Below are 57,671 nucleotides of genomic sequence, written 5' to 3'. Positions count from 1 at the left end.
CTCTGGAGAATTTGTTATGCTGACAGGAGAAAACGGTGCAGCAAAGACAACATTGCTCAGAAATATTTTGGGTTTGCTGAAACCAACGAAAGGCAATGTTCAATTATCCAAGAAAAACAGATGGGGAACCAACCTTGTAGTTGGTTACGTGCCACAACAAGTAGCGTCCTTTAATGCTGGTTTCCCTAGCACTGTGCTTGAACTGGTTCAATCTGGCCGATACCCTAGAGGGAAATGGTTCAAAAAATTGGATAAAGAAGATAAAGAGCATGTCCAACGTTCCCTTGAATCTGTTGGGATGTGGGATATGAGACATAAAAAAATTGGGGAATTATCTGGTGGTCAAAAGCAGAGAATTTCTATAGCGCGCATATTTGCAACCGATCCTGATTTGTTCGTACTAGATGAACCAACTACTGGAATGGATGTAAAGTCCAGAGAAGAATTTTATAAACTTTTAAAACATAATAGTGAAGTGCACGGAAAAGGCGTACTAATGGTCACCCATGATCACGAAGAACTTAAACAGTACGTGGATAAACACATCGAGTTAATCAGAAAGGAGGATTCACCTTGGAGATGTTTTTCTATGGATTCATGCAAAGAGCCTTCCAAGCATCATTCCTTATCTCACTGATTGCTCCGATTCTAGGGCTTTTTCTAATCTTACGTAGACAATCACTAATGGCAGATACACTATCACATGTTTCGCTTGCAGGTGTTGCGCTAGGGATGCTTATGGGCGTAAATCCAACGATTACGAATTTGTTAGTCGTCATAGGAGTTGCGATTCTTTTAGAGTACTTGAGAATTATTTATCGATCTTATTCAGAAATTTCAATTGCGATTTTAATGTCTGGCGGTATGGCCGTGGCGCTTGTCCTAATGGGATTAAGTAATGGTGGGACGACTGTGAGCATCGATCAATTTTTATTTGGTTCCATCGTAACGATCAGCCAGCAGCAGATTTGGATGCTTTTATTATTAACCATCGTCATTTTAATTCTATACATCGTGTTTCGTAAACCAATGTACATTTTGACTTTTGATGAAGAGACGGCCTTTACTGCCGGGCTACCGATTAAAGTCATGTCTATTTTGTTCAATGTTTTAACAGGTATCACGATAGCCATTATTATGCCAATTGTTGGTGCATTGCTCGTATCTGCTATAATCGTCTTACCAGCAGCAATTTCTATGAGATTAAGTAAAAGTTTCACAGGAGTCATCCTAATTGGGATTTTGATTTCAGTATTTGGTATGATTACCGGATTAATGTCTTCCTATCAATTTGGAACACCACCTGGAGCAACTGTTACGCTAATCTTTATTGCTGTATTCATTGCAACATTGAGTTTCAACAAAATAAAGTCTAGAATTCAGGCCAACAATATTTAATGATAAAGAAACAGTGCAGATTAAATTCGGTGCTGTTTTTTTTTATTTACTTATAAAGTAATTTCGTTTACTATTATGTCACACGATATATCGTGTGACATAATAGTTGATATAAAAGGAGGATTACAAGGTGGCTTATAGTGGTGGACCGATGACAGAGGCCATGTATTACATATTATTAGCGTTACTGAGACCGAATCATGGTTATCAACTAATGCAGTCAGTAAATGAAGTATCCAATGGAAGGCTAGAAGTGGGCCCAGGAACCCTGTACGGTGTTTTATCTCGTATGGAGAAAAGTGCATTAATTGTACTGATTGAAAAAGAGAGTGCGAAAAAAACGTATAAATTAACTGAAGAAGGTAGAAAGGCATTAAAAGAAGAATTCGATCGGTTAAATGCGATGGTCGAAGATACTGTACGTGAGCTGAAAGGGGAAAAATGAAATGGCGAAATCTGTTTATAAACTTAGACCAACAGATTATTACAAAATGGGTCAGTTCGAAAGTTGGTTGTACGATATGTCCGTTAAAGGATTACACTTGAAAAAATTCGGCTTATTTTTAGCAAAGTTTGAGAAAAGTGAACCGAAGTTTATTCGTTATCGGTTAGACATCAATAGTGGAAAAAAGTACTTAGCAGAACAAGACCTATTTTATGCGCAAAACGGATGGAATTTAGTTACGCATTATGGAGATTTTAGTGTTTACGCTGCACCAGAGTCCGCCGATATTCCAGAATTGCATACTGATCCAGTTGAACAAGCAAATTCATTGAAAAAGTTTGAGTTTCAGCAAGGCATTTTGACAGTTATCTCAATGATCGTTAATTTGTTACTTGCCTATAGTTTTTATCGGTCTTGGAATACCCAACAGTTAGCGGACATAGGGTACGATGGTTGGTCAGAACTTTTGCTTTCAATTATGTTGGTTAGTATGTGTATTGGATTTGTTATTGACTGGTACAAAATATGGTCTACAAGGAAAAAGTTGCTAGCAGGTAAAGCCATCAACCACCATTCTCCATGGAAAACGGCAATTTATCTTAGGAATAGCTACAATGTAATCGTGTTAGTCATTGCAATAACGATGATTGCAATTTCTATATTGAGTATATTTAGATATTGAGGGTATTTTATGATCTAAAGAAGAGAACGCCATACTGCTGGTGTTCTCTTTTTGTCTATTAAAATAGAAAAAGTGAATGAATGGACTTGACGAAGGGATAGAATTGGCGTAATATATAAATCGTAAACGTTACGATTTAGAACAGGAGGGAAATATACGTTGGCTAAAAAAAGTAAAATCGAGAAATTGAAAAAACAACAAAGAACAGTAGAAAAATATGCAGAACTTAGAAAAGAATTGAAAGAAAAAGGTGACTATGAAGCGTTGGCGCAACTTCCAAGAGATGCTTCGCCTACAAGACTCCAAAATCGCGATAGGTTAGATGGTCGTCCACATGGATATATGCGTCAGTTTGGGTTGTCTCGTATCAACTTTAGGAAATATGCTCATGAAGGTAAGATTCCAGGTGTGAAAAAAGCGAGCTGGTAGTTTTAGAATTTTTCTGATGGAATTTTACTGTAAAAGAAATAAAGCAATTTTTTCAAGAGTTTATGATAAAAGCAGTATTTGTATAGGAAGGAGTTATTAAAATGCCTGAAAAAAAAGATTTAGCAACGGCAAGAAGAATGATGAAAAGTCCGAATAAAAAGACAGCAAGACGAGGGCTGAAAGTCGTTAAGGAAGCAAAAAGAATTCGCAGAGGTTTAAAAAAATAGGAGGTTAGTCATGAGAGTAAATGTCACATTAGAATGTACAGAAACGGGAGAAAGACAATACATTACAACAAAAAATAAACGGAACAACCCTGAAAGACTTGAATTGAAAAAATATTCACCAAAACTAAGACGTATAGCTTTGTTTAGAGAAGTAAAATAATCAGTAACTATAAAAAGAATGAGTTTATAATGAACCTCTGCTTAGGATTTTGGATAAGCAGGGGTTTATTTTTTGTACAATTGCATCTTTAATGATACGATTCTCTTTTAGATGAAGAATACAAAAATGTCATAATTAAATCGATTTTTACCAGATTTTTACAATCTAAAAAGTTATGATAGAGAGTATAGATGATAACTGTAAACTAAGGAGAAAAGATATGTTTGAAGATTTTTTCATTAATATCAACATCATGATCGCACTGATTTTTACGTATATGAAAATAAGATGGAGTATTCGTGAGGAAACACATTCTGCATGGAAGTCTTATGTAATCGATGGATTATGTGGAGGCTTGTTAGGATGGGCACTGATGCACTTTTCCATTCGAGTAGGAACGGAAACGCTGGTAGATTTGAGATTTATCCCTATCTTACTGATGTTTCTTTTTATAGGGAAGGTCCCTACTTTTATTTCGGTTATTTTCATAGCCTGTATAAGATTTATATATGGTGTTAATATATCCTCTTACTCAGCAGTTATTATGTTGATTAGCTTGTTTATAGGTTATATTGTTATAGAAAAAATTACACCCAAAGAAGATAGTGTCATTGTACGTGGTATGTACATGGTTATTTATTCCAACGTCGTTATTTCAGTGTTATTATACTATGTTGTCAGAGATTTTGATATTTTAATAGCACTAACGCCCACTTACTGGGTAATGGGGTCAATTGCTGGTTTGTCTTCAATACTGTTGGTGAACTATATGAGGACCTCGGAATATTTGTACCGTAAATATGAAAATGAATCTACAATCGATTTTCTAACGGGTTTAAAGAATGTAAGGAATTTTGATAGTATCTGGAAGTACTCTGAAGAATTGGCCAACAAAAAAGGTAAGCCACTATCTTTGGTTATGCTTGATATTGATCACTTCAAACGAATCAATGATACTTATGGTCATGCGGCTGGAGATTTCGTCCTGATGGAAATCTCACGTATCATGGAAGAGGTTGTTGGAAATAAAGGGTCTGTATTCAGAAAGGGCGGAGAAGAGTTTGCCATCATTCTTCCTCTATTTAGAAAAGAACAAGCAGAAGAAATGGCAGAGACGGTAAGAAGTAGGGTTGAAAGACATCGATTTGCCGTTGATGACGAAACAAAACTATTGGTGACGATCTCATGTGGCTATGTAAGTTACCCTGAGATTGTTAAGCAAACAGATAATATGGTTGAACTTGCCGACGTAGCACTTTACCAAGCAAAAGAAACAGGTAGAAATAAAGTACTCTCATTATAATATAAAAAATAGTGAAAGGATGAGGGAACATGAACACGTATCAAATGATTTATCTGATTTCGGTATTACTTATTTTATCAGGATGTTATATCTTTGGTAAAAATAATCAGACGGTATTAAGAATCAGTATTCTATTATTTTTAGGATTTCAATTGACCTACCTTATCTGGCGCACAACAAGTACATTGCCGACTGCATCTATTTTGAGCATTATCGCAGGTTTGGCATTACTCTTTACGGAATGGATGGGGTATATACAGAGTTTGATAACATCAAGCTTGTTCTGGAAAAAGAATAAACGAAAAAAAGTTTTCCTTTCGTCTTTTAAAACATTACCGACGGTGGATATTATGATTGCAACTTATAATGAACCAGTAGATTTACTTAGGAGAACGATTGTAGCTTCTCAGTTAATGGACTATCCGGATGACTTGTATGAAATACTCGTCTGTGATGATGGGAAACGAGAAGATGTCAGAGTGTTATGTGAAGAGTTAGGTGTTCGTCATGTGACTAGAGAAGACAATAAGCATGCTAAAGCTGGAAACTTAAATCATGCCATGGAAGTCTCAACTGGAGAAATCATTGTGACAATGGATGCAGATATGATTCCAAGAGCTAATTTCATGCAAGAAACTCTAGGGTATTTTTCGGATGAGAAAGTCGGGTTTGTACAGGCACCGCAGGCATTTTATAATGATGATCCTTTCCAGTTCAACTTGTTTGCTGGTGACCGCATTAATAATGAGCAAGATTTTTTTATGCAGAAGCTAGAAGAAAAGAAAGATATTTATAATGCTACGATGTATATTGGAAGCAACGCATTATTCAGAAGAAAAACGATGGAGGAAATCGGAGGATTTGCTACTGGGGTTATTACAGAAGATATGGCGACTGGAATGTTGATTCAAGCAGGTGGATGGGAAACGGTATTCGTCAACAAAGTGCTGGCAGTAGGGTTGGCACCTGAAACGTTCAAAGATTTATTGAAGCAAAGAGACCGTTGGTGTAGAGGGAATATACAGGTAGTAAGAAAATGGAACCCTCTGAAAACTAAAGGCCTGAGCTTTATGCAAAAACTCCTTTATATGGATGGCATTCATTATTGGTTCTTTGGTCTTTATAAACTGGTTTATCTGATTGCACCCATTCTTTATCTGGTTTTTGGAATCATTGTACTGAATGCTACCTTTATTGATCTAATGGTATATTGGGTTCCAGCCTTCATTTCTTCTCAAGTTTTCTCAAATCTGATCTCTGAGAAAAAAAGGACAACAATGTGGACGAATGTATACGATTCTGCACTAGCACCATCTATGTCGTGGGCCATTCTTTCAGAAATTTTCCTAAAAGGGAATGGGAAGTTCAATGTCACTAGAAAAGGTATTCAAACGAACGAGCGTCAATTCTTATGGAGAGCCAGCTGGTTCCATATTGTACTTGCTGTACTATCTTTTATTGGTATTTTTAGGGTCATACTCGCTTTAGTTGCACCACAGCTTGTAGATCTTCAAATAGACAGTGTTTATATTAACTTATTCTGGGTACTGTACAACCTAGCTGGAGTACTGCTAGTGATTATGATTTTCTTTGAAAGACCGCGTTACCGGACGGCAGAACGACTTATTATCTCCAAAGGAGCCAACATTACAGACAAAGACCAGAAAATACAAGCTAATATAGAGGATTTAAGCGAGTACGGGGCTAGGTTATCTGTTGATACTTACGCAATTAAAGAAAAACTGTCCACAGTAGATTTTGTTGTGGAAGGTGGACCGGCATTGAATGCAGAAGTACGCTGGGTGGATAAGAACAAAGAAGGTAAGACAGAACTGGGCATTCAATTCAATTCCTTGGATAAAGAACAATACCGTTTTGTCATTCAAACGATCTATAGTAATCCCAAAAGTAACATTGGAGAAAAAAGTTATAGAAAAGCGGGACTCTTACCGACAGCTCTTGGCTTTTTCACACAATCGAAAAAAGCTCCAGCTTCCAAAACTCGGATGATTCTTCGAGAAAGAATCAAGACGAATGGTTTGTTAACCTATCAGCACTTGAAATATTCTGCCTCTGTCGTTGACCTTAGTGAAGAAGGCGCACAAATCAAAACAAAAGCAAAACTCAAAAAAGAAGACCGTATTCTGTTAGATGCACCTGAAAATAACATCATAGGGAAAACGGGAGAAGTCAGATGGGTTAAAAAATCGCTAGGAAGTACCTACGCGGGGATTCAATTTGTAGATAAGTGATAATAAAAAAAGACTAGTTCAGTTAAAGTGCTTGAGCACAAATAACGAACTAGTCTTTTTGAAATTCAAGCTGATTATACTTATTACATTGAGCGCTCATCGGGTACAACATGACTCTTAAGCAACCAAGAGTGGAAGAACCATTCAAAGATTGCGATACCCGCAGAGGCAACTAAACTTTCAAGGAAATAACTTTCCCCTAAAGCAAGGTATAAATAACCCCAAAGAATAGCTAGGGCACCACCCATGTCCACAACAGTAGCAACAATATTGTCAATTTTTCTTAAAACTAAAAGGTCTCCAATAACATAAATCATTACGGAAACAATCGCGCCACCAATTACAGCATGCATAAGCGGGATATTCCAGATCAATGATAGAACAATCCATGAAATCAAAATAATCGCAATTGATTTAATGACGATAGCTTTCAAATGTTTCATTGTATTTCCTCCTTTTTTTAAGATAAAATTATCATATAACTATTGTTCAAATTAACTAAATAATAAAACTTGTTTTTTTATTCTGTGTTAACGAATAACTTTCAAAGTAGGTAAAGCAAAAAGTTTTTGATTCCAAATATAGAAATGTCTGGTAAAATGGTAAGATAATCATGAGTTATAGTTTTGAAATAATGAGTAAGAGGTGAAGGAATTGGAAAAGGTACTCGTAGCAAATAGAGGCGAAATTGCGATTCGAATTTTTCGGGCTTTGACTGAATTGGGAATCGATACAGTAGGTGTATATGCTCAAGAAGATGAAAAAAGTGTTCATCGTTTTAAAGCAGATGAAGCTTATTTGGTTGGGAAGGGTAAAAAGCCAATAGATGCTTATCTAGATATAGAAGACCTTATCCGTATTGCTAAAGATTCTGGTGCGGACGCTGTTCATCCCGGTTATGGATTCTTATCAGAAAATTTGGACTTTGCAAAGCGATGCCAAGAAGAAGGTATCACCTTCGTTGGCCCAACTACGAATCAGTTAGATGTATTTGGAGATAAATTAAAAGCGAAAAAAGTAGCATTAGAAGCAGGAATTCCCACAATACCAGGTACAGAAGATGCTATTCATACAGTCGATGAAGTTGTAGATTTTGCAAACACTCACGGTTATCCAATTATTATGAAAGCTGCTCTTGGGGGCGGCGGACGTGGTATGCGTGTGGCATTTGACGAAGAAGAGGCAATTGATGGATTCAAGCGGGCTCAAAGTGAGGCAATTGCTGCCTTTGGTCGTGGAGATATTTATGTTGAACGGTATATCCAAAATCCTAAACATATTGAAGTACAGATTCTTGGAGATACTCATGGGAATCTTGTTCATTTATTTGAAAGAGATTGCTCTGTTCAACGTCGTCATCAAAAAGTTGTGGAAGTCGCGCCATGTGTTACATTGTCAGATGAAGTCAGAGAAGAACTATGCCAGACCGCTGTTAAATTGATGAAACATGTGGATTATGTTAATGCAGGGACCGTTGAGTTTTTGCTTGAAGGAGAGAATTTCTTCTTTATTGAAGTGAACCCGAGAGTTCAGGTAGAACATACAATATCAGAAATGATTACAGGGATAGACATTGTACAATCACAAATTTTAATTGCTCAAGGTAAAGATCTTCATAAAGAAGTGGGGATACCGCATCAAGAGGATATCAAACTCATCGGTGCGGCAATTCAATGCCGTATCACTACAGAAGATCCTTTGAACCAGTTTTATCCTGATACAGGAAAAATCAATACTTACCGCTCTCCAGGTGGCTTTGGAGTACGTTTAGATTCAGGAAATGGTTTCCAAGGATCAGTGATCACGCCGTTCTTTGATTCTTTACTTGTTAAAGCTTCTGTCCATGCAACGGATTTTGCTGGAGCTGTCCAGAAAATGGGAAGAGTCTTGAAAGAGTTCCGTATCAGAGGGGTCAAGACGAATATTCCTTTCTTAGCTAACGTAGTCAAACATCCAGATTTTATATCTGGTAATGCTTCGACAACCTTTATTGATCAAACACCAGAACTGTATATTTTCCCTAAAACACAAGATAGAGGAAATAAAACTTTACAGTATATCGGGAACGTTACCGTTAATGGATTTCCAGGTATTGGTAAGGTAGATAAAGAACCATTGAAACCGTCAAGAATGCCAGGGGAATTGATTCTTCCAGAAAAAGATATCATTAGACCTAAAACTTTGCTTGATCAGCAAGGACCTGAAGCCGTTACTAAATGGATTCATGATAAGGATGCTGTTTTACTGACAGACACAACTTTTAGAGATGCACACCAGAGTCTTTTGGCAACTCGAATGAGAACAAAAGATATGCTTCAGATCGCTGATAAAATGGAGCAAGGGATTCCTGAATTATTCTCTCTTGAAATGTGGGGCGGGGCGACATTTGATGTTGCTTATCGATTCTTGAATGAAGATCCATGGGAGAGACTAAGTAAACTTAGAAAGAAAATGCCGAATACCTTATTCCAAATGTTATTTAGAGGATCAAATGGTGTAGGTTACGAAAACTATCCAGATAATGTCTTGGAGAAGTTTATTCAAGTGTCTGCACAGAATGGGATCGATGTATTCCGAATTTTTGACAGTTTAAACTGGATTCCACAGATGGAAAAAAGTATTCAGTATGTCCGTGATAATAACAAGATTGCTGAAGCAACGATTTGCTACACAGGAGATCTAAATGATCCGTCACAGACAAAATATACAATGGACTACTATAAGAAAATGGCTAAAGAACTTGAACAAGTTGGTGCCCACATTATTGCAATCAAAGATATGGCGGGACTGCTTTAACCTCATGCCGCATATCGCCTGATTTCTGAACTTAAAGAAACGGTTGATGTACCGATTCACTTGCACATGCATGATACGAGTGGAAACGGCGTCTATACCTATGGTGCAGCTATCCGAGCTGGAGTCGATATCGTGGACGTTGCTCAAAGTGCTTTAAGTGGAAAAACAAGCCAACCGAGTATGGGGAGTCTGTATTATGCATTAGAAAACACAGAACGTGCACCTGAAATCAATATTCAAAATGTTGAATATATTAACAGATACTTTGAAGATGTCCGGAAATCTTATGCTGTATTTGAAGAAAAAATGCCAGCAGCTTCAACGGAAGTTTACAAGCACCAAATGCCTGGTGGTCAGTATACAAACCTGAAGCAACAAGCAAAAGGTGTTGGTCTAGAAGATAGATGGGATGATCTAAAGGCTATGTATGCTGTAGTCAATGATATGTTTGGTGATATTGTGAAAGTGACACCTTCTTCCAAGGTTGTTGGAGATATGGCGCTGTTCATGGTTCAAAATGATTTAACTGAAGAAGATATTTTCAACAAAGGAAACAGTCTGAACTTCCCGCAATCGGTCGTTAGCTTCTTTAAAGGAGAATTAGGTAGACCAGAAGGCGGTTTCCCTGAAGAACTACAGAAGATCATTCTGAATGGTCAAGAACCCATTGAAGGGCGTCCTGGGGATCATAGAGAACCGCTAGATTTTAACGCACTTAAAGAAGAAATGGTTGCTTTCCTTGAAAGGGAACCAAGTATCGAAGAAATATTGAGCTATGCAATGTATCCACAAGTATTCAAAGATTTTGTCTTTTTCCAGAACACTTATGGGGATATCACGAAATTTGATACAGCTTCCTTCTTCTACGGTATGAGAACTGGGGAACAAATTGAAATCAGTATTCAAAAAGGTAAAACACTAATTATCAAGCTGAATCAGATTGGTGATCCGGATTCTGAAGGAAATAGAGTTTTGTATTTCGAATTGAATGGTCAAGGTAGACAAGTAGAAATTAAAGATAAGAGTATTACCAATACAAAAGCAGTACGCAAAAAAGCAGAACTGTCAGATAAAGGGCATATTGGCGCAACGATGCCTGGATCTGTATTACAGATATTGGTCAGTCGTGGGGATAAAGTCGAAAAAGGTGAGCCTGTAATCATTACAGAATCTATGAAAATGGAAACAACCATTCGATCAGGTATCTCAGGTACGATAGAACATTTGTATGTGGCTGAGGGAGATCAAATCGAGACAAATGATCTACTAATCGAAATCGAAACAAAATAAATTTAATAGAACAGCGCGCTTTATCTATTGAGTCTATCAATAGTAAAGCGCACTGTTTTTTTAAATTTCCGAACAATTACTAAAATTGTCAAAGAATTAACTAGGTTTTTAACACAATAAGATGTAGAATAGATAATGTAGAAATTGAATGTACGTTAAATAAAAGAGGTGTACGTGTTTGAAGATAAAAAGAAGTGAAAGACTGATCGATATCACCAATTACTTGCTGGAGCATCCGCATACGTTAGTATCGCTTACGTTTTTCTCAAAAAGATATGAGTCTGCAAAATCTAGTATAAGTGAAGATTTGACGATTGTTAAAAAGACCTTTTTAGAAAGAGGGATCGGCATTCTAGAAACGGTTCCAGGAGCTGCTGGTGGTGCAAGATACATACCAAAAATGAAAAGAGAAGATATTGAAGCTTTCATTGAGGAACTGTCTGCAGAGCTAAATCATTCAGAACGATTATTGCCGGGCGGATATGTTTACTTATCGGATATGCTTGGTCAGCCAGACTGGTTAAGAAAGATTGGGCGAGTAATTGCGTCTTTTTATATGGATAAGAAAATTGATGCAGTGATGACTGTTGCAACTAAGGGTGTGCCGATTGCACAAGCTGTTGCGACTTATCTAAATGTACCTTTTGTGATTGTCCGTAGAGATTCAAAAGTAACAGAAGGATCCACTGTGAGTATCAATTATGTATCAGGATCTTCTTCACAGAGAGTAGAGAAGATGGAACTTTCTCGTCGTAGCCTTAAGAGGGGATCTAGAGTCTTGATTGTAGACGATTTCCTTAAAGGTGGAGGAACAGTCAACGGTATGAAGAGTTTGATAGAAGAATTTGATGCAGAGCTAGTAGGGGCTACTGTAATCGCAGAAAATATTTATCAAGGGGTGCGCTCTATTGATAATTATACAGCGCTGCTTAAAGTAAAGAGTGTAGACGTTGAGGATAGAACGATACAAGTTGTACCGGGGAACTTTTTGACATCATTATAAACGACAAAAAGAGGCTGGGACAAAAGTCTCTGATTAATATTGTTTCGTAAAATCAGACAAGTAGAAAAGCCGTCAAATCAAGGGATAGATATCCTAGGTTTGACGGCTTTCTTCTATTTGGCTAGTTTTGTCCCAGCCTCTTTTCTATATGCTTTAAAGTTCGTCGTTTATGCGTTTTTCTCTTTTGTTTTGAGTATGGTCTACGTCAGCCTGAGCAGTTGTATCTTCAAGTTCTGGAGGTGTGCCCTCTGACTGTTCTGGCTCTAAAGGTGGTTGTCCACCGTCAGTCATTCCCTGAACTGCGCCTTCTTCAGGGAAACCAGCAATAGATCCCATAGCACCTGTTGCTTGTGAAAGGTCTTGAACTTCGTCTGAAGAATCAGTTTGTTTAGAAGAATGATCTGAACCTTTCTCTTTAAAATTATTGACAACAACAATAATCTCGCCTGAAGATAAGTTATCTCTATAATGATGGAGCAAATCATCTTCAGTTGTATAATTAGGATCATCGAAATGATGATCTTCTCTTACTTTAAAAGCATCTTTAATAGAATCCCAGAAAGTTTTTTCATTTCCATGGTCTGCATCATTGCCATTAATATCTGGCTCAGCCACATCTAAATGCTCAGGATTTTTAAGAGAGTCTCTTCTTTTTTGGTCAGTGAATAGCGTGATTTCGTCTTTCAAATAACCTTCGCTCATTAAACGATCGACAACTTTCATGACTTCTTTTTCAGTTTTGTAGCTACCAATAACGGTTTGATCTTTTTTCATACGAATCTTCCTCCTATTGTAAGTTATAAATTTGAATAGAAAATGAGAAATATTCTCTAAAACACTTAATTGTGACTAAAATATGTCAAGTCCTATAACTACAGTATAAAAAACTTCCCCTTTTCAAACAAACGAAACAACTCAGCAACTTGAAAAGAATCGTTGGGTAAAGTATGATAGATTCAGTATTCAAAACAAATTTTTTGAAGTTTTTAGTGAAACAACTTATGAAGCAATAGAACATAAATGTAAAATATGAGGACAAAAATAGTTCAAGTAATAACAGAATAGTAGAATGGGAGAATGATCGTGAGTAATCGTTATGCAGTTATATTAGCCGCTGGACAAGGCACGCGTATGAAATCAAAATTATATAAAGTGATGCACCCGGTAATGGGTAAACCAATGGTAGGACACGTTGTAGATCAAGCGCAAATCGTTGGAATGGACCAAATCGTTACTGTTTCTGGTGTAGGAGCTGAAACCGTTCAAGATTATCTGGGAGACAAAAGTGCCTATGTGCTTCAGGAAGAACAATTGGGAACGGCTCATGCAGTGAAACAAGCTTCTTCTGTTTTAAAAGATAAAGAAGGTACGACACTCGTTATCTGTGGAGATACGCCACTTCTAACAGCTGAAACGCTGGAAGGACTGATTGAATTTCACGAAAAAGAACAGGCAAAAGCAACTGTGTTGACTGCATATGCAGAAAATCCTTTTGGATACGGACGTGTCATTCGTACTGAAGAAGAAGGCGTTACGAAAATCGTAGAACAAAAAGATGCCACAGATGAAGAAGCAAAAGTAAAAGAAATCAATACAGGAACATATTGTTTCGATAACAAAGCGCTCTTTGAAGCGTTAGAATTGGTCAAAAATGAAAATGTACAGGGAGAATATTACCTTCCAGATGTTATTGAAATTTTGAAAAAGCAAAATGAACTAGTTGAAGCCTATCAGTTAGCCAACATGGACGAAGCTTTAGGGGTTAACGACCGTGTTGCACTTGCTCAAGCGAATAAAGTCATGAAAGAACGAATCAACGAAAAACACATGCGTAACGGTGTTTCTATCATAGATCCGTCTAATACGTATATTGAAAGTGACGTTCAAATCGGTCAAGATACGACAGTTGAACCTGGTGTCTACTTGAAAGGTGAGACAACGATTGGAGAGGAAGCTTTCATCGGTGCTCACTCTGTTATTGTAGACAGTACAGTTGGTGATCGAGTCAAAGTAACCAGCTCAATGCTTGAAGAATCTATTATGGGCAATGATAGTGATATTGGACCGAATAGTCATTTAAGACCGCAGACTGTGTTAGAAGAATCCGTTCATATCGGAAACTTTGTAGAAATTAAAAAAGCGACAGTTGGCAAAAATACGAAGATTGGTCATCTGACATATGTTGGAGATGCTGAACTTGGTGAAAACATCAACGTTGGATGTGGAACGATTTTCGTTAACTATGATGGAAAAAATAAACATAAAGTTATTGTGGGAGATAATTCTTTTATCGGATGTAATGCAAATCTGATTGCGCCAGTAACTGTAGAAAAAAATGCTTATATTGCTGCTGGATCAACGATTACAGATACGGTTCCTGAAAATTCTTTAGCGATTGCACGTGCTAGACAAACAATAAAAGAGTCCTATTTTACAAAAATGAAACAAAAAGATTAGAACTCTCTCTAAAAAAGCGTTATTATTGAAGAAGAATATTGATTTATCTCAAACTTCATCATAAACTAATAGATGGAAAAAATAGATGCATAGAAAAAATTGGAGGCCCACATGTCCGAATTATATTCTGATCCAAAACTTAAAATTTTTGCTTTGAGTTCTAACGTTCCCCTTGCAGAGAAAATTGCAAAAGATGTAGGTGTTGAACTAGGTGACGTTTCTGTCAAGAAATTTAGTGATGGAGAGATTCGTATTAATATTGAAGAAAGTATTCGTGGTGATCATGTTTATTTGATTCAATCTACATCCGCTCCTGCCAATGATCATTTAATGGAAGTATTGATCATGATCGATGCATTGAGAAGAGCAAGTGCTAAAACGATTAATGTCGTGATTCCTTATTATGGTTATGCCAGACAAGATAGAAAAGCTAGATCTCGTGAACCGATCACAGCTAAATTAGTTGCGAATATGATTACTCAAGCAGGTGCAGACCGCATCCTGACGCTTGATTTACATGCTTCTCAGATTCAAGGGTTCTTCGATATTCCAGTAGATCATCTTCTAGGTGCGTCGCTACTTGCGAACTGGTTCTTAGATAAAGGTCTTTGTGGAGAGGACACAGTTGTTGTATCTCCCGACCACGGTGGGGTAACTCGTGCGCGTAAACTGGCAGAATTCCTCAAATCTCCGATAGCCATCATAGACAAGCGTAGACCTAAAGCGAACGTAGCTGAAGTCATGAATATTGTTGGAAATGTAAATGGTAAAACAGCGGTATTGATTGATGATTTAGTGGACACAGCAGGCACAATCACACTTGCTGCAGATGCCTTAATCAATCAAGGTGCAAAAGAAGTGTATGCGTGTGGGACACATGCAGTATTTTCAGGTCCAGCTATTGAGAGACTGGAAGCTTCTCCGATCAAGAAAATGGTTGTTACGGACTCAATCAACTTGCCGGAAGAACAAAAAATTGAAAAAATTGCTCAAGTAAGTGTTGGCGAGCTGATGGGGCACGCAATCAAACGTATCCATGAAAATAAATCAGTTAGCCCGTTATTCGAGAAAAAATTTAAAAAATAAACTAATCGTGCATGATGAAACACTAGACTTTTAATCCGTAAATCTCTTGAAGATTTACGGCGTCTAGTGTTTTTGATGTTTACATAGATCCACAGGATAGAAAGGATGAATGAAGTGATGGAGAAGATCAGGTTTCATTTAAGCAAAATGAAACCACTAGATGCCGTTATTATTGTCTGCTTGTTTATCGCATCGTTCATTCCGCATATTGTCTATGGGGTTCATCTAAGTACAATCGATGAAGGTGCCAAAACAATTGCTACAGTTAAGATTGCTGGAGAAGAAGTGTATAGCGTAGAATTGTCCGAGGAAACACCTCACGAACTGATGACGTTCTATCCATCTGATGATCAGTACAATATTGTCGAGGTAGAAGGAACCAGAATTCGGAATAAAGAAGACAATAGTCCAGATCAGTTGGGTGTAAGAAAAGGCTGGATCAGTCGCCCAGGAGAAACCGTTGTGGTGCTCCCGCACAAATTGATTATTGAAATTCAATCAAAATCACCTGGTGAGGAACCGGATGATCAAGAAGAAATTATTATTCCACTTTAGATATAAACAGGAGTGTTAAAAAAGAAGCTGACAGTATTACTGTTAGCTTCTTTTTGTGCTATGTCATTATAAAAATAAACTGATAGCGAGTAAAATAGTTTCCGTTCCACAGAATAGGACAAGATTCTTGATCGCGATAACAAATGTCTTTTCTTTGATCTGAGCTTGATTAAACTGCTGCAGATTTTTTCTGATAGGAAACAAGGTTAATAGTATCACTAATAGAATAGGGTGCAATAAAGTAGACAAAACGGCAACTACAACGACAATATAACTAGTATACATCAGTATATTAAATAACTGAATGCCTCTTTTTTTGCCAATATAATACGGAAGAGTGTAGCGGTGATTTGAAATGTCTTGTTCAAGGTCACATAAATTGTTCGCCAACATAATATTCGCAATCAAGAAAACGAGAGGCAGTGAAACGAATAATAGTATAATCAACAACAAGCTATTTCCTGTAACATTAAAATCAGGAAACTGGTAAATCAAGTCCAGTAATACTCCACTTTCTGTATTGACAAATACAGAAAGGAAAAAAATACCAAATCCCATTGTCATACCAGAAACAGCTTCACCTAAAGGCATTCTAGAAATAGGGACAGGACCAAAAGTATAGAAAATACCAATCAAAAAACATAAGCCGCCCATAAATAACAATAAGATGCTGGTTCTAAAAACAAGTAGAATACCTAGTAAAGATGCAGATGCAAGCATGGTAAAGATTAAGGTAATAACGAGTTTTTCTGAGATTCGAGCTTGGCCGATGATGTTGACTTCTTGTTTATATCCATCAGCCTCAGCTTTCTGATAATCCATTAGATTATTTATAGCCGTTGTCGTCATATCGAAGATCAGCATGGAACAGAAAAAAATCAGTGTATTAACAAAATCAAACATATGAAAATAATAAACTGTAAATAACGTGCCAATCAAGAATGGGAATAAACTAGCCAATTTAGTCTTAATTTCTACTAAATCAAAAAAATTTCTAGCTGTCATTGGTCATCTCCATTCATTAGAGTAAACGCATCATTGGTAAGATCAAAGTCTTTTAATCCATCAGATACATAAACATCTTTATCTTTAGTGATAAAAATAGCATCTACACCATCTAACTGATTAACAAAATCCAGTCCCTTATCTAATCCTTTTGAAAAAAGAGAAGTAGATAATCCATCTCCATCAATGGATTCTTTTGTAACAACACTGACTCCAGCTAGTTCATTGTCAAAAGGATAACCTGTTTCAGGATTCATTAAATGGGCATATTGTTTGCCATCAACTTCTAGGAAACGTTCATAGACGCCAGATGTCACAATGGACTCGTCACTGGCCGGCAAAGAACCAAGAATCGTTCCACGGTCTTCAAAAGGATCTTGAATACCTACTTGCCACTCGGCTTGCTCATCTCTTGGGCTGTTGCCCATTACGAACAGGTTTCCTCCTAAATCGATTATAGCCGTGTTTACATCGTTTTCTTTTAGCACTTGGACAATTTCATCAGTAATAAATCCTTTTGCGATAGCGCCGAGATCCAGTCGCATATCAGGGTCTTTTAAAAAAACAGTCTGATCCTGATCATTAAGGACAACCTTATTATAATCAACGAGCGCCAAGGCTTGATCAATTTCAGTTTGATCAGGTAATCGGGCTTCAGGGTAACCAATTCTCCACAAGTTTGTAAGAGGACCAATCGTTAGATCAAAGCTCCCATTTGTTTCTTCGCTATAAGTTACAGATGACTTAATGAGCTCGTAAAGATCGTCTGATATGGCAACTGGTTCTTTACCGGCTTGCTCATTAATTTTAGAAATCAAAGAATGTTCTCCATCTTCTTCAGTTGTAATAAATCCTGCAAGTTCTTTAATACGATCAAAAGCGGTATCTAAAACAGCCTCTGAATCTTTATTATAAATAGCTATCCTTACAACGGTTCCCATTAAAAATTCCGTTTCTTCATAAGGTGTAGCTGCCAGATCTCGGTTATCGGAAGAAGTAAATGGACCGCAACCTGATACAAATAATAATAGGAAACACAAAAGTAAAAAAATATGGTACCCCTTAGTTTTTTTCATTTTATATGAACTCCTTTAAAAGTAAAACTGAATACAAAAGCAGACCTTAGACGATTATCCAAGGTCTGCTTATCGTAAGGTTCTTTACCTATTATAATTCAAAATAATAGGGGATGAAAGACCTAGATTAGTTGCTCACTTCAATAGTATCTGTATTGCCTTCTTTAGCAGCATCAACTAATTGGTTGGCATACTTGATAAAGCTTTCGGAAGAATGTGTTGCACCAGATACAGCATCGACCTCTGATGGATCTTGTTTCTCTTCCAATTCTCCGTTTAATTGAGGAATATAATCAGCTGGACCAACACCAACCTTTTCAGACATATTTTTCTGATACTCTTCATTTTCAGATTTCAAATTTCCATCTGCATCTTCATAATCATAATCTGATTTTGTGATTTTGCCATCACTGACAGTTAGATCAAACAAAACGCGCCAGCCATTTTCATCAAAGTTTTCTTCCTCTAAAGAATAAGTGCCATCTTGTAGTTCAGCAGAAGTGGATTCTTCTGATGTGCCTTCGTTAGCGCTAGATGCTGAATCATCTGAATTTCCACAAGCTGTTAATACGATGGTTGAAGCAAATAATGTTGTTGCGAATATGATGCCTTTTTTGATAAACATGGTATTCCCTCCATAATAAGTATGATAATCAAAAGAAGAATTCTCTTGATAAGTATTTAACAAGCGTAGTATACAACATTAATATTTATTTGTCTATACATTCACAAAGATTTTTTTATAATTACTTTCTTGTCTTGTGAAAAGACGCTAAATTTCCTGTAAATGTAGGTTTTATACTGTTTTTGAAAAGAGAATAAAGATTCTATAGACAAAACATCTCGCATTCGTTATAATGAACACGTGAATTAAATTGTGAAAAATTTCTCAATTTTTATTGAAAATTATTCACAATAAATAAGTCTTTAAAAGGAGTATACCATTATGCCACAGATTAATATTGTTGTTGTTGGAGGCGGTTTTGCGGGTGTATCTGCTGCAAAACTACTTTCAAAGAAATTGAAGAAAAATAATCAAGTAGGAATCACTTTGATTGATCGTCATCCATACCATACTTATATGACAGAACTACACGAGGTCGCTGGGGGAAGAGTTGAACCAGATGCTATCCAGTATGATTTGCAACGCTTATTCTCTAGAAGGAAAAACGTTCAATTGATTACGGATACTGTTATTGAACTTAATCATGATGACAAAACAGTGGTCACAGAAAATGGTCAATACAAATATGATTATCTTATACTCGGTATGGGGGGAGAAGCGAATGATTTTGGCACCCCTGGAGTTAAAGAAAATGGCTTTACACTATGGTCATGGGAAGACGCGGTTCGTATCAGACATCATATAGAGGATACTGTTGCTCTAGCTGCTAGAGAGCGCGATTTAGAAAAAAGAGCAGCAATGCTTAGATTCGTTGTTTGCGGTTCTGGTTTAACAGGGATTGAAATGATTGGGGAATTGGTTGATTGGAAACCTGTCCTTGCAGAAAAATATCATATTGATGCGAGTGAAATTGAATTGATAGTTGTTGAAGCACTTCCAGAAATACTGAGTACGATTCCTAAAGTTTCTTCTAGTAAAGTAGAAAAATACTTACGCAAAAAGAAAGTACGCATATTAACGGAAGCACCAGTTGTAAATGTTACGGCACATTCAGTTGAACTGAAAACAGATGAAGTACTAGCGACACATACACTCATCTGGGCAGCCGGTGTAAAAGCAAATTCAGATATAGAAGATTTCGGAACTGAAAAAGCTCGTGCCGGAAGATTAATTGCGAATGAGTATATGGAAGCGAAAGATCTAGAAGACGTTTATGTCATTGGAGACTTGGTTTACTATGAAGAAAACGGAAAACCTACGCCACAGATTGTTCAAGCAGCGGAACAAACAGGACACACAGCAGCAAAAAATATTGTAGCTAAAATAGATGGTGGAGAAAAACATCCACATGAATCAAATTATCAAGGTACGTTGGTATCAGTAGGGTCAACCTATGGTGTAGCCTATCTATTTGATAAAATACATTTAAGCGGATTTCTTGCGATCTTGATGAAACATATTGTAAATTTGAAATATTTCTTTGATATTCGGTCGGGCTATTATATGACGCAATATATTTTTCATGAATTTTTCCATATCAAAAACAGTCGAAATATTTTCCGTGGACATCTTTCTAGATACGGTAATGTTTTATGGAGTGTACCTCTAAGGGTATTTTATGGTAGCATGTGGTTAGTAGAAGGTTTGAAGAAAGCGTTCGGTATATTAGGGGCCGAAAGTTGGTTTAAAGATCAGGTGCTGCTACCGTTCTCATGGCTTCAAGATCCGACTTCTGGAGCTTCAGAAGCTGTTGAAGAGGTTGCGAAACCGATATTTGGTCTAAGCTATGCGTATGGAGAACAACCAATGATGATTTTAGATCAAGCACCTGGCTGGTTCGAGAGTATAATGAAAATTATGATACCTAATACAGAAATGGCTCTATTCTTCCAGAAATTTATGACATGTGTTGAAATCGCAATTGCTTTGGCTCTGATTTTTGGCTTATTCACTTGGTTAACGAGCGCAGCAACCATTGGCTTGGTTTTATCATTTACACTCTCAGGAATGTTCTACTGGGTAAACATTTGGTTTATCTTTGTAGCCATTGCATTAATGAATGGGGCAGGTCGAGCTTTCGGTCTAGACTATTATGTGATTCCTTGGATTCAAAAGAAAGCCGGGACCTTCTGGTACGGAAAAAGTACTTCTATACACAACTAGGAATTAAATAGAAAAAAGAAAGAGTGGAGGCGGGGAAGTAGCTCGCTTTCGCTTTTTTTCTTTAAATTTATGTGATTAAAAGGAGATACCAATGAAACTACATTCGATATGGGAACCGTATCCTGAATTAGCGATGGAGCTCAAAGAAGTAACCAAACTCATCGAACAATCGATTCAGATGCGTAACAAAGAGGTAGAAATAGTTTTAAAGGATGTTTTTAATAGAGGCGGGAAAATGCTCAGACCAGCGTATACTCTTCTTTTTTCGACATTCGGATCAGAACATGATGCAAAAAGAGCGCAAGCAGTAGCTGCTTCAATCGAACTGCTTCATACAGCCACGCTGATCCATGATGACATCATAGATGACTCACCGAAAAGAAGGGGTCAGGAAACAATCCAATCTCGTTACGGGAAAGATGCTGCTGTTTACGCAGGAGATTACTTGTTTACGGTCTCTTTTCGATTACTTGCACAATACGTACAAAGTAATCAGCAGTTTGAAATCAACACAAAAGGAATGGAACGGATTTTAACGGGTGAACTGGATCAGATGAGGCTGTATTATCATACGCACATAACGATCCGACAATATCTCACTCAAATATCTGGGAAAACAGCACAGTTATTTGCTTTATCGTGCTATGCGGGAGCACTTGAAGGTGGACTACCAGAAAAGAGAGCTAGGATTGCTTATCATATAGGAAGTCATGCGGGGATGGCATTTCAGATATTGGATGATATTTTGGATTATACAATATCATCAGAGGATTTTGGTAAGCCGGTTCTGGAAGATGTTAGACAAGGCATTTATACTGCACCACTAATTTTTGCAATGCGAAAAAATCGTAGTGCTTTTCTTCCATTATTAGATAAGAAACAACAGATGACAGAAGAAGATACAGAAAAAATACGTCAGCTAGTTATTGAATCGGATGGAATATCTGAAGCGAAACGACTAGCAGAAAAATATACTGAAAAATCATTGAAAAAAATCATGTCTTTACCAGATACAAAAGAGAAAGAGATTATTTATCAACTGACTAAACAATTACTCAGCAGAAAAATCTAAAAAGATCATTCGGGTATTTCTTATCCGAATGATCTTTTTTAACCGTCGATAATCATCATCTATAAAAACGATTAAACGATAGATTACAGTTTTTTTAAGCGTAATAAAAAGCATGAATCTGTATAGACTCATGCTAAAAGTTGATTATTCGAAAGCTAAATCAGGACTTTTTTTGATGACTTCATCCAAATGCTCTCTAATTGTTTGGGCTGAATGTTTCATTTTCTCTTTTTCAGAATCATTTAACGGAATTTCAATAATATTTTTGATTCCACTACGGTTGATTATGGCAGGTGTACCAAGGTAAATATCATTTTCTCCATACTGACCTTCCAGATAAACTGATAACGGAAGAACAGCATGTTCATTATTTAAGATCGCTCGAGTGATTCTTGCTAGAGAAACACCGATACCATAAAAAGTAGCGCCTTTTTTCTCTATGATTGTATAAGCTGCATCTCTTACAGAAAAGAAAATATCTACTAGTGCTTGTTCATCCGTATCAGGGTTGTGTTCTAACCATTCATTGATCTGTAGACCCGCCACATTAGCGTGAGACCAAACAGGGAATTCAGTGTCGCCGTGTTCTCCAATAATATAACCATGCACGTTTCGTACATCGACGTCTAAAAGATTGGCAATTGCTTGACGGAAGCGAGCACTATCTAAAGAAGTACCGGAGCCGATAACTTGGTTAGCAGGTAGCCCAGACCATTTATATACGGCGTAAGTCAAAATGTCTACAGGGTTTGTGGCAACTAAGAAAATGCCGTTAAAACCACTTGCCATAACACTATCAACCACGCTCTTAGTTATGCGTAGATTTTTTTCAGTAAGATCAAGTCTTGTTTCTCCAGGTTTTTGATTTGCGCCAGCAGTATAGACGATTAAGTCAGCGTCTGAGCAGTCCTCGTAATCTGCTACATATAATTTTTTAGGTGCGGTAAAAGCTAGAGCACTACTTAAATCCATCACATCACCTTCGGCTTTATCTCGATAAACATCAATAATACCTAGTTCTTGCCCGATATTCTGGTTGATCAGAGAGTAAGCATAACTAGATCCTACTGCGCCATCCCCAATTAAGATGATTTTTTGTTTGTCATTTAGTGAACTCATATCAACACGCTCCTCTTAAAATTAAACCATTTTCTACAAGTTCATTATATCACAAACTGAAAATAAATACAGTATTATACCTAAAAAATCAGAATAATTTACATAAAAAAAATCAAAATAAACGTGAGATATTAAATGAGATAATTATCATTAAATACTATTGACTATCTAACGTAAGAATGGCAAGATTGTATTAAGTTATTTATTTGTATATTAGAATAAATAAGTATTTATATTATATTTACAACTTTACTGACCTTTTTAAATGTGTAAATTTTTCAAAAGTTCGGTAATAAGCACAAGTTATAATAAATAGTTATATTTTAATGTAAGCTTAGAAGGAGGATGATTCGATTTTGAAAACTTTAACACCAGAAAGTCTATTTGATTTAAAAACTGTTTCACAACCAAAAGTGTGGAAAGATCATGTTTTTTTTGTTGAAACGGATCTGAAAGAAGAATCAAATGAATACCGTACCTCTATTTATAGTGTACATCAAAAGACTGAAGAGAAAACGCACTGGGGAGATAGTGGATCTGCTAATGTGGAAATCAGTATTTCTCCTAATGGTAAATGGTTGGCCTATCTTTCAAATAATACAGAAGACAAGAAAACTCAAATTTTCTTGATTTCACTATCTGGAGGTTCAGCTTCTCAATTAACTTCAGAAAAAAATGGCGTATTTTCATATGAATGGACCAGCAATAGTGCAAGTGTTTATTATCAGACCTCAAAGAAAACAAAAGAAGATTCAAACTCTGATAAAACTGAAGAGATGAAAGACAAGCAAAAGCACCCAGAGCCTAAAGTGATTACAACCCTTCAATACAAAATGGATGGAAGAGGTGTCAATCCCGTAGATCTCACTTATCAGATCAAAAAGGTAGATATCGCGACTAAAAATGATCAGCTTATTTTGGAAAAAGACCGTCCAGTTGGATTGAGCTATGTCTCAAAAGATGAAAGTTATCTGTTGATTTCTGACAAGTTGGATCCAGAAGATGAATGGGTTTATGGTGGTAGTGTCTATAAATACTTTATTGAGTCAAAGAAGACAACTACCGTTACAAAAGAAATTCCCCAAGGCAGTTTCCAGTTTGTTGCAGCAAACGAGGCTGAAGATTTTTATCTTTTAGTAGGAAATGATTTTAAATTTGCATTTGTATCACAAGCAAAGCTTTATGGCTACGATGTAATCGAACAAACACTTGTCTGTTTAACTGAAAACTTGGATGCGGAAGTGGGCGATACGATCATTGGAGATTTCCAGCAGAATGTATCCGACTTTCCGGTGCAATGGCTAGATAATGAACACTATCTTTTCCCAGTAACAGAACACGGAAAGTTGCAAATTTATAAAGGGAATCGTAAAGGGCAGTTAGAGAAACTTGTCGATGAAAAAGTTCAGTTCACTGGTGGAGAGCTAACAGATGAACAAGATAGAGTGGCTGTAACATACTCGACAGCAACGATCCCAAGTGAGGTTGGCTTACTGGATTTAAAAAATGGTACAATTGAAAAGTTATATGACCCGAATGCGGCTGTGGTTTCTGAATATACTATCGTTGAACCAGAGATGTTCTGGTATAAAGGAGCAGACGACTGGGATATTCAAGGATGGTATATGCCACCCGTCGATAAAAAAGAAAAACATCCGGCAATTCTTTATGTTCATGGTGGACCGCAAGTTTGTTATGGAGAAACCTTTTTTCATGAAATGCAGAAATTATCTGCGCAAGGATATGGTGTCATTTTACTAAACCCACGCGGAGGGAATGGCTATGGTCAGGATTTTGTTGCTTCAATCTTAGGAGATTACGGTAACAAAGACTATGAAGATTTGATGCTTGGAACGGACTACGTTTTAGATAAACATCCAGAAATTGATACAGAAAAATTATATGTCGCAGGTGGTAGTTATGGTGGATTCATGACGAATTGGATTGTTGGACATACGGATAGATTTAAGGCCGCCGTTACACAACGCTGTATTTCTAACTGGATCAGTTTCTATGGAACAAGTGACATTGGTCCTCATTTCGTAGAATTTCAGTTACAACACGATCTCAGCGAGATGCAAGAACTCTGGAAAATGTCTCCTCTAGCGTATTCTGAAAATGTGAAAACACCGCTACTTGTTATCCATGGAGAAGAGGACTTAAGATGTCCACAAGAACAAGCAGAGCAAATGTATATCGCGATGAAGAAACATAAGGTCGATACAAAACTGATCACATTCCCCAAATCCAGTCATGGACTTTCGAGAATGGGTCTACCCAATCTACGCCTTGAAAGAATGAATGCAATCACTGATTGGTTCGAACAATATTAGAAAATAAGAGACTAGCCTTCTTGATTTATAGGAAGGCTAGTTTTTTTGCTGAAATTTCGTCTATTCATTAAATTGTTCACATAATAATGGGCTTATATGAGAATTTATATAAATTCTTTGTCTAATGTTCTATAGACTTGGGGTCTTTCAATATCTTTGTTACAATTATAAGTGGAGAAAAAATAAAATCATCACAAAAAACTAGGAGTGGAATTTTGAAACAGGATCTTGAAAGTCTGAGCCCTTTTGAATTAAATCTTTATTTAGAAGAACAGATGCAGAAAACCCCTAATACGAAAGAATTTTTGAATGCAGGTAGAGGGAACCCGAACTGGACGGCACCTATACCAAGAGAAGCTTTTTTCCTATTAGGGGAATTTGCAGTTAAAGAAACCATGCTCGGAGAAAACAGACAAATTGCTGGAATGATCAAAGAAGATGATAGTAGATCAGAAAGGTTCGAAACCTTTCTAGATTCCAAGGAAACGCAAGGAGCAGATTTACTTCTAAGAATTTGGGAAAAAGGCAATCACTTAATGGGTATGCCAAAAGAAGTATGGTTGAAGCATATGCTAGATGATGTGATCGGAGATAATTATCCCCATCCGGAACGTATTTTGAATGCCAGTGAAGAACCAATCAAACATTATTTGCATCATGAACTATTCGATTCAAAAAGTGTCCCATTCGATGTATTCGCAGTAGAGGGTGGAACCGCTGGTATTGTTTATACATTCAATTCTTTAGTTAACAATGCCTTATTAAATCAAGGGGATACCATTGCTTTGCTGATTCCTACTTTTGCACCTTATATGGAAATACCAGAGCTGCCCGAGTACGGATTTAATGTACACTACATTCGCTCGGAGCTCGTGACAATTAATGGAGAAACAAGTTATCAGTTTCCCAAAGAAGAGTTGGATCGTTTAAGAGATGAGACCATCAAAGCGGTTTTTGTCGTCAACCCAAGTAATCCTACGGCTAATGCGATTTATGGAGATTCCATCGATCAGCTGATTGATATCGTTGAAAAGGATAATCCAGACTTGATGATTCTGTCGGATGATGTATACGGCACTTTCTTGAATCAATTTACTTCATTGTTTACTGTTTTGCCGTATAATACAGCTTGCATCTATTCTTACTCAAAATATTTTGGTGCAACTGGATGGAGAATAGGGACGATTGCAGTCGCAAAAGAAAATATTTTTGATGACCGTCTGGCTCGACTTCCAGAAGGAAAGAAAGCCGAGTTAAATACTCGTTATGCAACGCTCACCTCAGATCCTGAATCTATTCGATTTATTGACCGGATGGTGGCAGATAGTCGATCAGTTGCTTTAAATCATGCAGCAGGTCTATCGGCTCCACAGCAAGTGATGATGACATTGTTCAGTCTTTACGCATTGTTAGATACAGAGGATGTGTACAAGAAAGAAGTTATTGGGATTTGTCAGGAGAGAGGTAAGGCCCTATATGATTCTCTAGGTATGCGTATGCCAATCAAAGAATTGAATACCGCTTATTATTGTGAAATCGACTTCGAGTGGTGGTTGAAAGAAAAATACGAAGAACCTTTCGTAGATTATATTCAAACCAACTGGTCTATGACAGATATTGTCACTAAACTCGCAAAAGAGGAGCAATTGATGCTATTGAAATCAGAGGCATTTGGTTCAAGTAAGTGGACCGTTAGAGTCTCATTAGCAAATCTTCCGACTAAAACGTATAGAGAAATCGGTCAAAGGATCACAAATATGGTCGACCGGATGTATCTTTCATTTAAATAAAGAGGAAAGGAGCCTGCACATTCGCAGACTCCTTTTTAATCTTGAGTATTAAATATAATGATCGTTTTATAATACAATAATGCATAAAATCTATATCGAGTTATACTGGAAAAAACTTTCGAAATAGATAAGTGTTAGTGATGCGTGTGTAATGGATTACACACGATAAATACTGATATAACAGTAAAGAAAACGCTTGCTTAAAATGTTCTCCCCACATATAATTGACTTATAGAAAAAGTTATAACTTTTCATTTTCATCTTTTATACTCTCAAAATGCATAATGATAGAAAAGAAATTTTCTTGAGCTCACATTATGAATTAGAGAAAACCATAACGGTTTTACCACAAAATGCAACCGCTTTAAAATGCTAAAACTATTTTGAGAAAGAAGGTTTTGTATATGGAAAATGCACTGGATAAATTATCGGAGGTACTTTCTCCTATTGCATTCAAATTAGATTCGAATCGTTATTTGACAGCTGTCAAGGCTGGGTTCTTCGGAGCAATGTCTTTACTTATAATTGGCTCTATTTTTCTGCTTTTTGCCAATTTACCTATCGAGAGTTATCCTGGATTTATGGAAGGGTTACTTGGAGCGGATTGGAAATCTTATTTTGAAGTTCCTTATGACATGACAATGGAAATCATGACGCCGTTTGTTATGATTGGTATGGCTAAATCGTTGGCTAACTATTATAAAGTGGATGACATTGGTGCCATTCTGATTTCGCTAGTAGCGTTCTTTGTTTTAACACCGACCATAACTGCTGCAAACGAGGCTAGAGGGATTCCGATGTTGAATCTAAGTGCGAGTGGATTATTTGTTGGAATGATATCAGCTATTATAGCAACAGAAATTTACAGACTTGTCATTCAAAAAGGATGGGTTATCAAACTTCCGGATTCTGTTCCTTCAAATGTTGCTAGATCTTTCTCGGCACTCGTTCCAGGATTTATTGTCATTGTTCTTTTCAATTTTATCCGTATCGGATTTAGCTTGGTTTCATACGAAACAGCTCATGCATTCATTTTTGAAATTTTACAAACACCCTTACTGGCTTTATCGAGAACTTTACCAACAACGTTTATCATCTTTATCTTTGAAGGGCTGTTATGGTCATTTGGTATACATGGCTCCAATATTGTTGGAGCAGTCATGAACCCAATTTGGTTAAATCTGACTGCAGAGAATGCTACTGCTTTTGCAGCCGGTAATGCTTTACCAAATATCATCAATGCACAATTTTACAATAACTTTATTAAAGTTGGAGGAGCAGGTGCAACACTAGGTTTGGCACTTTGTATCCTATTGTTTGCTAGATCTGAGCAGTACAAGACACTAGGAAAATTAGCTTTTGTGCCTGGATTATTCAATATCAACGAGCCGTTGATATTTGGACTCCCTATTGTTTTGAATCCCATCATGATGATTCCGTTCTTATTGATGCCGCTGGTGATGTCAGGTCTGACTTACTTTGTGATGTCAGCCGGTATCGTACCTTATGCAAATGGAGCCAATATCCCTTGGACAACCCCACCAATTATTTCTGGGTTCTTGCTCAGTGGATGGCGAGGCGGAGCCTGGCAGATGGTACAAATACTGCTTTCGGCAGGGATTTATTATCCATTCTTTAGAATTGTAGATCAAAAAGCGTATCAACTTGAAACAGAAGGAACAGAAGGTATTGAACGAGTAGAAGATGGTGCAGTTCAAGCTACGCAACCTACTGAAGCATAAATTTAATGATAACAAAGAAGTATCGATTCAGTATTTGTCCACTGGATTGATGCTTCTTTTAGTGATTTCTTCAATCGGAAATTCATTGTTCGTCTGTTTTACGATAATGTCGAAAGACTTACTGAATGGATGCATGAATGCAGTATATTGAATGCGTCGTTCAGCGCGAGAATTTGTCAAATAAGATAATGTAGTCCCTCTTTCAGATGAATTGACAAATCGAGTAATTCTGGGTCGACAAAGGTTACACTAATGCCATCGACAAGTGTGTAAATAATCTAAAAAAATCCCCTTTACGGACCGTTTGATTTGGTCAGAGTAAAGGGGATTACTTTGTATTCTATTGACTATTCTACAGTTACGGATTTTGCAAGGTTACGAGGTTTGTCAACATCGTTTCCACGGTGTAATGCAGTATAGTATGCAATCAATTGAGTTGGAATGACACTCACTAGAGGTGTTAATAGGTCGTGAACTTTAGGAAGAACATAAGCATCTTCTTGACGGTCCAAACCTTCCATAGAAATGATCATACTGTGTGCGCCACGAGAAATAACTTCATGAGCATTTCCTCTTGTGTGAGGACCAGACACTTCGTCTGTAATGATAGAGATAACAGGAGTGTTTTCTTCTATCAAAGCGATCGTACCATGTTTCAATTCTCCAGAAGCCCAACCTTCAGCTTGAACGTAAGAGACTTCTTTTAGTTTCAAAGCAGCTTCCATGACGATATAGTAATCAATACCACGTCCAATATAGAAAGCATTTTTACTTGTACTTAAGTGGGTAACCGATAAGTGTTCAAAGATTTCGTGGTCATCGATCACTGTTTCGATAGCGTTAGCGATAATTCCTAATTCATGCGCTACGTCAATAGAAACGTCTACACCGTTGAATTTAGCAACACATTCAGACAAGATAGCAAGAACAGCGATTTGTGCTGTATAAGCTTTTGTAGAAGCAACAGCAATTTCTGGTCCAGCATATAACAGTAAAGTGTGTTTAGCTTCACGTGATAACGTTGAACCAGGTACGTTTGTAAGTGTTAGTGAAGGATAGCCAGCCTTGTTAACTTGAACCAGTACTTGACGGCTATCTGCAGTTTCGCCAGATTGAGATAAGAAGATGAAAAATGGTTTCTCAGTCAATAATGGTGTATTGTAAGCAAACTCACTTGCTAAATGAACTTCAGTTGGAGTTCCAGTCATACGTTCAAGTAGTTGTTTACCGACCCACCCTGCATTGTAACTAGTACCACAAGCTACAACGTAAATACGGTCGCTCTCTTTGATTTCTTTCAAGATTGTTTCGTCAACTTCTAATTGACCATCTTCATTTTGATACTGTTGAACAAGTTTACGCATAACAGCAGGTTGCTCGTCGATCTCTTTGATCATGTAGTATGGGTAAGTTCCTTTACCAAGATCATTAGCATCGATATGAGCCGTATAGCTATCACGTTCAATCAATTCACCAGCTAAGTCTTCAATTATAATAGAATCCTTAGTTAATGTAGCTACCTCTCCATCCATCAATTCAATGAACTGAGTCGTTTCTTGAACCATTGCCATAGCGTCAGAAGAAATAACATTGAAACCTTCCCCAGTACCTAACAATAGAGGAGATTTGTTTTTAGCAGCATACAAAGTATCAGGTGCTTGGTTGTCCACTAATGCCAAAGCATAAGAACCTTTTAATGTAACAGTTGCTTTTTTGAATGCATCAATGGTTTCTAATCCTTCAGTTTCTACAAACCAAGCAATTAATTGAACGATCACTTCAGTATCTGTAGTACTGTGGAAGTGAACATCCGAAAGATAAGCGTCTTTTACTTCTTCAAAGTTTTCGATTACACCATTATGTACAATAGTGAAACGACCGCTTGTAGATTGGTGTGGATGAGCATTTTCAACACTTGGCACACCGTGTGTAGCCCAGCGAGTATGACCGATACCAGAATGAGCAGCAACAGAGTTGTCTACTTTATCGCGAAGTGCAGCGATGCGGCCCTTTTCTTTAAATAAATGACCCTTATCTGATTCATCAGTAACATAGATACCAGCTGAGTCATACCCTCTATATTCTAAAGTGTCTAATCCTCTTAATAAAATTTCTTTTGCATCTTTATGTCCAATATATCCTACGATTCCGCACATAATTGTTTTCCTTCTTTCTTTTTTAAGGTATAGACCAAATTTTAATTGGTATATACTGTTTTTTGTAATTCGTTTCCTTGACGCATCACAATATTATAATCATTAAAGACGTTTGTCAAATAGAAATATAGAATAATAAATTAAATTGGTATACATGACATTGGTAATAGAGTATCGCTGACGTTTCACTTAACAATCTAAAGTTTGACACACGAGACTTAAGATTGTTAAGCAAAAGGTCATTCTTGATTAAGAATACAAATGTGAGGAGAGGCATTTGCACAAAGAGTGTCATAACTAGGAGTTTGTCAAAAGTGTTGTGACAAAGCTCTTACTACTTGGACTAGTATTCCTAAAACGGAGCGCTTACAATAAAAGAGTAAAGAGAGCAATTATAAAAAATATAGGTACAAAAGGAGAATGCATAATGCAACAGACACAGAGTAAGGGTGGGAAATCAGCTATTCAACGTCTAGGTTCATACCTAAGTGGAATGGTTATGCCGAATATCGGAGCGTTAATTGCATGGGGGATTTTGACAGCGCTATTTATTCCAGACGGTTTTTTACCTAACGAAAATTTAGCTACAATGGTTGGACCCATCATCAATTATTTGATTCCAATCTTGATTGCTTATCAGGGTGGTAGCATGGTTCACGGACAACGTGGAGCAGTTGTAGGGGTTATTGCAACAATGGGTGTGATTATGGGAGCACCCGATGCACCAATGTTACTTGGCGCAATGGGAGTTGGACCACTAGGTGGTTATGTAATTAAGAAATTTGATGACTTTTTCGGAGATAAAATTCCAACAGGACTTGAAATGCTTGTTAATAACTTTTCAAGTGGTATTATCGGTTTCGTCCTTTCCTTAATAGCTTTTGCTGCTATTGGTCCAATCTTCTTAGGGTTGAACCAAGCGATGGCTGCCGGTGTAGAGTGGATTATCAACGCAAACCTATTACCATTAGTTAACGTATTTATTGAACCAGCAAAAGTATTGTTCCTAAACAATGCAATCAACCACGGTATTTTCACACCACTTGGTGCGCAACAAACAGCTGAAACTGGTAGATCAATCGTTTACTTGTTGGAAGCAAATCCTGGACCGGGTCTTGGAATTTTACTTTCCTATATGGTATTTGGTAAAGGTTCAGCAAGATCTTCATCATTTGGTGCGGTATTTATTCACTTTATCGGTGGGATTCATGAAATTTACTTCCCATATGTACTAATGAAACCAGCAATGTTCTTAGCAGCTATCGCTGGTGGAGTTTCTGGAACATTTACGAATGTACTTTTAGGTGGTGCGTTACGTTCACCAGCTTCTCCAGGTTCGATTCTTGCGGTACTAGGGGCAACTGCTAGTGGAGCTTATGTCGCAGTTATCTCAAGTGTAGTTGTTGCAGCAGCTGCATCATTTGCAGTAGGATCACTGATTTTGAAATTAGACCGTTCGGATGATAGTGATGAAGCGCTAGATCAAGCCATTGCTAAATCAAGTGCAAACAAAGCAACAGCTAAAGGTCAAGTAACAATGAACGATGCCGGTACAGTAGGTGCTGGAGATGTTGCGACTGGTGTTGACGCAGTAGAAGACACATTCGTAAATAAAATCATCTTTGCTTGTGATGCTGGAATGGGATCATCTGCAATGGGTGCTTCACTAATGAAGAAAAAAGTCAAAGAAGCAGGTTTAAGCATCAGCGTAACGAATTCTTCTATCAATAACTTACAAGATGAAGAAGGTTTATTGGTCATTACCCAAGAAGAATTAACAGAAAGAGCTTCACAACGTACGCCAAGTGCAGTTCATGTATCTGTAGATAATTTCTTAGGTAGTCCCAAATATGATGAAATTGTTGAAAAAATAAAAGATCAATCTTAATAACCGGCTTGAACAAATAGGGTTAAATATTTGAGAGCACGGAAAACAGTGGAGAAATTCACTGTTTTCTTTGTTTTCTGTATACTAAACCTAGAAGGTAAATTACGAAAAGAGGTGAACGACCTGTACATCTCAAATAGAGAAAAAGTGATATTAGAAATACTGCTGAATCAAAAAAACGGAATCACAATCAATTATCTAGCTAGCCAATTGGATGTGAGTACGCGAACCGTTTACCGTGAGTTATCTAGTATTGAAAGTACACTAGCCCAATACCAGTTGAAGTTATATAAAAAAAATGAAGGGTACTTCATTAAAGGAAATAAAGGATTTATAGAAGAACTGAAATCGGAACTCTACAGTGCATCTGACGAACTGACCACCCAAAAAAGACAGAGTTTGCTTATGATCACGCTGCTTCTGGAAGAAGAAGAGCTGAAAACAGAATCGTTGGCGTATGATTTAAAAGTGAGTACAGGTACAGTGCAGCAAGATTTGCAGATAATAGAAGATATTTTCAAAGAATATGACATTCAAATTGTAAAAAGAAAAGCTCGCGGAATCAAAGTGATCGCTTCTGAAGCATCGTTGCGACTTATTGTGAGTGGATTAATTGCAAGTGAACTGAATGAATACAACTTCTTTAAATTATTTGACGAACAGGCAATTATTTCAAAAGATGCGTTTCATGAAAGTAGAAATCCCTTTTTAGAAGTGTTGGATCCCGAAATTATGGAGACAGTTTACCGACTGGTCAGACAGTTCGGGGAATTTCAGTTTGAAGATGTCAATGATACCCAACTTCAAAGTTTAATTTTGTTTCTGACGTTTTCAGTCATGCGTATTAAACAAAACCATACCGTTAAACAAGCAATCCACGAGCATCAGATTAACGGCGAAGTTCGTGAACGTAGCGTAGGGATTTCAAAAGAGATCTTCAATGACCTAAGTGAACTGTATGGATTAAAAACGTTATCACAGGAAGAAATTGTATTTCTGGCGCTCCAGATTGATGGACTGAATGTGCCGCTGAGAGATGAATTCTCTGATGATTATGACTTGCAGTTGAGTTTCAAAGTACGTGAATTGATTCGACTAGTTTCTGAAGATATGTATATGCCGTTTTATCAAGATGAGACATTGTTTCGGGATTTGTTCGCTCATATCTCAGCGGCGATCCAGCGGAACAAAGCACCTATGCCTGAAGTGAATAACCCACTTCTTGAAAAAATCCATGAAGAATACACTGAACTGAGCACGGTTATCCGGAACCGAATGGCCAGTTTGTTTCCTGAATTTGAATTTCAGTTCAACGAATTATTATATGTGGTTGTTCATTTCGCTTCAGCATATGAAAGGAATTCCAGTGCTCAATTACTAAATGTACTGATTATCTGTTCTAACGGGATGGGGACTGCCAAAATATTGGAAAGTCGTTTAAGGAAAAACATCCCAGAAGTGACGACTGTGGATGTTTCTAGAATCTCGCAGTTACATCAGTTGAATTTTGAACAGTATGATCTGATTTTATCTACGATTTTTCTACAGGGGTTTGAAAAGGATTATAAAGTTGTTACACCATTGCTAATGGAAGATGAGCTTAAGAGTATTCGCAAGTACATTGAACAAGTGCTGCGTGAGAAGATCAAGAAACTGAGACAAGCTGATACTAGTCTGAAAGTAGGCCTCGAACACCAGACATTCCAGGATTTCTTTTCAAAAATCACAAAAGTAAACCAATTATTAGAGTCCTTTTCTATTCAAAAGATAGGCAATTATGATACGCTGAGATTGACATTACAGCAGATCTGTTTAGATTTATCTGGCAGCGTTTTGAGTGACCCGCTAGCTGTATCAGAAAAACTTGAAAAAAGAATGGTTACAGCACCAATAGGCATTCCAAATACTGGTCTAGGTTTATTTCACTGTGTGCATCCGTCTATTAAGGAGGCACATTTCAGCATAGTTGATCTTCCAGAACCGTTTGAAATGATGAATATGGAAAGAAAGACAATGAAACTAGATCGTATCTTATTATTACTTGCTCCAGATCCAATGGATGAACTGACACAAGATATGATGGGAACGATCAGTGCATCTATAGTGGAAAGTGATGCCAATCTGAACTTATTCAACAAAGGTTCAGAAAAGCAAATTCAACAGCATTTAAATCAATTATTTTTAGAGAAAATAAAGTAGGAGAGATGATGAATATGACGATTTTAAGAGAAGAAAATGTAGTGTTAAACCAAACATTCAGCAATAAAGAAGAAGCAATCAGAAAAGCAGGTCAATTACTAGTTGACGGTGGCTACGTTCAGCCAGAGTACATCGAATCTATGCTTGAAAGAGAAAATACAGTGTCTACTTTTATGGGGAATTTTATTGCAATCCCTCACGGTAAGGAAGATGCCAAACAATTAATTGATAAAACCGGTATTTCAGTTGTTCAAGTGCCGAATGGTATCAACTTTGGAGAAGAAGGAGAAGACAAGCTTGCGATGATTCTAATTGGAATTGCAGGAGCAGGAGATGATCATCTGGAAGTTCTTTCTCAAATAGCGATTTATTGTTCAGAAATTGAAAATGTCACAAAACTGGCAGATGCAAAATCTAAAAAAGAAATCGTGCAATTATTGGGAGGTATCGAAGGATAATGCTGACAGTACATTTTGGAGCAGGAAATATTGGTCGAGGATTTATTGGTGAGATTCTAAATCAAAATAATTCTCGTATTGCTTTCGTAGATGTGAATAAACAAGTGATTGACGCTTTGAACGAACAAAAAGAGTACACTATCGAAGAAGCGTCAGAAGAAAATCGATTGATCCTAGTTAATAATGTTTATGGAATTAATAACGCAGAAAACCCAGATGAAGTAGTCGATGAAATCGTGAATGCGGATTTGATTACAACAGCTATTGGGCCGAATATCTTGCCTAGAATCGCGCCACTAATCGCAAAAGGAATCCAAAAGAGACATCAGGCAAATCGTAAAGATTCTATAGATGTTGTAGCTTGTGAGAATATGATTGGTGGCAGTAGCTTTTTGAAAGCGGAAGTATTGAAGCATATTGAAGATGCTGAAGTAATCGACTATATCGAAAAGTACATTGGATTTCCGGATGCAGCAGTTGATAGAATCGTGCCACAACAGACACATGAAGATCCATTGAAAGTAACCGTCGAACCTTACAAAGAATGGGTCATCAGTTCAACTCAATCTAAAAACACTAAGTTGAAATTAGACCATGTACATTACGTCAAAGACCTCGAACCATACATTGAAAGAAAATTATTCACGGTAAATACTGGGCATGCAACAGTAGCTTATAACGGGGCGTTCGCTGGCTATAGTACAATCGATGAATCTTTAAAAGATCAAGCAGTACTTGACGAAGTGAAGAGCGTCCTTAAAGAAACAGGTGCGCTATTGGTTGAAAAATGGTCATTTGATCCCGAAGAGCATGAAGCTTATATCGAAAAAATCATTTCACGTTTTGAAAATCCAAGATTATCTGATGCAGTTACTCGAGTGGGCAGAACCCCTATCCGAAAATTAGGATACGACGAACGATTTATCAGACCAATCAGAGAAGCATCTGAAAGAGGGCTAGCTGTTGATTTTCTTGTCAGTACAGTAGGCAAAGCTTTACACTATAACGATGCTGCTGATGAGGAAAGCGTCAAACTAAGAACTAAACTTGGGGAACAACCGATATCCGAAGCCGTAAAAGAAGTGACTGGACTTCAAGATGAAATGTTGATTGAAAAAATTGTCAAAGTCTATGAAGCGTTAAAAAAGTAAAAGAAGGAACCTAAATAAATAATGATTAATATAACTAACTAATCATATTGTTATATTAATCATTATTTTTTAATAGTGCAAATTTTGGTTTTTTATCTTGGGTAAATTTAATAATTACCTTACATGACAGGTTTTTCTCCATGTAGAATAAAACCGTTTGAATTTCTCGAGGGAAATTTGATTGTTATAAAAAGATTTATATGGTACCATACTCTTGAAAGAAAAATTTGTCTTACTGTCTTGAAAAGTTCGGGACAGAGAATACGTATATTAGGGGGAGCAAGAAAATGGATTATAAAAAATTAGTAGGGCTTTTAGCTGTATCTGGATTACTACTGGGTGCATGTAATTCTGGTGAAGATGACACAACAACTGAACCTGAAACAGAGACAGAAACTGACACGACAGATGAGTCAGCAGCTGAAACAGAAGGTTCAGATGATAGCGCTATGGACATCATTGATGACATCGACTCGGATAGTTTAAGCTATACGTCATCAATTGAATTAGAAATTGTGGGAGCACAATGGACTGCAGATGGTTACGTATACTCTCCAGTAAGCGGAGAAGCTGTAGTTACTGGATCTGTTGCTGCAACAGAAGAGGGCGTTGAACCAGTTGCTTATGTGATCTCTGACGGAGAAGTTATTGAAAAACCAGCTGTCGAAGAAGGTGGATTTACTTACGCTGTACCGACACCGGAAGAAGACATGACTTTTGAAGTAGGCGTTTCAGATGACGATAGCTGGGAAGTTGGAGACGAAGCGAATGTAGAAGATTTAGTTCGTCACGAAACAATTATCGTATCTTCAGAGGAAGCTGCACCTGCAGAAGAAGAGTAAGAATTAATCAGAAACAAGTATTGACCGGAGTTTCCTTTTGAGGAAGCTCCGTTTTTTTGTGTTCTCTAAAAAGCGTTTAAAAGAAAGAAATTCACGAATTCTTAACATTTTTTTGATACACTAAGTAGACAAAACAAAAAGGAATGATTCTTGTGCAATGGATCCAGAAAGTGCTTTTTTACATGAATGGACGCTACGGAATAGATGAGCTTTCAAAAGTATTACTGATGTTAGGGTTGATTATTAACGTACTTTCTAACTTTGTAGGCGGAATGATCCTTTCAGCTATAGGAATCGCATTGATTGCCTATGCTGTTTTACGTATCTTATCCAAAGAAAAAACAAATCGCTACAAAGAATACAGATACTATATTGCTATGAAACAAAACGTAATGACAAAAATTCAAAAATTGAAAAACAAACAAGCTCAAAGAAAAGTCTATAAATTCTACACTTGTTCAGAGTGCAAGAAAGCGATTCGTGTACCTAAAGGTAAAGGTAAAATTAAAATTACTTGTCCAAGCTGTAAAAATCAATTTATCAAGAAAACCTAAAGTTTCGAGTATGGCTTTTGTAGTGACCTAATGTAAGTTAGAAAGATGTTATTCATTATACGACTATGGTATAATTAGACATAAGAGAACAATAAATAAAGATAAAAGTCTGAACGGTTTATCTGTTCAGCTTTTTTGCATGTATATATCAAAAATCAAGAGGAGTTTGAACATGAAATTAGTGATTGGCCTAGGAAATCCTGGTGCAAAATATAGTGATACGAAACATAACATCGGCTTTATCGCTTTAGATGAATTGGCTTACCAGTTGGGTTTAGCATTTAACAAAAGTAAATTTGAGTCTGTCTATGCTGAAGGGCGGATTGGTTCGGAGAAAGTTTTACTGATCAAACCACAGACTTATATGAACGATTCTGGAAGATCCATTAGACCGTGGATGGATTACTATGATTTGACAGAAGAAGACATTGTTGTCGTATATGATGATATGGATCTTCCTGCTGGAAAAGTTCGTCTGAGAACAAAAGGAAGTGCCGGAGGACATAATGGGATCAAAAGCCTTATCCAGCACATTGGCACAAAAGAATTTAATCGTATTCGAATCGGCGTAGGCAGACCATATCCAAGTCAATCAGTCGTCTCTCATGTACTGAGTGGATTTGAAAAAGAGGTACATCAAGATATGCTTGAAGCTGTGAAAGTGACCGCCGATGCTGTGAAGTACTGGTCAGAAGGCAAGAGCTTTCAAGACACGATGACAAAATTCAATTAAGTAAAAGAGCTTGAATCAAAAAGGTTAGGTATTTCAGAAAAAGGAGAAGGAAACTATTGTCTACTATAACGAATTTTTTAATAGAAAAACCATCGATTCAAACAGTCTTCTCTCATATAGGGAAACGACAGACGCAGCTTGTTACAGGTATTGCCGGATCAGCAAGGTCATTATTTCTTTCTTCTTTATTAAAGGAAAAGCAGAAACAAATTGTGATCATCACACAGAATCTATATCACGCTAACCAATTATTGGCAGATTTCACTGGTCTCGTTCCTGATGACCAGTTATTTGTATTTTCAGTAGATGATATGATTCATGCAGAAATGGCCATTGCGTCTCCGGAAGCTAGAGCAGAAAGAGTGCAGGCACTTGATTATCTCGTATCAGGAAAACCTGGTATTGTCATTGTACCTTTAGCAGGCATACGTAAATTATTGCCGCCTAAAGAGGTATTCGAGCAAGCGCATATTACGATCGAACTGGGATCAGAGGTTGAATTTGATCAATTGGCAGATACATTAGTGAGGATGGGTTACCGTAGAGAACAAAAAGTTGCGGCCCCAGGAGAATTCAGTGTGCGTGGGGGAATCGTCGATATTTACCCATTAACTGAAGAACACCCTGTTCGAATAGAATTCTTTGATATCGAAGTCGATTCAATGAGATATTTTAATGCGGATACGCAAAGATCAATCGGTAATGCAAAAAAACTTTCGATCCTTCCAGCGACAGACTTTCTACTAACAAAAAATCAGATGGCACCAGCAGCTGAGAAATTGAAAAAAGCTTTATCCAAGAACTTGGCAAAATTAGAAGATCATGAAGAAAAACAGAAACTAAGTAAAAACATTCAGGGGGTCATTACGGCTCTTGAAGATGGTGAACAGCCAGATGAGCTAGTGAAATTTAGAGACTTTTTATATGAAAACCCAGCTTCTGTAATGGATTATACAACTGAGGATGCCATTATCGTAATGGATGAGTACCCAAGAGTTCTTGAAAGAGATGCTTTCTCAGATGAAGAAGAAGCAGAATGGGTGACCGCTCAACTAGAGCAAAGACAAATACTTCAAGGACAATCTTTTTCAAATGATTTCAAGACGGAAATCAAGAAACATCATCAAGACACTATCCATTTTGCACTTTTTCAAAAAGGAATGGGTGGTTTGAAATTTGATGCGATTCATCCTTTTCAGTATAGAAGCATGCAGCAATTCTTTGGACAGATGCATCTGTTAAAAACCGAAATGGATCGTTGGGAGAAACAAGGTTACACAGTAGTTGTGATGACTGTTGACGAAGACCGTGCAGATAAAGTGAATCGTACTCTTCTAGACTTTGAAATCCCGAGTGTACTGTCAGATGATCAGTCTATTGTTGAAAAAAGAATTCAAGTAATTCCTTCCACTGTTCAACACGGATTTGAACTTCCTACAGAGAAGCTGGCTGTACTGACTGAAAAAGAACTCTTTAACCGTGTGAATAAGAAAAGAGCAAGACGTCAGAATATTTCGAATGCAGAAAGACTGAAAAGTTATTCGGAACTAAGTCCTGGAGATTTTGTGGTCCACGTCAATCATGGTATCGGTCAGTATACAGGGATGGAGACAATGGAAATTGGTGGCGTACATCAGGACTATATGTCTGTCGTTTACGACAATGAATCCAAACTGTTTATCCCGGTCACACAAATCAACCTGCTTCAAAAGTACGTGTCTTCTGAAGGCAAGACACCTAAAATCAATAAACTTGGTGGAACGGCCTGGTCTAAAACAAAACGAAAAGTTGCGAGTCAGGTAGAAGATATTGCTGACGATCTGATCGAATTGTATGCAGAGAGAGAAAGAAAAACAGGCTATCCATTCTCCAAAGACAATGCTTATCAATACGAATTTGATGATGCCTTTCCATACACGGAGACAGATGATCAGATACGTTCAATCAAAGAAGTTAAGCGAGATATGGAAAAAGACAAGCCAATGGATCGTCTGCTTGTAGGCGACGTTGGGTACGGGAAGACAGAAGTAGCTATGCGTGCGATTTTTAAAGCCGTGCAAGACGGTAAGCAAGCGGCAATTTTGGTTCCGACGACTGTACTAGCGCAACAGCATTACGAAACGATGGTGGAACGGTTCAGTGATTTCCCTGTTGAAATTGGCTTAATGAGTCGATTCAGAACAGGACAGCAAATCAAGAAAGTGAAAGATGGATTACGTAAAGGACAAGTAGATATCGTTGTTGGCACACACAGAGTACTTTCTAAAGATGTTGAATTCCAAGATTTAGGACTACTTGTGGTAGATGAGGAGCAACGTTTTGGTGTTAAGCATAAAGAGCGACTGAAACAACTGAAAAACGAAGTCGATGTATTAACGTTGACTGCAACGCCGATTCCAAGAACCTTGCATATGTCGATGCTGGGTGTTCGAGATTTATCTGTTATCGAAACACCACCCGCTAACCGTTATCCTGTTCAAACCTACGTTATGGAAATGAACGGAGCAGTCGTTGCTGAAGCCATGAAGAGAGAAATTGCTCGTGGAGGACAAGTGTTTTACTTGCATAACCGAGTGAGTACGATTGAACAAAGAGCCAAAGAGTTACAACAGTTAGTACCAGATGCCAAAGTAGGTATCGCACATGGTCAAATGACAGAAGGACAGCTTGAGAATGTTCTGTTTGAATTTATTCAAGGAGAATATGACGTACTCGTCACGACGACCATCATTGAAACAGGTATTGATATGCCGAATGTGAACACACTGTTAGTAGAAGATGCTGACCGAATGGGGCTTTCTCAGTTGTACCAGTTAAGAGGACGTGTTGGCAGAAGTAGTAGGGTAGCTTATGCTTATTTTATGCATCAACCGAACAAGATCCTGACTGAAGTTAGTGAAAAAAGACTGCAAGCTATCAAGGATTTCACAGAACTAGGATCAGGATTCAAGATCGCTATGCGTGACTTGTCTATTAGGGGAGCCGGTAATCTACTTGGACAGCAACAACATGGATTTATCGATTCAGTTGGATTTGATTTGTATTCTCAAATGTTATCTGAAGCCGTTGCTAGAAAACGTGGAGATAAAACGCAGCATCATACAAATGTTGAACTTGACCTTGCAGTGGACGCTTATCTTCCAGGAACCTATGTAGAAGATGAAAGACAGAAAATTGAACTTTATAAACGAATCAGAGAATTCTCAAGTGATGAGAATTATGTTGAACTTCAAGATGAGCTGATCGATCGTTTTGGGGACTATCCTCAAGAAGTCGCAGATTTACTGACAATTGGACAGTTGAAAATGTATAGTGATCTCGCGTTAGTTGATACAATCAAGCGTGGGAAAGGGAAAGTAACGGTCACGTTCTCAAAAGAAGGCACACAAAGTTTACCTTTACCCGAGGTCTTTAAAGCATTGAAGTCTATTCAATTAAAAACAGACATGCATACAAACGAGTTATTGAGTATTGACTTTAAAGTATCGCTTAAAATGGTGGCCAACGAATGGCTGGATGTGCTCGTATTGTTTACTAAAAAGGTTGCTGAGTATAGAGCCAGTAAAACAGAAGCCGTAGTAGGTCAGGAAAATGAGTAATACAGTCGGTAAGCATCAGAATCATATGATGCGCGGAGCGGTTATTCTATCTGTTGCAGCATTTATAACCAAAGTTTTAAGTGCTGTATACAAAGTGCCGTTTCAGAACTTAACTGGAGATGAAGGGTTTTATGTTTATCAGCAAATTTATCCTTTTTACGGTATCGCAGTCGCGCTGGCACTAAATGGGTTACCGCTTTTCGTATCAAAGCTCATTGCAGAAGAGAAGGATCCAGCTATGCAGCAATCAATCGCGAAGCAAGTTGGAGTCTGGCTAGCACTTGGATCGATCAGCCTTTTTGCTGTGTTTTTTCTAGGGGCATCATGGTTAGCGGAGCAAATGGGCGATCCAGAATTGCTACCGGTCATTCGGTCGGTTTCTTTTATTTATTTGTTTATTCCTTTTCTATCTAGTATAAGAGGATACTTTCAAGGGAACTTAGATATGGTGCCAACAGGTATCTCTCAAGTTGGCGAGCAAATTGCAAGAATTGCAGTTTTACTGGGAGTCGCTTATCTGTTTACGAAAGCCGATTGGACTGTATATGAAATGGGAACTTTTGCAATCTCATCTTCGTGGGTTGCGGGTGTTATTGGCTCAGTTATACTATTGGGCTACGCATTGAGACGAATTGAAAAAGTACCAACCTTACAGCCGATAGATAAGAAAAAGTTTTTGACTATTGGAAAGAGACTGGCTGTTGAGGGTCTCCCTTTGACAGCGATGAGTAGTATGATGGTCTTATTTCAATTAATGGATTCTTTTACGATTTATAACGGTCTGATTGATTCAGGCGTTTCCGAAGAACTTTCCATGAGCCTTAAAGGGATATATGATAGAGGTCAGCCATTTGTCCAGCTGGGATTGGTTGTTGGTCTAGGGATTTCAACAAGTGCGCTCCCGTTATTGAGGAAGTATAGACAAGAGAAAAAAGAAGCCGAGTGGCAAAATAGCACCTTTTCGGTTCTGAACCTTACGTTACTTTTCTCGGGAGCCGCTTCTATTGGGTTAGTCGCAGTTATGCCTTGGATAAATGAGGCACTGTTCTCTGATAAGATGGGGACAGATGTCCTTCAAGTGTATGTGCTGAGCATCATCTTTGCTTCTCTGATCAGCAGCACACATTCTGTTATCCAGAGCGGTACAGAAAAATTAATGCCTGTGCTGGCACTCATTATTGGATTAGTATTTAAAGCATCACTTAATCGTTTCGCTGTAATGCATATGGGGATTATAGGGTCTAGCTATCTAACGATTCTAGCGCTTTTACTTGTGCTTGTGCTCATGAATTTACAGATGCCAAGAACTGTATGGCATAGGTTCTTGAGCGAATGGAGAATTGTTAAAATGCTCTCTGTTCTAGCCGTTATGGGAATCGTTACCTACATGAGTATGCTAGGGTTGAGTCAGTTGCTACCTCACTCAAGTAGACTACTTTCCTTATTGTTGACACTGGTTGGAACAGGAATCGGTGGATTTGTCTTTCTGATTGGGCTGATTCGACTTGGTTTATTATCAGAACAAGAGTGGCGGTATATTCCATTCAATAAACTGATGGATCCACTTAGAAAGAAATTTTAATTTAAAGGTGGTATGAAAATGGGGAAAATCGAAATCATCGGATTAGGTTCTTCGAACTTAGAACAAATTCCTTTGGGTGTATACAGGAAAATCAAACAAGCGGATCAACTGTTTGTCCGTACAGAAGATCATCCGGCAATTGCAGAATTGCAAGCTGAAGGTGTTGAAATGACCTTTTTTGATGATTATTATGAAAAATTCGATACGTTTGATCAAGTGTATCCAGCCATTGTAGATCAGTTGATAGAACTCTCAAAAGAAGAAGATATCGTATACGCTGTTCCAGGACATCCGATGGTAGCGGAGCGTACAGTACAGTTATTGATTGAATCCAATAGAGAAGTGGATGTTATTGGAGGGAAAAGTTTTATCGACGATATGTTTCAGACTCTGGAAATAGATCCTGTTGATGGTTTTCAACTACTAGATGCGTTTGACTTGTCGACGGACGTCATTCAAACCGGTCAGTCTGTGATCATTATGCAAGTGTTCAATCAACTGATGGCCAGTGAAGTGAAGCTGACTTTGATGGAGAAGTATCCTGATGAGCACCAAATCTGTGTCGTGGATGCTGCGGGTGGTTTATCTGAACAGAAAAAGTGGATGCCATTATATGAGCTGGATCGCTTTGAGGGTGTGCATAATTTAAGATCAGTCTATGTACCATCTTTAAACAGAGATGAAAGAACCACCTCTTTCGAGTTGCTTCAATACTATATTGACGCAATCACAGGAGAATCTGGTGATGTCTGGGTGAGGGAACAAACAGCTTTGACACTTCTACCCTATTTGAAAGAGGAAACGCAGGAACTGATTGAAGCTTACGAAAATGATGATATCGATAATGTGATTGAAGAGCTTGGGGATGTTTTGATGCAGATTCTCTATCATACAAATCTTGCAGAAAACACGGGTATGTTCTCCTTAGAAGAAGTGCTAGATGGAATCAACCGTAAGCTTAGAAGAAGACATCCTCATGTGTTTGACGGTGTCGAAGCAAACACACCAGAAGAAGTCGATGCCTTGTGGCAAGAAATTAAGAAAAAAGAAAAAGAAGAGAGAGGGTTTTAAAATGAGATTAGATAAATTTTTAAAAGTATCCAGAATCATTAAAAGAAGATCAGTTGCAAAAGAAATAGCGGATAAAGACCGTATTCAAATCAACGGTAAAACAGCTAAATCATCTAGTGTCGTAAAAGTGGGCGATGAGCTGGAAATCAAATTTGGAAACAAAACATTGATTGCCAAAGTAGAAGATTTAAGGGACACAACTAAAAAAGACGAAGCGAAAGAACTCTATAGTGTGATTGAAGAACGCTATAAAGACCAGGATTAATCGAACAAAATAGCTGAAGATCTTTTTAAGCTGATTAAAAGTGATAATCTTTCTAGAACAAAACATGTCATTTAATCCATAAGTATTAAATTAACGTGACAATCCTTTGCTTAAGGAAAGATTATTGCTATAATCAGGTTTATTACTAGAAAAGAGATTCTGTGAAAGGATAGAGGGTAAAATGGAAAAGAAAAAACGACCAGTCGTCACTAAATTGGAAAACCAGTACATAGAAGAAAAAACACTTGAGAATATTCGAAATAAAAAAAGAAAAAAAATGATCAAAAGACGGACGACGCTGATCATGGCTGTGGGGTTGTTTTTCGTTTCTCTTTTAGTTGCGCCTCTATTCAAGAACCAGTCCCAACTCCAAGATTCAAGGATTGAACAAGCAGAAGCTAGGGAAAAGTTTGAATCTTTGGAGATGGACCAAGAAAAACTAAATTATTATATCGGTCTGCTGGAAAATGAAGAATATGTTTTGAAACTAGCTAGAAGCGAATATTATCTGACAAAAGATAATGAGATTGTCTTCAGCTTTCCAGAAGATAAAAAGCCAGATCATCTGAATGTCAAAGACAAAAAAGGGTCTGATCAAGAAACAGAAGTCGATGAACAAGAATAGTCTACAAGATAAAATAAAAGAATAGTAGACTAAATAACTGTTATTTTTAATTAAAAAAAGTACGTCTTGTTGTGGGAAATAAAGTAGGCAAAAGCGAACGATTTTGAACATTGTGGTCAAAACCTTTCTAAAAGACTTTATTCTAAAAAATCAGCATGGTATAATACGTACAAATTAACTAGGAGGCAACAAAGAAAACATGTCAATCGAAGTGGGAAGCAAAGTAGAAGGTAAGGTTACAGGGATTGCGAATTTTGGTGCATTTATCGATCTTGGAGATAAAAAAACTGGATTAGTACACATTAGTGAAGTATCCGATAGTTACGTAGAAAATATCAACGAAGTATTAGAAGTGGGACAAACTGTATTGGTTAAAGTCCTGACTATAGCAGACGATGGGAAAATCGGATTATCTATCCGTAAAGCTCAGGAAAAACCTGCCGAAGAAGCTCCTAAGAGAAAAGTGCCTCAACGTCCAAAACCAAGTAATCATTCGAATAAACGCAGTAGTGCTGCAGCTCCTAAAAAAGAAGACTTTGATTCTTTAATGAATTCTTTCTTGAAAGACAGCGAAGATCGTTTGACGACTTTAAAACGTAGTACAGAAAATAAACGCGGTGGACGTGGCGGACGCCGAGGATAAGTAAAGTGTAACTTTCCTGATGTGTTTAACCGATTCTATTTTGAATCAGGCGCACACCTATCTGCTACTCAATTAAACAAATGTATGTTAAAAAAGGGTTTAGGGAAGTTCCCTAGCCCTTTTTTGTTTCCAGTGGACTGTAAAAAAGTATGTTGGAATCAAAAAAAGGAGAGAGCTGAATGCAATTAGCTGAAAGGTTTACCGAGCGTGTGATACGTCAAAGTTACTTTTCAAAAGATGACCAAGTACTTCTAGCGGTATCTGGTGGCGTGGATTCTATGGTCCTTTTAAACTTGATGCTTCAATTACCAACTGAGTGCAGACCGCATATTTCAGTCGCGCATCTAAATCATCAGTTGCGTGCAGCCTCTGAGAAAGAACAAAAAGCCGTTGAACAACTTTGCAAACAGTACAAACTACCCTTATACACCCAAAAGTGGTCGAAACAAAATCATCCTAAATCTGGTCTAGAAGCCGCTGCAAGAAATCAGCGGTATGCATTTTTTTTAGATACAATGGTCCAAAACAATTTAAACAAACTCGTAACGGCTCATCATAGAGGCGATCAAGCAGAAACCGTTTTGATGAAGCTGGTGAGAGGTAGTTCTCTAGAACATCTTTCAGGAATAAAGCCTATAAGAGACTTTCATGGTAGAAAGATTATCAGACCACTTTTAGAATTTTCGAAGAAAGACTTATACGACTATGCTGAGTGTGTTCAACTCGTTTATTTTGAAGATGAGACCAATCAATCCCTAATGTATAGTAGAAATCGATATAGGAATCAGATATTGCCTCTGATGGAAAAAGAAAATGAAGCGGTTGAAGCACATCTCTCTAATTTTGCGCAGGAAATCAATGAATTATGGTCAATTGCACGGCCAAAAATAGAAGAACGAACCAATCAGTGCGCTGAATATACAGGAAATGAAATTAAACTTAATCGTTCTAAATTTTTGAATGAAGATAGAAGTATGCAAAAGCAAATACTTAAACAGCTACTAGAAAAATTGTATGAACAGTCAGAAAGTCAGTACAAGCAAAGTCATATCAGCTTATTGAATGACTGGCTGAAGCAAAAAGACCCCAATAGCTCGTTTGATCTACCGGGTGGATATATTGCGGTAAGAGAATATGAAAAGATTTTGATTCGGATGCCGCAAAAGTCTTTAGCCATTTTACCTGAACCATTGTTTATAAATGTTGGAGAATGGATTAAACTTCCTGAGCAGAAAAGATTAGGCCTATTTCGTTCATATTCTTGTCCGCCAGCTGAAAGTGTAGTAGAACAGATTATGCTTGAAGTGGATTCTATTTCATTACCACTCAAAGTCAGACACCGGAAACCGGGCGATAGAATTCGGGTAAAAGGCATGAATGGTTCAAAAAAAATCAAAGATCTTTTGATCGATAGAAAGATTCCAATGTCTCAAAGAAATCAGCTAATTATCTTAGAAGATGCAAGCGGTGAAGTTGTCTGGATTGTTGGGCTGCAAGAATCAAGATTGTCTATCTCGCCTAAACCTGATAGAATGCATTACGTGTTGTTACTTGAAGATCATAGTTAAAAAGAAATCATCAAATAAAATAGAAGGAGTCGATTAAACAATGAAATCAGATATGGAGAAAATTTTAATCTCAGAAGAAGAAATTCAAGCAAAAGTACAAGAGCTTGGAGCAATCTTGAAAGAAGAGTATCATGATAAGAACCCCTTACTTGTAGGCGTACTGAAAGGTGCGTTACCTTTTATGGCTGATTTAATAAAAGCCATGGAAATTTATCTAGAAATCGATTTTATGGATGTTTCTAGTTACGGAAACGAAACCACTTCTTCAGGAGAGGTTAAAATCCTTAAAGACTTGGATACTAATGTAGAAGGCAGACATGTGCTGTTTGTAGAAGATATTATCGATACAGGTCGTACACTAGCGTACCTTAAAGATATGTTCAAATATAGAAAAGCAGCTTCTGTGAAGATCGTTACGTTACTAGATAAACCATCTGGTCGTGCAGTAGATATGGAAGTAGACTGGATTGGATTCGAAGTTCCTCATGAGTTCGTAGTAGGATATGGTCTTGACTTTGCAGAACGCTACCGTAACCTTCCTTATATCGGCATTTTGAAACCAGAAATCTATCAGTAATCGATTCAATTAAGGTGAGTCAAGGCGATTAATCTTAAGCCTATCTAATCAGCACAATGTAAAATAAGAAGCCTACTAGTCCAAATTAACTAGTAGGCTTCTTACTTTTTAGTTTCCTTAATTTCATTGAATAGAGCAGTTTAAGAGTATACTGGAATGATTATAAAATCATTGCACCAACGATTCCAAAAATCATGATTGGAATGTTGTAATGAAGAAAGGTAGGTACACAGGTATCCCAAATATGATCGTGCTGGTGGTCGATGTTCAGTCCTGCTGTCGGTCCAAGTGTACTGTCAGAAGCAGGGGACCCAGCATCCCCAAGTGCAGCTGCTGATCCAATTAACAATACGATTGCTATCGCACTGAAACCGAGCTCTGTTGCAAGTGGGACATAGATTGCAGCGATAATAGGGATTGTTCCAAAAGAAGTTCCTATACCTAAAGTAATAAGTAAACCTAAAACGATCATACAAGTAGCGGCGACCAGTTTGTTTGTTCCAATCAAGCCAACGACTGATGCAACTAAGGTATCAACGCCTCCTGTCGCTCGAATCACGTCACCATATCCTGAGGCAACTAACATAACGAATGCAATAAAACCCATCATGCCAATACCACTTCTGATCATATCATCAATATCAGACCATTTTATTGCGCCACTAATAATCATTATCGCCAATCCGAGTATGGCACCTAATACTAAAGAGCCAACTGTCAATTGAACAATTAACGCAGCCACTGCCCCGATGATTGCAAAGGCATGGTTTTTATTAAATACGACATGCGGATCGTTTGCTTCATTCATTTCAGAACCCGTAAGATTTGGGCTTTCGTTTTGGTATTCTCTGGGTTTTCGGTAAGTAATCAATACAGCTACCAAAAGCCCAACGACCATAGCAAGGCCAGGTATCCACATCACTTGCCATATCTTTAGACCGTTAAGTGCTAAACCACTTGTAGCCATTTCTTTACGAATAATGTTATGAAAAATCAGTCCGTAACCAGCCGGAATGACAATATAAGGAGCTTTTAATCCGAAAGTTAGAGCTGAAGCAACGGCTCTTCTATCGATTTTCAGCTTATTCATTACGGGAATAAGGGGGGGAATAAGGATTGGAATAAAAGCGATGTGTACTGGAATTAAATTTTGTGAGAATATACTAATTAGGGCAATAATAAATATCAGTAGTTTTCCAGTACCTTTCATACGTCTAGATAGTGTTTGCGTAATGATTTTGGCTGCACCAGTTTTTTGAATCGCTGCAGCCAAAGCACCGAGCAGGATATAGTTTAGAGCTGTTTCGCTATTCTTTCCCATACCTCCAATCAAAGTATCCATAGTGTCTACTATAGACATTCCAGATATAAGACCACCAGCTAAAGCGGCGATAATTAACGCTAACAAAATATTCAGTTTTAACAACGATAATATAATCATTACCGCAACAGAAATTAAAACGGGGTTGCTTAACACAATAACACTCCTTTTAAATCAAATTTTTTCAATAGATTCTATAATAACATATGAATGACAATGAAATTGAAAAATGTAACAAAATTCAAAACAAGGTAAAAATCGCTAGTTAATATAAATTAGGTAATAAATTTCTAAGGAACAATGATAAGAAATGAGCGAAAAGATTCATTAATAAAAGTATGTAAGGTCATATCTAAAAGGACAGTCAAATCAATTTTGAGTTAGGGAGCTATACAATCAATGTGAAATGGGGGACATCTACTATAAAAAGATGGTCAAATTATGGTATAATAACTGAGTATGGATCCCCAAATTTCTAAAGAAAGTGTACAGGAGGGTGAACCGAAAATTGTATGCCTGTTCTTTTTATATTTATATTAGACTAATAAGATATAACATAAGAACGATGGTTAAAGAAAGGTCAAACATTTTTCATAGTCAAAAAAGGTCTAGTATGTTAACATAGTTAAGAATAAAACAATTATATTTCTAAATAGTAATTACTATTTAAATAAGATAACTTATAGTTAGATGGAGGATGGCATGAAGAAAGGATTTTTCAATAGCGGTCTCTTCTACATCATTGTATTTTTCGGAATCATCGGATTAGTTAGTTACTTCACGAGCGGTTCGGGTGAAACCTCACAGGGATATAGTTCAACAGAGTTTGTTCAACTCCTTGAAGATGATAAAGTAGAAGAATTTACGATTCAACCAACTGGAGGCATCTATGAAATCACGGGTACATTCCGTGAAGGAGAAGAAGTCCAAGTTGAAAACGAGACAGGTGTATCCCTTTTTGGGAATGTAGAGCAAGAAACAAGAAACTTTTCATCAGCAATTCTACAAAATGATTCTGCTGTGCAAGATGTTCAAGCTTTAGCGAATCAGAACAACGTAGAAATCCAGCCAATCGAAGAGCCTTCGGTTAGTATCTGGGCAAGTCTTCTAATCTCAGTGTTACCTCTATTATTACTGGTCGGGTTCCTTTATTTTATGATGAACCAAGCTGGTCAAGGTGGCGGCGGAGCAGGTGGCGGACGTGGCGTAATGAATTTCGGTAAGTCCAAAGCCAAAGAAAGTGATGCTAAAACCAGTAAAGTGCGATTTTCAGATGTTGCGGGTGCTGACGAAGAAAAAGAAGAACTTGTAGAAATTGTTGAATTTCTTAAAGATCCTCGAAGATTCTCAAATCTTGGTGCTAGAATTCCAGCAGGTGTTCTGCTTGAAGGACCTCCAGGAACAGGTAAAACATTACTTGCAAAAGCTGTTGCAGGTGAAGCAGGCGTACCTTTCTTCTCAATCTCAGGTTCTGAATTTGTAGAAATGTTCGTTGGTGTTGGGGCAAGTCGTGTAAGAGACTTATTTGAAAATGCGAAGAAAAATGCACCAGCGATTATCTTTATTGATGAGATCGATGCAGTTGGTCGTCAGCGTGGAGCTGGAATGGGTGGAGGTCACGACGAACGTGAACAAACCTTAAACCAGTTACTTGTTGAGATGGATGGATTTACAGGTAATGAAGGGATTATCGTTATAGCGGCTACAAACCGTCAAGATGTTCTAGACCCTGCATTACTCCGTCCAGGTCGTTTTGACCGTCGTATTTTAGTTGGGCGTCCTGATGTTAAAGGACGTGAAGCGATTCTTAAAGTTCACTCTAAAAACAAACCAATAGGACCAAGTGTTGACTTGAAACAAATTGCTAAGCAAACTCCAGGTTTTGCTGGAGCAGACTTAGAGAACTTGATGAACGAAGCAGCGTTGATTGCTGCTAGACGTGATAGTAAAACAATCGAAGCTTTAGATGTAGACGAAGCACATGACCGAGTCATTGCGGGACCTGCTAAGAAAGATCGAGTGATTTCTAAAGTGGAACGTAGCATGGTGGCTTATCATGAAGCGGGACACACAATTGTCGGGTTGGTATTGAGTGATGCACGTATCGTTCATAAAGTAACGATTGTACCACGTGGTCGTGCTGGTGGATATGCAATCATGCTTCCAAGAGAAGACCGATTCTTGATGACTAAAAAAGAAATGTTCGAACAAATCGTTGGACTTCTTGGGGGTCGAGTTGCAGAAGAAATGGTATTTGATTCTCAATCAAGTGGCGCTTCAAATGACTTCCAACAAGCAACACAATTAGCTCGTAGTATGGTAACAGAATACGGTATGAGTGATTTGCTTGGACCAGTACAATATGAAGGCAACGGTCAAGTATTCTTGGGAAGAGATTATTCTCAATCTAAGGCTTATTCTGAACAGTTTGCTTATCAGATAGATCAGGAAGTCTTGAGAATCTTGAACGAAGGACATGATGAAGCAAGAAAAATTCTTGAAGAAAATAAAGCTGCACATGAATTGATTGCTCAAAAATTACTTGAAGTTGAAACACTGGATGAGAAAGAAATCAAGAGCTTGTTTGATCATGGTGTAATGCCTACCAAACGTGCTGACGGTTCAGTAGAATTCCCTCGTGAGAGTGAAGAAGCTGATAGAGACCCTAAAGAAGAACCAATCGGAACTTCATTCGAAGAAGCGAAAAGACTTCGCGAAGAACGTGAAAAAGAACGCGAAAAAGAGTTTGAAGCAAAACAGGATTACACTGAGTCTGATTCTGAAGATGCTTCAGAAGAAGATAAAGACAATTAAATCAAAGAACTAGTTAAGAAGAGGAGGTGATACTTTAACCCTCCTCTTCTTTCCTTGTATAATTAAGTATCTGAAAAGTAGAATGGACCCATATTAAGGAGAGAATAGATTGAACGATAAATTAATTAAAGCACTGGCGTATGAAAATGAAATCAGAGTATATGTGATTGATGCAACAGAAATGGTAGCTGAAGCACAAAGAAGACATGATACATGGGCTACGGCTACGGCAGCATTAGGAAGAGCAATGATTGGAACAACCCTTTTGGGTGCAACCCTTAAAGGAAATGACAAGATCACGGTTAGAATTGAAGGAAATGGACCGGTCGGTTACATTTTAGTAGACAGTAACGGTAAAGGAGAAACTAAAGGATATATCCATAATCCTCAAGTCAATCTACCGCTGAATCAAAAAGGTAAATTAGATGTTAGAGGTGCTGTTGGGACAGAAGGTATGTTAACAGTTAGTAAAGACCTTGGAATGAAGAAACCATTTGTCGGCCAAGTCCCCTTAATCAGTGGAGAGCTTGGAGAAGATTTCACTTATTACATGGCTAACTCTGAACAGGTACCTTCCGCTGTTGGTGTATCCGTGCTCGTAAATCCTGATGAAACTGTAAAAGCAGCGGGTGGCTTTATGATCCAAGTATTGCCAGGAGCTAAAGAAGAAACAATAGCAAAAATTGAATCGATTATCGAAACATTACCATTAGTCTCAACATTAATGGAAAACGGAGAAACACCAGAAGAGATACTTGGCAGACTAGTGGGGAGCAAGGACTACAACATCATAGAAACAACGGGAGTCGTGTTTGAATGTGACTGTTCAAAAGAACGCTTTGCGGATGCAATCATTTCTTTAGGCGTAGACGAAATCCAAAGTATGATAGACGAAGATCATGGTGCAGAAGCCGTATGTCACTTCTGTCGAACTAAATACCAATACACTGAAAGTGATTTAGATGAATTGAAAATAGAAGCTACAAATCAATAAGTTGAACAACTGAAAGGCTAAAGACGTATTTTGAACCTTTCAGAAGGTGAAAAGATGTGTTACTATAGTGCAGAATGTAACTCATTCAATCAGTTTGAGATTTGTATGAGTTTAACAATAGTAAAAAAACATTGGTGTAAAAAGTAGGCATCAAACATACCTTTTAAAAAGTCGTGTTTAAAATAAAAAAGGTAAAAGATAAGGAGCGAAGAAACGAATGACTCAAGAGCCGTCTAATCAAGAAATATTGAATGACCAATTAATGGTGCGTAGAGAAAAGATGAATGAATTACGCGAACGTGGAATTGATCCTTTTGGAGGAAGATTTGAAAGAACGCATTTTTCTTCAGAATTACATGAAGCTTTTGAAGATAAATCTAAAGAAGATTTATCTGAAGAGGAACACTCTGTTACGATTGCTGGTCGTATGATGACTAAACGTGGTAAAGGGAAAGCTGGATTTGCTAATTTAAAAGATAAAAAGGGTACAATTCAGATCTATGTACGTAAAGATGCAGTAGGCGATGAAGAATATGAAAGCTTTACAGCAGCCGATTTAGGTGACTTTTTAGGTATTGAAGGTGCTATCATGAAGACGAATACAGGAGAAGTTACTGTGAGAGCTAAAAAGCTGACATATCTTTCAAAAGCGCTACGTCCTCTACCTGACAAATACCATGGACTGACCAATGTGGAACAAAAGTATCGTCAAAGATATCTTGATTTAATTGCAAATGAGCATTCGTTTGATCGATTCACTAAGCGTAGTCAGATTATTCAGGAAATCAGAAATTATTTGAATGGAAAAGATTATCTTGAAGTTGAAACGCCACTTCTACACAACCTAGCAGGAGGCGCAGCGGCTCGTCCTTTCATCACTCATCACAATGCATTGGATATGGAACTTTACCTACGAATTGCCATCGAATTGCATTTAAAACGTTTGATTGTTGGAGGAATGGAGAAAGTTTACGAAATCGGTAGAGTTTTCCGTAATGAAGGAATTGATACAACACACAATCCGGAATTCACGATGTTAGAGCTTTATACAGCGTATCATGATGTATCAGATGTTATGAACTTAACGGAAGATATGATCAAGTCTGTAGCGAAAAAGGTTATCGGCTCAGATACATTGATATATGGAGAAGAAACAATTGACTTAGGTTCTTCTTGGGCTCGCAGACATATGGTAGACCTAATCAAAGAACAGACAGGCATTGACTTCTGGCAAAATATGTCAAATGATGAAGCACGTCAACTTGCAAAAGATCATAATGTTGCAGTAGACGACTATGCTACATTTGGCCATGTAGTGAACGAATTCTTCGAAACTTTTGTAGAAGAAACATTGATCCAACCTACTTTTGTGTATGGACATCCGCTTGAAATATCACCATTAGCGAAGAAAAATGATCAAGATCCAAGATTTACTGACAGATTTGAGCTATTTATAGCACGTCACGAATATGCAAATGCATTCAGTGAATTGAACGATCCTATTGATCAAAGAGAACGATTTGAAGCGCAAATGAAAGAGAAAGACCAAGGTAATGATGAAGCTCATGAAATAGATGAAGACTTTATTGAATCTCTGGAATACGGTATGCCACCAACAGGTGGTTTAGGAATTGGAATTGACCGTCTGGTTATGTTATTAACAGATGCAAATACGATTAGAGATGTTCTCTTGTTCCCTACGATGAAAAACCAAGATTAAAATAATGAAATAGATACATGACCTCTTATCGAAGTAAAACGATAGGAGGTCATGTTTTTTATATCTCGCTTTACTCGATAAAAATGACTATATACTATAGAATAGGTATAAGTAAAAATAGAATCGTCAGAAAGTAGGAATAAAAAAATGAAAAAAACATCAAGGTGGATTAATTTTTTAGGAGGCTCTAGTTTATTCTTCACGTTAGGTATGCTGATTATGATTGGGATTATCGTCTTGTTATTCAAGCAAGTAGATTTTATATTCTATCCAATTGTTGTACTATTTTCTAGCGTACTTATGCCAGCGGTCATTGCCTTACTACTTTATTACTTATTAAATCCAATTGTCGACTTTTTAGAAAGCAAGAAAATCAAACGACTATGGGGTGTATCGTTACTTTACGTAGTAATTATTTTAGTAATTAGCATATTAATTGGCACGTTGATTCCGATCTTAAGAGAGCAATTTGAAGGCTTAGTCGAAAATTTTCCCAGTTTCGTAGAAAGTATTTCAAATACGGTATCAGGATGGGCGGCTAACTTGCCATTTGGTCAAGATGTAGATGCCTTCATTGAACAAGGAGAGTCGTTTATAGCAGATATTCCGAATAATATTAGTGAATATTTGTATAGTGGATTAAGTGGTGTCTCATCAGTTGTGTCTAGCGTTACTAATGTTGTAGTCACATTGATTACTTTTCCGCTGATCTTATTTTTCTTATTGAAAGACGAGAAAAAAATGTCAAAAGCTGTTCTGTCTGCGGTACCGCCAAAATGGAGAGAAGATTTATTAAGAGTTTCAAGTGAAATCAATTCACAAGTAGGTGCCTATATAAAAGGACAACTCATTATTGCGACTTCAATTGGTGTAATGATGTTTATTGGATTTTCTATTATCAGGTTAGATTATGCAATCGTACTTGCAATAGCAGCAGGCTTTTTATCAATCATACCGTATGTTGGTCCGACACTATCTTTTATCCCGGCATTTGTTATTGCGGTCATTGATTCTTGGCAAATGGTTTTCTTATTAATCTTAGTATGGATGGTCGTACAGTTTATAGATGGTAATTTGATTGAACCAAACGTTATGGGGAAACAATTAAATGTACACCCATTAACAATCATCATTGTATTATTAGTTATTGGAGACCTTCTAGGAATATTTGGGCTTATATTCGGGGTACCCATCTATGCAATCTTGAAAGTTATCGTTGTTCACTTCTTCCAGAAATACAAAGAACGGTACAATAGATACTACGGGGATGTCGCAGGTGAGTATGAGATTAAATCAATCGAAGACGCTATTAGAGGAAAAGATCATGAAGATAGCCAGTTTGTTAGAAACATCAAGAAGGCTAGAAGAAACAAGAAAAAAGAAGATGATCGAATTTCTGAACAAGATGAAAAAGAGTCAGCTGATACTGAAGAATAAAGTGGAAAAGCTACTTCTAATTATAGAGGTAGCTTTTTTTATTTTTTTCAATAAAACTGTTGACGAAATTGTAATAACTTGGTATTATTAATCTCGTTGCTGCAAAACAATTAAAGCAATGGTAAAGAAAGAAATTTCATAAAAGTTAAAAATGCTATTGACAATCTAGTGTGAATCGGATATACTTTAGTAGTTGTCACATCAACAGGTATAACGCTTACAACATTAGTTATAAAAAATAACTTTTCAAAAAAGTGTTGACAACATTTTAACAACATGGTATGATGTGTGAGTTGCTGTTAAAACAACAACGACCGAAATACTAAGCAATAAAGAGTAGATCTTTGAAAACTGAACAAAGTAAAAACAACCAAATGTGCAGGGGTCTTCGATTCATTTATGAATCAAGACAACTAAACGAATGAACAAGGTTCATTCACAATTTTTAATCAATGAGCAAGTCAAA

At 37.4% G+C, this 57,671-nt stretch carries 46 protein-coding genes and 1 pseudogene (1 of these 47 running past the window's edge); 38 read left to right on the top strand and 9 right to left on the bottom strand.

The annotated features are described in order from the left end of the window. From LG377_RS10720 to LG377_RS10680, 9 genes are all read left to right on the top strand, one after another. Window positions 1-637, top strand: partial view of a metal ABC transporter ATP-binding protein gene (locus tag LG377_RS10720; protein WP_225744718.1) — the 3' portion only. 80 nt of this gene lie to the left of the window's left edge; only the last 637 of its 717 coding nucleotides appear in the window; the start codon falls outside the window, past its left edge; it ends in the stop codon at window positions 635-637. Next, window positions 574-1,398, top strand: a complete 825-nt coding sequence (locus tag LG377_RS10715; RefSeq protein WP_225744717.1) for a metal ABC transporter permease — start codon at window positions 574-576, stop codon at window positions 1,396-1,398. The genes LG377_RS10720 and LG377_RS10715 overlap by 64 nt, the downstream gene beginning before the upstream one ends. A 130-nt stretch (window positions 1,399-1,528) precedes the next feature. Further along, window positions 1,529-1,843, top strand: coding sequence for a PadR family transcriptional regulator (locus LG377_RS10710; protein ID WP_225744716.1), 315 nt, complete (start codon window positions 1,529-1,531; stop codon window positions 1,841-1,843). 1 nt (window position 1,844) lies between these two features. Then, entirely contained in the window at window positions 1,845-2,525 is a 681-nt protein-coding gene (locus LG377_RS10705) for a DUF2812 domain-containing protein (protein ID WP_225744715.1), read from the top strand. Between the two features lie 159 nt (window positions 2,526-2,684). Beyond that, window positions 2,685-2,954 (top strand): 30S ribosomal protein S14, encoded by a 270-nt coding sequence (rpsN, locus tag LG377_RS10700; protein WP_225744714.1) that lies wholly within the window; start codon window positions 2,685-2,687, stop codon window positions 2,952-2,954. A gap of 101 nt (window positions 2,955-3,055) precedes the next feature. After that, window positions 3,056-3,181 (top strand): putative metal homeostasis protein, encoded by a 126-nt coding sequence (locus LG377_RS10695; protein WP_225744713.1) that lies wholly within the window; start codon window positions 3,056-3,058, stop codon window positions 3,179-3,181. 10 nt (window positions 3,182-3,191) lie between these two features. Continuing rightward, window positions 3,192-3,341: a 50S ribosomal protein L33 gene (rpmG, locus tag LG377_RS10690; RefSeq protein ID WP_225744712.1), complete on the top strand. Its 150-nt coding sequence runs from the start codon at window positions 3,192-3,194 to the stop codon at window positions 3,339-3,341. Window positions 3,342-3,561: 220 nt separating this feature from the next. Beyond that, window positions 3,562-4,644: a diguanylate cyclase gene (locus LG377_RS10685; RefSeq protein ID WP_225744711.1), complete on the top strand. Its 1,083-nt coding sequence runs from the start codon at window positions 3,562-3,564 to the stop codon at window positions 4,642-4,644. A gap of 29 nt (window positions 4,645-4,673) precedes the next feature. Beyond that, entirely contained in the window at window positions 4,674-6,896 is a 2,223-nt protein-coding gene (locus LG377_RS10680) for a glycosyltransferase (RefSeq protein WP_225744710.1), read from the top strand. 83 nt (window positions 6,897-6,979) lie between these two features. On the opposite strand, the gene LG377_RS10675 is transcribed toward LG377_RS10680, so the two are convergent. Then, complete coding sequence (locus tag LG377_RS10675) at window positions 6,980-7,339, bottom strand: DUF2512 family protein (protein WP_225744709.1); 360 nt, start codon at window positions 7,337-7,339, stop codon at window positions 6,980-6,982. 211 nt (window positions 7,340-7,550) lie between these two features. Between LG377_RS10675 and LG377_RS10670 the strand changes: the two are divergent. Together LG377_RS10670 and purR are read left to right on the top strand one after the other, a co-directional pair. Beyond that, window positions 7,551-10,982: pseudogene (locus tag LG377_RS10670) on the top strand (pyruvate carboxylase). 178 nt (window positions 10,983-11,160) lie between these two features. Further along, entirely contained in the window at window positions 11,161-11,985 is an 825-nt protein-coding gene (gene purR, locus LG377_RS10665; protein WP_225744708.1) for a pur operon repressor, read from the top strand. A 153-nt stretch (window positions 11,986-12,138) separates the two neighbouring features. Here purR and LG377_RS10660 read toward each other — a convergent pair whose 3' ends face one another. After that, window positions 12,139-12,759 carry a general stress protein gene (locus tag LG377_RS10660; RefSeq protein ID WP_225744707.1) on the bottom strand — a complete coding sequence of 207 codons (621 nt, stop codon included), beginning with the start codon at window positions 12,757-12,759 and terminating at the stop codon, window positions 12,139-12,141. A 309-nt stretch (window positions 12,760-13,068) separates the two neighbouring features. On the opposite strand from LG377_RS10660, the gene glmU reads away from it, so the two are divergent. The 3 genes from glmU to LG377_RS10645 all read left to right on the top strand — a co-directional run bounded on the left by glmU (window position 13,069) and on the right by LG377_RS10645 (window position 16,083). Then, window positions 13,069-14,442 carry a bifunctional UDP-N-acetylglucosamine diphosphorylase/glucosamine-1-phosphate N-acetyltransferase GlmU gene (gene glmU, locus LG377_RS10655; RefSeq protein ID WP_225744706.1) on the top strand — a complete coding sequence of 458 codons (1,374 nt, stop codon included), beginning with the start codon at window positions 13,069-13,071 and terminating at the stop codon, window positions 14,440-14,442. A gap of 111 nt (window positions 14,443-14,553) precedes the next feature. Beyond that, entirely contained in the window at window positions 14,554-15,528 is a 975-nt protein-coding gene (locus LG377_RS10650; RefSeq protein WP_225744705.1) for a ribose-phosphate diphosphokinase, read from the top strand. Between the two features lie 117 nt (window positions 15,529-15,645). Next, a complete protein-coding gene (locus tag LG377_RS10645; protein WP_225744704.1) occupies window positions 15,646-16,083 on the top strand; it encodes a NusG domain II-containing protein in 438 nt (145 codons plus the stop codon). A gap of 66 nt (window positions 16,084-16,149) precedes the next feature. Here LG377_RS10645 and menA read toward each other — a convergent pair whose 3' ends face one another. From menA to LG377_RS10630, 3 genes are all read right to left on the bottom strand, one after another. Then, window positions 16,150-17,088 (bottom strand): 1,4-dihydroxy-2-naphthoate polyprenyltransferase, encoded by a 939-nt coding sequence (gene menA, locus LG377_RS10640; RefSeq protein ID WP_225744703.1) that lies wholly within the window; start codon window positions 17,086-17,088, stop codon window positions 16,150-16,152. Next, a complete protein-coding gene (locus LG377_RS10635) occupies window positions 17,085-18,164 on the bottom strand; it encodes an FAD:protein FMN transferase (RefSeq protein ID WP_225744702.1) in 1,080 nt (359 codons plus the stop codon). The genes menA and LG377_RS10635 overlap by 4 nt, the downstream gene beginning before the upstream one ends. Window positions 18,165-18,291: 127 nt before the next feature. Next, window positions 18,292-18,789 (bottom strand): FMN-binding protein, encoded by a 498-nt coding sequence (locus LG377_RS10630; protein ID WP_225744701.1) that lies wholly within the window; start codon window positions 18,787-18,789, stop codon window positions 18,292-18,294. Window positions 18,790-19,110: 321 nt separating this feature from the next. Between LG377_RS10630 and LG377_RS10625 the strand changes: the two genes are divergently transcribed. Both LG377_RS10625 and LG377_RS10620 read left to right on the top strand, forming a co-directional pair. After that, window positions 19,111-20,952, top strand: coding sequence for an FAD-dependent oxidoreductase (locus tag LG377_RS10625; protein ID WP_225744700.1), 1,842 nt, complete (start codon window positions 19,111-19,113; stop codon window positions 20,950-20,952). Window positions 20,953-21,043: 91 nt separating this feature from the next. Then, window positions 21,044-22,024 carry a polyprenyl synthetase family protein gene (locus LG377_RS10620; RefSeq protein ID WP_225744699.1) on the top strand — a complete coding sequence of 327 codons (981 nt, stop codon included), beginning with the start codon at window positions 21,044-21,046 and terminating at the stop codon, window positions 22,022-22,024. 144 nt (window positions 22,025-22,168) lie between these two features. Here LG377_RS10620 and LG377_RS10615 read toward each other — a convergent pair whose 3' ends face one another. Beyond that, entirely contained in the window at window positions 22,169-23,143 is a 975-nt protein-coding gene (locus LG377_RS10615; protein ID WP_225744698.1) for an L-lactate dehydrogenase, read from the bottom strand. Window positions 23,144-23,499: 356 nt separating this feature from the next. Between LG377_RS10615 and LG377_RS10610 the strand changes: the two genes are divergently transcribed. From LG377_RS10610 to celB, 3 genes are all read left to right on the top strand, one after another. Further along, window positions 23,500-25,476, top strand: coding sequence for a S9 family peptidase (locus tag LG377_RS10610; protein WP_225744697.1), 1,977 nt, complete (start codon window positions 23,500-23,502; stop codon window positions 25,474-25,476). Window positions 25,477-25,691: 215 nt separating this feature from the next. Continuing rightward, window positions 25,692-27,266, top strand: a complete 1,575-nt coding sequence (gene aspD / locus LG377_RS10605) for an aspartate 4-decarboxylase (RefSeq protein ID WP_225744696.1) — start codon at window positions 25,692-25,694, stop codon at window positions 27,264-27,266. Window positions 27,267-27,670: 404 nt separating this feature from the next. Beyond that, window positions 27,671-29,008: a PTS cellobiose transporter subunit IIC gene (celB, locus tag LG377_RS10600; protein ID WP_225744695.1), complete on the top strand. Its 1,338-nt coding sequence runs from the start codon at window positions 27,671-27,673 to the stop codon at window positions 29,006-29,008. 27 nt (window positions 29,009-29,035) lie between these two features. Here celB and LG377_RS10595 read toward each other — a convergent pair whose 3' ends face one another. Both LG377_RS10595 and glmS read right to left on the bottom strand, forming a co-directional pair. Then, window positions 29,036-29,188 (bottom strand): hypothetical protein, encoded by a 153-nt coding sequence (locus LG377_RS10595; protein ID WP_225744694.1) that lies wholly within the window; start codon window positions 29,186-29,188, stop codon window positions 29,036-29,038. Window positions 29,189-29,355: 167 nt separating this feature from the next. Further along, complete coding sequence (gene glmS, locus LG377_RS10590; protein WP_225744693.1) at window positions 29,356-31,164, bottom strand: glutamine--fructose-6-phosphate transaminase (isomerizing); 1,809 nt, start codon at window positions 31,162-31,164, stop codon at window positions 29,356-29,358. 427 nt (window positions 31,165-31,591) lie between these two features. On the opposite strand from glmS, the gene LG377_RS10585 reads away from it, so the two are divergent. The 15 genes from LG377_RS10585 (at window position 31,592) to hpt (ending at window position 48,919) form a co-directional block, all read left to right on the top strand. After that, a complete protein-coding gene (locus LG377_RS10585; protein WP_225744692.1) occupies window positions 31,592-33,052 on the top strand; it encodes a PTS mannitol transporter subunit IICB in 1,461 nt (486 codons plus the stop codon). Between the two features lie 147 nt (window positions 33,053-33,199). Beyond that, complete coding sequence (locus LG377_RS10580; RefSeq protein ID WP_370632571.1) at window positions 33,200-35,251, top strand: transcription antiterminator; 2,052 nt, start codon at window positions 33,200-33,202, stop codon at window positions 35,249-35,251. Between the two features lie 14 nt (window positions 35,252-35,265). After that, window positions 35,266-35,709: a PTS sugar transporter subunit IIA gene (locus LG377_RS10575; protein ID WP_225744691.1), complete on the top strand. Its 444-nt coding sequence runs from the start codon at window positions 35,266-35,268 to the stop codon at window positions 35,707-35,709. Then, window positions 35,709-36,860, top strand: coding sequence for a mannitol-1-phosphate 5-dehydrogenase (locus tag LG377_RS10570; RefSeq protein ID WP_225744690.1), 1,152 nt, complete (start codon window positions 35,709-35,711; stop codon window positions 36,858-36,860). Before LG377_RS10575 ends, LG377_RS10570 begins: the two co-directional genes overlap by 1 nt. 287 nt (window positions 36,861-37,147) lie before the next feature. Further along, the gene (locus tag LG377_RS10565; protein WP_225744689.1) at window positions 37,148-37,702 is read left to right on the top strand and encodes a hypothetical protein; all 555 of its coding nucleotides are present in this window, start codon (window positions 37,148-37,150) and stop codon (window positions 37,700-37,702) included. 152 nt (window positions 37,703-37,854) lie between these two features. Beyond that, the gene (locus LG377_RS10560) at window positions 37,855-38,256 is read left to right on the top strand and encodes a hypothetical protein (protein ID WP_225744688.1); all 402 of its coding nucleotides are present in this window, start codon (window positions 37,855-37,857) and stop codon (window positions 38,254-38,256) included. Window positions 38,257-38,428: 172 nt separating this feature from the next. Then, window positions 38,429-38,989: an aminoacyl-tRNA hydrolase gene (gene pth / locus LG377_RS10555; RefSeq protein ID WP_225744687.1), complete on the top strand. Its 561-nt coding sequence runs from the start codon at window positions 38,429-38,431 to the stop codon at window positions 38,987-38,989. 56 nt (window positions 38,990-39,045) lie between these two features. Beyond that, window positions 39,046-42,588 (top strand): transcription-repair coupling factor, encoded by a 3,543-nt coding sequence (mfd, locus tag LG377_RS10550; protein ID WP_370632570.1) that lies wholly within the window; start codon window positions 39,046-39,048, stop codon window positions 42,586-42,588. Beyond that, the gene (locus tag LG377_RS10545; RefSeq protein WP_225744686.1) at window positions 42,581-44,170 is read left to right on the top strand and encodes an oligosaccharide flippase family protein; all 1,590 of its coding nucleotides are present in this window, start codon (window positions 42,581-42,583) and stop codon (window positions 44,168-44,170) included. Before mfd ends, LG377_RS10545 begins: the two co-directional genes overlap by 8 nt. Window positions 44,171-44,188: 18 nt before the next feature. Continuing rightward, entirely contained in the window at window positions 44,189-45,241 is a 1,053-nt protein-coding gene (locus tag LG377_RS10540) for a MazG nucleotide pyrophosphohydrolase domain-containing protein (RefSeq protein WP_225744685.1), read from the top strand. A gap of 1 nt (window position 45,242) precedes the next feature. Then, window positions 45,243-45,506 (top strand): RNA-binding S4 domain-containing protein, encoded by a 264-nt coding sequence (locus LG377_RS10535; protein ID WP_225744684.1) that lies wholly within the window; start codon window positions 45,243-45,245, stop codon window positions 45,504-45,506. Window positions 45,507-45,687: 181 nt separating this feature from the next. Next, window positions 45,688-46,131: a septum formation initiator family protein gene (locus LG377_RS10530; RefSeq protein WP_225744683.1), complete on the top strand. Its 444-nt coding sequence runs from the start codon at window positions 45,688-45,690 to the stop codon at window positions 46,129-46,131. Between the two features lie 199 nt (window positions 46,132-46,330). Next, complete coding sequence (locus LG377_RS10525; RefSeq protein ID WP_225744682.1) at window positions 46,331-46,774, top strand: S1 domain-containing RNA-binding protein; 444 nt, start codon at window positions 46,331-46,333, stop codon at window positions 46,772-46,774. A 179-nt stretch (window positions 46,775-46,953) separates the two neighbouring features. Continuing rightward, window positions 46,954-48,342 carry a tRNA lysidine(34) synthetase TilS gene (gene tilS, locus LG377_RS10520; protein ID WP_225744681.1) on the top strand — a complete coding sequence of 463 codons (1,389 nt, stop codon included), beginning with the start codon at window positions 46,954-46,956 and terminating at the stop codon, window positions 48,340-48,342. A gap of 40 nt (window positions 48,343-48,382) precedes the next feature. After that, on the top strand, window positions 48,383-48,919 hold the full coding sequence (gene hpt / locus LG377_RS10515) for a hypoxanthine phosphoribosyltransferase (protein ID WP_225744680.1): 537 nt from the start codon (window positions 48,383-48,385) through the stop codon (window positions 48,917-48,919). 160 nt (window positions 48,920-49,079) lie between these two features. Here hpt and LG377_RS10510 read toward each other — a convergent pair whose 3' ends face one another. Beyond that, the gene (locus LG377_RS10510) at window positions 49,080-50,396 is read right to left on the bottom strand and encodes a Na+/H+ antiporter family protein (protein ID WP_225744679.1); all 1,317 of its coding nucleotides are present in this window, start codon (window positions 50,394-50,396) and stop codon (window positions 49,080-49,082) included. Window positions 50,397-50,942: 546 nt separating this feature from the next. Here LG377_RS10510 and ftsH point away from each other — a divergent pair. The 4 genes from ftsH (at window position 50,943) to LG377_RS10490 (ending at window position 57,205) form a co-directional block, all read left to right on the top strand. Beyond that, on the top strand, window positions 50,943-53,054 hold the full coding sequence (ftsH, locus tag LG377_RS10505) for an ATP-dependent zinc metalloprotease FtsH (protein WP_225744678.1): 2,112 nt from the start codon (window positions 50,943-50,945) through the stop codon (window positions 53,052-53,054). A gap of 109 nt (window positions 53,055-53,163) precedes the next feature. After that, window positions 53,164-54,048 carry an Hsp33 family molecular chaperone HslO gene (gene hslO, locus LG377_RS10500; RefSeq protein WP_225744677.1) on the top strand — a complete coding sequence of 295 codons (885 nt, stop codon included), beginning with the start codon at window positions 53,164-53,166 and terminating at the stop codon, window positions 54,046-54,048. Window positions 54,049-54,265: 217 nt separating this feature from the next. Next, window positions 54,266-55,768, top strand: coding sequence for a lysine--tRNA ligase (gene lysS, locus LG377_RS10495; RefSeq protein WP_225744676.1), 1,503 nt, complete (start codon window positions 54,266-54,268; stop codon window positions 55,766-55,768). Between the two features lie 147 nt (window positions 55,769-55,915). Beyond that, window positions 55,916-57,205 carry an AI-2E family transporter gene (locus tag LG377_RS10490; RefSeq protein WP_225744675.1) on the top strand — a complete coding sequence of 430 codons (1,290 nt, stop codon included), beginning with the start codon at window positions 55,916-55,918 and terminating at the stop codon, window positions 57,203-57,205. The last annotated feature ends 466 nt before the right edge of the window (window positions 57,206-57,671 follow it).

Origin of the sequence: Marinilactibacillus sp. Marseille-P9653 (assembly GCF_916618885.1) — a bacterium.
Taxonomy (GTDB): domain Bacteria; phylum Bacillota; class Bacilli; order Lactobacillales; family Carnobacteriaceae_A; genus Marinilactibacillus.
The sequence above is the reverse complement of the archived record's forward strand: the minus strand, read 5'-3'. Positions and strand labels throughout refer to the sequence as shown.

Excerpts from the sequence above, each read along its gene's own strand:
- LG377_RS10535 (WP_225744684.1), top strand. The coding sequence starts at position 45,243 with ATGAGATTAGATAAATTTTTAAAAGTATCCAGAATCATTAAAAGAAGA.
- glmS (WP_225744693.1), bottom strand. The coding sequence starts at position 31,164 with ATGTGCGGAATCGTAGGATATATTGGACATAAAGATGCAAAAGAAATT.
- LG377_RS10565 (WP_225744689.1), top strand. The coding sequence starts at position 37,148 with ATGGATTATAAAAAATTAGTAGGGCTTTTAGCTGTATCTGGATTACTA.
- LG377_RS10615 (WP_225744698.1), bottom strand. The coding sequence starts at position 23,143 with ATGAGTTCACTAAATGACAAACAAAAAATCATCTTAATTGGGGATGGC.
- LG377_RS10525 (WP_225744682.1), top strand. The coding sequence starts at position 46,331 with ATGTCAATCGAAGTGGGAAGCAAAGTAGAAGGTAAGGTTACAGGGATT.
- LG377_RS10585 (WP_225744692.1), top strand. The coding sequence starts at position 31,592 with ATGCAACAGACACAGAGTAAGGGTGGGAAATCAGCTATTCAACGTCTA.
- LG377_RS10685 (WP_225744711.1), top strand. The coding sequence starts at position 3,562 with ATGTTTGAAGATTTTTTCATTAATATCAACATCATGATCGCACTGATT.
- LG377_RS10570 (WP_225744690.1), top strand. The coding sequence starts at position 35,709 with ATGCTGACAGTACATTTTGGAGCAGGAAATATTGGTCGAGGATTTATT.
- menA (WP_225744703.1), bottom strand. The coding sequence starts at position 17,088 with ATGACAGCTAGAAATTTTTTTGATTTAGTAGAAATTAAGACTAAATTG.
- LG377_RS10635 (WP_225744702.1), bottom strand. The coding sequence starts at position 18,164 with ATGAAAAAAACTAAGGGGTACCATATTTTTTTACTTTTGTGTTTCCTA.
- LG377_RS10540 (WP_225744685.1), top strand. The coding sequence starts at position 44,189 with ATGGGGAAAATCGAAATCATCGGATTAGGTTCTTCGAACTTAGAACAA.
- LG377_RS10620 (WP_225744699.1), top strand. The coding sequence starts at position 21,044 with ATGAAACTACATTCGATATGGGAACCGTATCCTGAATTAGCGATGGAG.
- celB (WP_225744695.1), top strand. The coding sequence starts at position 27,671 with ATGGAAAATGCACTGGATAAATTATCGGAGGTACTTTCTCCTATTGCA.
- LG377_RS10490 (WP_225744675.1), top strand. The coding sequence starts at position 55,916 with ATGAAAAAAACATCAAGGTGGATTAATTTTTTAGGAGGCTCTAGTTTA.
- hpt (WP_225744680.1), top strand. The coding sequence starts at position 48,383 with ATGAAATCAGATATGGAGAAAATTTTAATCTCAGAAGAAGAAATTCAA.
- LG377_RS10695 (WP_225744713.1), top strand. The coding sequence starts at position 3,056 with ATGCCTGAAAAAAAAGATTTAGCAACGGCAAGAAGAATGATGAAAAGT.
- LG377_RS10630 (WP_225744701.1), bottom strand. The coding sequence starts at position 18,789 with ATGTTTATCAAAAAAGGCATCATATTCGCAACAACATTATTTGCTTCA.
- lysS (WP_225744676.1), top strand. The coding sequence starts at position 54,266 with ATGACTCAAGAGCCGTCTAATCAAGAAATATTGAATGACCAATTAATG.
- LG377_RS10645 (WP_225744704.1), top strand. The coding sequence starts at position 15,646 with ATGGAGAAGATCAGGTTTCATTTAAGCAAAATGAAACCACTAGATGCC.
- LG377_RS10705 (WP_225744715.1), top strand. The coding sequence starts at position 1,845 with ATGGCGAAATCTGTTTATAAACTTAGACCAACAGATTATTACAAAATG.
- LG377_RS10660 (WP_225744707.1), bottom strand. The coding sequence starts at position 12,759 with ATGAAAAAAGATCAAACCGTTATTGGTAGCTACAAAACTGAAAAAGAA.
- LG377_RS10680 (WP_225744710.1), top strand. The coding sequence starts at position 4,674 with ATGAACACGTATCAAATGATTTATCTGATTTCGGTATTACTTATTTTA.
- LG377_RS10545 (WP_225744686.1), top strand. The coding sequence starts at position 42,581 with ATGAGTAATACAGTCGGTAAGCATCAGAATCATATGATGCGCGGAGCG.
- ftsH (WP_225744678.1), top strand. The coding sequence starts at position 50,943 with ATGAAGAAAGGATTTTTCAATAGCGGTCTCTTCTACATCATTGTATTT.
- LG377_RS10575 (WP_225744691.1), top strand. The coding sequence starts at position 35,266 with ATGACGATTTTAAGAGAAGAAAATGTAGTGTTAAACCAAACATTCAGC.
- LG377_RS10650 (WP_225744705.1), top strand. The coding sequence starts at position 14,554 with ATGTCCGAATTATATTCTGATCCAAAACTTAAAATTTTTGCTTTGAGT.
- LG377_RS10675 (WP_225744709.1), bottom strand. The coding sequence starts at position 7,339 with ATGAAACATTTGAAAGCTATCGTCATTAAATCAATTGCGATTATTTTG.
- LG377_RS10530 (WP_225744683.1), top strand. The coding sequence starts at position 45,688 with ATGGAAAAGAAAAAACGACCAGTCGTCACTAAATTGGAAAACCAGTAC.
- LG377_RS10625 (WP_225744700.1), top strand. The coding sequence starts at position 19,111 with ATGCCACAGATTAATATTGTTGTTGTTGGAGGCGGTTTTGCGGGTGTA.
- rpmG (WP_225744712.1), top strand. The coding sequence starts at position 3,192 with ATGAGAGTAAATGTCACATTAGAATGTACAGAAACGGGAGAAAGACAA.
- tilS (WP_225744681.1), top strand. The coding sequence starts at position 46,954 with ATGCAATTAGCTGAAAGGTTTACCGAGCGTGTGATACGTCAAAGTTAC.
- pth (WP_225744687.1), top strand. The coding sequence starts at position 38,429 with ATGAAATTAGTGATTGGCCTAGGAAATCCTGGTGCAAAATATAGTGAT.